The sequence below is a fragment of the Pseudomonas fluorescens genome, assembly GCF_002837185.1.
Taxonomy (GTDB): Bacteria; Pseudomonadota; Gammaproteobacteria; order Pseudomonadales; family Pseudomonadaceae; genus Aquipseudomonas; species Aquipseudomonas fluorescens_AM.
The window spans coordinates 1-56,839 of record NZ_KZ478014.1 but is presented as its reverse complement, the minus strand read 5'-3'; the positions used below and the strand labels follow the sequence as shown (position 1 = coordinate 56,839).

At 61.4% G+C, this 56,839-nt stretch carries 48 protein-coding genes and 3 pseudogenes (1 of these 51 cut by a window edge); 21 read left to right on the top strand and 30 right to left on the bottom strand.

Annotation, left to right across the window (positions count from 1 at the left end; translation table 11 throughout):
• Both CIB54_RS21895 and CIB54_RS21890 read left to right on the top strand, forming a co-directional pair.
• A protein-coding gene (locus tag CIB54_RS21895) for an MFS transporter (protein WP_101220938.1) crosses the window boundary here: on the top strand, nt 1-1,324 show its 3' portion. Its footprint begins 38 nt before the window's first position; 1,324 of the gene's 1,362 nt are visible here — the last part of the coding sequence; the start codon falls outside the window, past its left edge; its stop codon occupies nt 1,322-1,324.
• Complete coding sequence (locus CIB54_RS21890; RefSeq protein ID WP_101220937.1) at nt 1,321-2,595, top strand: glucarate dehydratase family protein; 1,275 nt, start codon at nt 1,321-1,323, stop codon at nt 2,593-2,595. Before CIB54_RS21895 ends, CIB54_RS21890 begins: the two co-directional genes overlap by 4 nt.
• 60 nt (nt 2,596-2,655) lie before the next feature.
• On the opposite strand, the gene CIB54_RS21885 is transcribed toward CIB54_RS21890, so the two are convergent.
• Nucleotides 2,656-3,594: a LysR family transcriptional regulator gene (locus tag CIB54_RS21885; RefSeq protein ID WP_101220936.1), complete on the bottom strand. Its 939-nt coding sequence runs from the start codon at nt 3,592-3,594 to the stop codon at nt 2,656-2,658.
• Between the two features lie 108 nt (nt 3,595-3,702).
• On the opposite strand from CIB54_RS21885, the gene CIB54_RS21880 reads away from it, so the two are divergent.
• The gene (locus tag CIB54_RS21880; protein WP_101220935.1) at nt 3,703-5,202 is read left to right on the top strand and encodes a CoA-acylating methylmalonate-semialdehyde dehydrogenase; all 1,500 of its coding nucleotides are present in this window, start codon (nt 3,703-3,705) and stop codon (nt 5,200-5,202) included.
• 241 nt (nt 5,203-5,443) lie between these two features.
• A complete protein-coding gene (locus tag CIB54_RS21875; RefSeq protein ID WP_101220934.1) occupies nt 5,444-6,220 on the top strand; it encodes an ABC transporter substrate-binding protein in 777 nt (258 codons plus the stop codon).
• A 123-nt stretch (nt 6,221-6,343) separates the two neighbouring features.
• Here CIB54_RS21875 and CIB54_RS21870 read toward each other — a convergent pair whose 3' ends face one another.
• From CIB54_RS21870 to xylA, 7 genes are all read right to left on the bottom strand, one after another.
• A complete protein-coding gene (locus CIB54_RS21870) occupies nt 6,344-6,970 on the bottom strand; it encodes a helix-turn-helix transcriptional regulator (RefSeq protein WP_065952776.1) in 627 nt (208 codons plus the stop codon).
• A complete protein-coding gene (locus CIB54_RS21865; RefSeq protein ID WP_232790591.1) occupies nt 6,970-8,136 on the bottom strand; it encodes an NAD(P)/FAD-dependent oxidoreductase in 1,167 nt (388 codons plus the stop codon). The genes CIB54_RS21870 and CIB54_RS21865 overlap by 1 nt, the downstream gene beginning before the upstream one ends.
• 181 nt (nt 8,137-8,317) lie before the next feature.
• A complete protein-coding gene (locus CIB54_RS21860; protein WP_101220933.1) occupies nt 8,318-8,626 on the bottom strand; it encodes a DUF6124 family protein in 309 nt (102 codons plus the stop codon).
• A gap of 406 nt (nt 8,627-9,032) precedes the next feature.
• Complete coding sequence (locus tag CIB54_RS21855) at nt 9,033-10,169, bottom strand: sugar ABC transporter permease (protein WP_065952774.1); 1,137 nt, start codon at nt 10,167-10,169, stop codon at nt 9,033-9,035.
• Nucleotides 10,170-11,714 (bottom strand): D-xylose ABC transporter ATP-binding protein, encoded by a 1,545-nt coding sequence (gene xylG / locus CIB54_RS21850; protein WP_101220932.1) that lies wholly within the window; start codon nt 11,712-11,714, stop codon nt 10,170-10,172.
• A 163-nt stretch (nt 11,715-11,877) separates the two neighbouring features.
• Nucleotides 11,878-12,879, bottom strand: coding sequence for a D-xylose ABC transporter substrate-binding protein (gene xylF, locus CIB54_RS21845; RefSeq protein ID WP_065952772.1), 1,002 nt, complete (start codon nt 12,877-12,879; stop codon nt 11,878-11,880).
• Nucleotides 12,880-13,001: 122 nt separating this feature from the next.
• Nucleotides 13,002-14,318 carry a xylose isomerase gene (gene xylA / locus CIB54_RS21840; RefSeq protein ID WP_101220931.1) on the bottom strand — a complete coding sequence of 439 codons (1,317 nt, stop codon included), beginning with the start codon at nt 14,316-14,318 and terminating at the stop codon, nt 13,002-13,004.
• A 526-nt stretch (nt 14,319-14,844) separates the two neighbouring features.
• Between xylA and CIB54_RS21835 the strand changes: the two genes are divergently transcribed.
• The 3 genes from CIB54_RS21835 to CIB54_RS21820 all read left to right on the top strand — a co-directional run bounded on the left by CIB54_RS21835 (nt 14,845) and on the right by CIB54_RS21820 (nt 18,418).
• Nucleotides 14,845-16,245 (top strand): PAAR domain-containing protein, encoded by a 1,401-nt coding sequence (locus CIB54_RS21835; RefSeq protein WP_101220930.1) that lies wholly within the window; start codon nt 14,845-14,847, stop codon nt 16,243-16,245.
• Nucleotides 16,242-16,634 (top strand): hypothetical protein, encoded by a 393-nt coding sequence (locus tag CIB54_RS21830; RefSeq protein WP_101220929.1) that lies wholly within the window; start codon nt 16,242-16,244, stop codon nt 16,632-16,634. Before CIB54_RS21835 ends, CIB54_RS21830 begins: the two co-directional genes overlap by 4 nt.
• A gap of 608 nt (nt 16,635-17,242) precedes the next feature.
• Nucleotides 17,243-18,418, top strand: coding sequence for a XylR family transcriptional regulator (locus CIB54_RS21820; protein ID WP_101220928.1), 1,176 nt, complete (start codon nt 17,243-17,245; stop codon nt 18,416-18,418).
• Here the strand turns inward: CIB54_RS21820 and CIB54_RS21815 are convergent.
• Together CIB54_RS21815 and CIB54_RS21810 are read right to left on the bottom strand one after the other, a co-directional pair.
• Nucleotides 18,415-19,680, bottom strand: a complete 1,266-nt coding sequence (locus tag CIB54_RS21815) for a carbohydrate porin (RefSeq protein WP_101220927.1) — start codon at nt 19,678-19,680, stop codon at nt 18,415-18,417. The genes CIB54_RS21820 and CIB54_RS21815 overlap by 4 nt on opposite strands.
• Before the next feature lie 56 nt (nt 19,681-19,736).
• Nucleotides 19,737-22,145, bottom strand: a complete 2,409-nt coding sequence (locus CIB54_RS21810) for a glucose/quinate/shikimate family membrane-bound PQQ-dependent dehydrogenase (protein WP_101220926.1) — start codon at nt 22,143-22,145, stop codon at nt 19,737-19,739.
• A gap of 318 nt (nt 22,146-22,463) precedes the next feature.
• On the opposite strand from CIB54_RS21810, the gene CIB54_RS21805 reads away from it, so the two are divergent.
• Nucleotides 22,464-23,765, top strand: a complete 1,302-nt coding sequence (locus CIB54_RS21805; RefSeq protein WP_101220925.1) for an Nramp family divalent metal transporter — start codon at nt 22,464-22,466, stop codon at nt 23,763-23,765.
• A 50-nt stretch (nt 23,766-23,815) separates the two neighbouring features.
• On the opposite strand, the gene CIB54_RS21800 is transcribed toward CIB54_RS21805, so the two are convergent.
• Both CIB54_RS21800 and CIB54_RS21795 read right to left on the bottom strand, forming a co-directional pair.
• On the bottom strand, nt 23,816-24,859 hold the full coding sequence (locus CIB54_RS21800) for an LLM class flavin-dependent oxidoreductase (RefSeq protein ID WP_065952764.1): 1,044 nt from the start codon (nt 24,857-24,859) through the stop codon (nt 23,816-23,818).
• A gap of 57 nt (nt 24,860-24,916) precedes the next feature.
• Nucleotides 24,917-25,402: a flavin reductase family protein gene (locus CIB54_RS21795; RefSeq protein ID WP_065952763.1), complete on the bottom strand. Its 486-nt coding sequence runs from the start codon at nt 25,400-25,402 to the stop codon at nt 24,917-24,919.
• Between the two features lie 319 nt (nt 25,403-25,721).
• Between CIB54_RS21795 and CIB54_RS21790 the strand changes: the two genes are divergently transcribed.
• The 3 genes from CIB54_RS21790 to CIB54_RS21780 all read left to right on the top strand — a co-directional run bounded on the left by CIB54_RS21790 (nt 25,722) and on the right by CIB54_RS21780 (nt 28,660).
• A complete protein-coding gene (locus CIB54_RS21790; protein ID WP_065952762.1) occupies nt 25,722-27,128 on the top strand; it encodes a purine-cytosine permease family protein in 1,407 nt (468 codons plus the stop codon).
• A gap of 171 nt (nt 27,129-27,299) precedes the next feature.
• The gene (locus tag CIB54_RS21785; protein WP_065952866.1) at nt 27,300-28,295 is read left to right on the top strand and encodes a hypothetical protein; all 996 of its coding nucleotides are present in this window, start codon (nt 27,300-27,302) and stop codon (nt 28,293-28,295) included.
• 2 nt (nt 28,296-28,297) lie between these two features.
• A complete protein-coding gene (locus tag CIB54_RS21780; RefSeq protein ID WP_101220924.1) occupies nt 28,298-28,660 on the top strand; it encodes a hypothetical protein in 363 nt (120 codons plus the stop codon).
• An 85-nt stretch (nt 28,661-28,745) separates the two neighbouring features.
• Here the strand turns inward: CIB54_RS21780 and CIB54_RS21775 are convergent, their stop codons facing one another.
• The 5 genes from CIB54_RS21775 to ribBA all read right to left on the bottom strand — a co-directional run bounded on the left by CIB54_RS21775 (nt 28,746) and on the right by ribBA (nt 33,952).
• Nucleotides 28,746-29,900, bottom strand: a complete 1,155-nt coding sequence (locus tag CIB54_RS21775; RefSeq protein WP_101220923.1) for an ABC transporter ATP-binding protein — start codon at nt 29,898-29,900, stop codon at nt 28,746-28,748.
• A gap of 17 nt (nt 29,901-29,917) precedes the next feature.
• Nucleotides 29,918-30,727 (bottom strand): ABC transporter permease, encoded by an 810-nt coding sequence (locus CIB54_RS21770; protein ID WP_065952759.1) that lies wholly within the window; start codon nt 30,725-30,727, stop codon nt 29,918-29,920.
• 6 nt (nt 30,728-30,733) lie between these two features.
• Complete coding sequence (locus CIB54_RS21765) at nt 30,734-31,645, bottom strand: ABC transporter permease (protein WP_065952758.1); 912 nt, start codon at nt 31,643-31,645, stop codon at nt 30,734-30,736.
• On the bottom strand, nt 31,642-32,667 hold the full coding sequence (locus CIB54_RS21760) for an ABC transporter substrate-binding protein (protein WP_065952757.1): 1,026 nt from the start codon (nt 32,665-32,667) through the stop codon (nt 31,642-31,644). Before CIB54_RS21760 ends, CIB54_RS21765 begins: the two co-directional genes overlap by 4 nt.
• Nucleotides 32,668-32,845: 178 nt before the next feature.
• The gene (ribBA, locus tag CIB54_RS21755) at nt 32,846-33,952 is read right to left on the bottom strand and encodes a bifunctional 3,4-dihydroxy-2-butanone-4-phosphate synthase/GTP cyclohydrolase II (protein WP_101220922.1); all 1,107 of its coding nucleotides are present in this window, start codon (nt 33,950-33,952) and stop codon (nt 32,846-32,848) included.
• Nucleotides 33,953-34,021: 69 nt separating this feature from the next.
• Between ribBA and CIB54_RS21750 the strand changes: the two genes are divergently transcribed.
• The gene (locus tag CIB54_RS21750; protein ID WP_101220921.1) at nt 34,022-34,315 is read left to right on the top strand and encodes a DUF1330 domain-containing protein; all 294 of its coding nucleotides are present in this window, start codon (nt 34,022-34,024) and stop codon (nt 34,313-34,315) included.
• A gap of 141 nt (nt 34,316-34,456) precedes the next feature.
• Here the strand turns inward: CIB54_RS21750 and CIB54_RS21745 are convergent, their stop codons facing one another.
• From CIB54_RS21745 to CIB54_RS21705, 10 genes and pseudogenes are all read right to left on the bottom strand, one after another.
• Nucleotides 34,457-35,020, bottom strand: a complete 564-nt coding sequence (locus CIB54_RS21745) for an NUDIX hydrolase (protein ID WP_065952754.1) — start codon at nt 35,018-35,020, stop codon at nt 34,457-34,459.
• Between the two features lie 2 nt (nt 35,021-35,022).
• Nucleotides 35,023-35,775 (bottom strand): GntR family transcriptional regulator, encoded by a 753-nt coding sequence (locus tag CIB54_RS21740; RefSeq protein WP_065952753.1) that lies wholly within the window; start codon nt 35,773-35,775, stop codon nt 35,023-35,025.
• 23 nt (nt 35,776-35,798) lie between these two features.
• Entirely contained in the window at nt 35,799-36,188 is a 390-nt protein-coding gene (locus CIB54_RS21735; RefSeq protein WP_065952752.1) for a carboxymuconolactone decarboxylase family protein, read from the bottom strand.
• A gap of 13 nt (nt 36,189-36,201) precedes the next feature.
• Nucleotides 36,202-36,687 (bottom strand): flavin reductase family protein, encoded by a 486-nt coding sequence (locus CIB54_RS21730; protein WP_065952751.1) that lies wholly within the window; start codon nt 36,685-36,687, stop codon nt 36,202-36,204.
• Between the two features lie 12 nt (nt 36,688-36,699).
• The gene (locus CIB54_RS21725; protein ID WP_065952750.1) at nt 36,700-38,181 is read right to left on the bottom strand and encodes an aldehyde dehydrogenase; all 1,482 of its coding nucleotides are present in this window, start codon (nt 38,179-38,181) and stop codon (nt 36,700-36,702) included.
• Complete coding sequence (locus CIB54_RS21720) at nt 38,178-39,011, bottom strand: alpha/beta fold hydrolase (RefSeq protein ID WP_101220920.1); 834 nt, start codon at nt 39,009-39,011, stop codon at nt 38,178-38,180. The genes CIB54_RS21725 and CIB54_RS21720 overlap by 4 nt, the downstream gene beginning before the upstream one ends.
• A gap of 39 nt (nt 39,012-39,050) precedes the next feature.
• On the bottom strand, nt 39,051-39,641 hold the full coding sequence (locus CIB54_RS21715; RefSeq protein ID WP_049708911.1) for an amino acid synthesis family protein: 591 nt from the start codon (nt 39,639-39,641) through the stop codon (nt 39,051-39,053).
• A 165-nt stretch (nt 39,642-39,806) separates the two neighbouring features.
• Nucleotides 39,807-40,322, bottom strand: a pseudogene (locus tag CIB54_RS28045) (methyl-accepting chemotaxis protein); the annotation flags it as partial.
• A gap of 348 nt (nt 40,323-40,670) precedes the next feature.
• Nucleotides 40,671-41,750: pseudogene (locus CIB54_RS28040) on the bottom strand (cache domain-containing protein); the annotation flags it as partial.
• A 143-nt stretch (nt 41,751-41,893) separates the two neighbouring features.
• The gene (locus CIB54_RS21705) at nt 41,894-42,784 is read right to left on the bottom strand and encodes a bestrophin family protein (protein ID WP_065952747.1); all 891 of its coding nucleotides are present in this window, start codon (nt 42,782-42,784) and stop codon (nt 41,894-41,896) included.
• 342 nt (nt 42,785-43,126) lie between these two features.
• On the opposite strand from CIB54_RS21705, the gene CIB54_RS21700 reads away from it, so the two are divergent.
• Both CIB54_RS21700 and CIB54_RS21695 read left to right on the top strand, forming a co-directional pair.
• On the top strand, nt 43,127-43,978 hold the full coding sequence (locus tag CIB54_RS21700; RefSeq protein ID WP_175413314.1) for a hypothetical protein: 852 nt from the start codon (nt 43,127-43,129) through the stop codon (nt 43,976-43,978).
• Between the two features lie 2 nt (nt 43,979-43,980).
• Nucleotides 43,981-45,006, top strand: a complete 1,026-nt coding sequence (locus tag CIB54_RS21695) for a GGDEF domain-containing protein (protein ID WP_101220918.1) — start codon at nt 43,981-43,983, stop codon at nt 45,004-45,006.
• Between the two features lie 17 nt (nt 45,007-45,023).
• Here CIB54_RS21695 and CIB54_RS21690 read toward each other — a convergent pair whose 3' ends face one another.
• A complete protein-coding gene (locus CIB54_RS21690; protein WP_065952744.1) occupies nt 45,024-45,323 on the bottom strand; it encodes an ArsR/SmtB family transcription factor in 300 nt (99 codons plus the stop codon).
• A 91-nt stretch (nt 45,324-45,414) separates the two neighbouring features.
• On the opposite strand from CIB54_RS21690, the gene CIB54_RS21685 reads away from it, so the two are divergent.
• Both CIB54_RS21685 and CIB54_RS21680 read left to right on the top strand, forming a co-directional pair.
• Nucleotides 45,415-46,506 (top strand): NADH:flavin oxidoreductase/NADH oxidase, encoded by a 1,092-nt coding sequence (locus CIB54_RS21685; protein WP_101220917.1) that lies wholly within the window; start codon nt 45,415-45,417, stop codon nt 46,504-46,506.
• A 286-nt stretch (nt 46,507-46,792) separates the two neighbouring features.
• Nucleotides 46,793-48,928, top strand: coding sequence for a TonB-dependent siderophore receptor (locus CIB54_RS21680; RefSeq protein ID WP_101220916.1), 2,136 nt, complete (start codon nt 46,793-46,795; stop codon nt 48,926-48,928).
• A gap of 134 nt (nt 48,929-49,062) precedes the next feature.
• Here the strand turns inward: CIB54_RS21680 and CIB54_RS21675 are convergent, their stop codons facing one another.
• Both CIB54_RS21675 and CIB54_RS21670 read right to left on the bottom strand, forming a co-directional pair.
• Nucleotides 49,063-49,785, bottom strand: coding sequence for a FadR/GntR family transcriptional regulator (locus tag CIB54_RS21675; RefSeq protein WP_065952741.1), 723 nt, complete (start codon nt 49,783-49,785; stop codon nt 49,063-49,065).
• Nucleotides 49,786-49,833: 48 nt separating this feature from the next.
• Nucleotides 49,834-51,570 (bottom strand): IlvD/Edd family dehydratase, encoded by a 1,737-nt coding sequence (locus CIB54_RS21670; protein WP_101220915.1) that lies wholly within the window; start codon nt 51,568-51,570, stop codon nt 49,834-49,836.
• 192 nt (nt 51,571-51,762) lie between these two features.
• Between CIB54_RS21670 and CIB54_RS21665 the strand changes: the two genes are divergently transcribed.
• The 5 genes and pseudogenes from CIB54_RS21665 to CIB54_RS21640 form a co-directional block, all read left to right on the top strand.
• A complete protein-coding gene (locus CIB54_RS21665) occupies nt 51,763-53,085 on the top strand; it encodes an MFS transporter (protein WP_101220914.1) in 1,323 nt (440 codons plus the stop codon).
• A gap of 15 nt (nt 53,086-53,100) precedes the next feature.
• A complete protein-coding gene (gene araD1 / locus CIB54_RS21660) occupies nt 53,101-54,090 on the top strand; it encodes an AraD1 family protein (protein ID WP_101220913.1) in 990 nt (329 codons plus the stop codon).
• An 11-nt stretch (nt 54,091-54,101) separates the two neighbouring features.
• Nucleotides 54,102-55,682 carry an aldehyde dehydrogenase (NADP(+)) gene (locus tag CIB54_RS21655; RefSeq protein ID WP_065952737.1) on the top strand — a complete coding sequence of 527 codons (1,581 nt, stop codon included), beginning with the start codon at nt 54,102-54,104 and terminating at the stop codon, nt 55,680-55,682.
• Nucleotides 55,683-55,698: 16 nt separating this feature from the next.
• On the top strand, nt 55,699-56,562 hold the full coding sequence (locus tag CIB54_RS21650; protein WP_065952736.1) for an SMP-30/gluconolactonase/LRE family protein: 864 nt from the start codon (nt 55,699-55,701) through the stop codon (nt 56,560-56,562).
• Nucleotides 56,563-56,702: 140 nt separating this feature from the next.
• Nucleotides 56,703-56,839, top strand: a pseudogene (locus CIB54_RS21640) (arabinose ABC transporter substrate-binding protein); the annotation flags it as partial.

The window sequence follows — 56,839 nt, the reverse complement described above, 5'->3', positions numbered from 1 at the left end:
TGCCAGCGCCGCCGCCAAGGTCAAGCGCCATGTACTGCCGTTGTTCGTGGTGATGTTCATCGTCAACTACATCGACCGGGTCAATATCGGCTTCGTGCGCAGCCATCTGGAAACCGACCTGGGCATTGGCGCGGCGGCCTATGGCCTGGGCGCCGGGCTGTTCTTCATCGGCTATGCGATCTTCGAAGTACCGTCCAACCTGCTGCTGCAACGCTACGGCGCGCGGGCCTGGTTGACGCGCATCATGTTCACCTGGGGCGCGGCCGCGATGGGCATGGCGTTCGTGCAGGGGGAAACCAGCTTCTACGTGTTGCGCTTTATTCTCGGCGCGGCCGAAGCCGGGTTCTTTCCCGGCATCATCTATTACTTCACCCAGTGGCTGCCGGCCAGCGAGCGCGGCAAGGCCATGGCGATTTTCCTCAGTGGGTCGGCGATTGCCTCGGTGATCTCCGGGCCGGTGTCGGGCGCGTTGCTCACTGTCAGCGGGTTGAGCCTGCATGGCTGGCAATGGATGTTTCTGATCGAAGGCTTCGCCTCTATCGTGCTGTGCGGCTTCGTGTGGTTCTGGTTGCAGTCCCATCCGCACCAGGCCACGTGGCTCAGCGCTGCGCAAAAACAGGCGCTGGTCAGTGCCATTGCGCTCGAGCAACAGGCGCGCGAGGCGGGCCGGGGCGTGCGGCCGTCGATGTTCAAACTGCTCGCCGATACGCAGATCGCACTGTTCTGCTTTATCTACTTTTCCATCGCCCTGACCATTTACGGCGCCACGTTCTGGCTGCCGAGCATGATCAAGAAAATGGGTGATCTGGGTGACTTCCAGGTGGGCTTGTTCAATTCCATTCCCTGGCTGATTTCCATCGTCGCCATGTACGGCTTCGCCGCGCTGGCCAGCAAGTGGAAGCACCAGCAGGCGTGGGTGTCACTGATGCTGGTGATCGCCGCGTTCGGCATGTTCATGTCCACCACCGGCGGGCCGGTGTTTGCGTTCGTCGCCATCTGTTTCGCCGCTATCGGCTTCAAGGCCGCTTCGGCGCTGTTCTGGCCGATTCCCCAGGAGTACCTGGATGCGCGGGTCGCGGCGGCGGTGATTGCCTTGATCAATTCGGTCGGCAACCTGGGCGGTTTCGTGGCGCCCACCACCTTCGGTTTGCTGGAGCAGACCACGGGGTCTATCGAAGGCGGGCTCTACGGGCTGGCGGCCACTTCACTGGTGGCGGCGGTGCTGGTGTTTTTTGCCCGCACCGCGCCGCGCAGCGGTACGCCGCCCACTTCATCCACGGCACATCACACAGTGCGTCCAGGTCCACAGGGAGCCGTCTCTTGAAAATTGTCCGCGTCACCGTCACCCCGATTGCCTTTCGCGACCCGCCGCTGCTTAACGCCAGTGGCATCCACGAACCTTTCGCACTGCGCTCGATCATCGAGATTGAAAGCGACACCGGTTACATCGGCCTCGGCGAAAGCTATGGCGATGCGCCGGCGCTGGCGATCCAGCAACAGGTCCAGCCACAGCTGATCGGGCTGGACCCGTTCAACCTCAACGGCCTGCGCGCTGTCGTCCAGGCCACAGTGGCGGCGTATAAACCGCAGAGCATTGCCGGTGCGGAGCTGGCGCCGGGCTCCCATGCCAGCAAAGCCGCCAGCAATGCCTATTCGGCGTTCGAAGTGGCGTTTCTCGACCTGCAGGCGCACGCGTTGAATGTGCCGCTGGTGGACCTGCTCGGCGGTGCGATTCGCGACCGGATCCCGTTCAGCGCCTACCTGTTTTTCAAATACGCCGAACATATCGATTCGCCCTACCAGCCCGACAGTTGGGGCGAGGCCCTGACTGAAGCGCAGATCGTCGCCCAGGCACGGCGCATGCTCGAGACCTATGGCTTCAAAAGCATCAAACTCAAGGCCGGTGCGCTGGCGCCGGAGCACGAGGTGCGCTGCATCAAGGCGCTGAAAAAGGCGTTTCCGGGTGTGCCGCTGCGCATCGACCCGAATGGCAACTGGTCGTTGCACACCTCGATTCGCATGGCCGAACTGCTGGGCGACGACCTGCAATATTACGAAGATCCGACGCCCGGCCTGGACGGCATGGCCGAGCTGCACGCACGCACCGGCTTGCCCCTGGCGACCAATATGGTGGTGACCGACTTTGACGAATTTCGCCGCAGTGTCGCGTTGAACAGCGTGCAGATCGTGCTCGCCGACCACCATTACTGGGGCGGCCTGCGTGACACCCAAGTGCTGGCGAAAATGTGCCACACCTTTGGCCTGGGCGTGTCGATGCACTCCAACTCACACCTGGGCATCAGCCTGATGGCCATGGCCCATGTAGCGGCCGCGGTGCCCAACCTCGACTATGCCTGCGACACGCACTACCCCTGGCAGGAGCCGGACGAGGAGGTGATCAAGGGCGGCAAGCTGCCCATCGTCGACGGCTGCGTGAGCATCACCCGTGCGCCGGGGCTGGGCCTGGAACTTGACCACGATCAGTTGGGCAAGCTGCATGACCAATACCTCAGTTGCGGTATCCGTCAGCGTGATGACGTGAAACAGATGCAGCGCTATCAACCGGACTGGAAAACGCTCAAGCCGCGTTTCTGAAGCAGGTCGCTTGCTTTGCCCGGTGACGCATCCGCGTGTGTCGCCGGGCTTTTTTTTGCCTCAGCCGACGAATCGAAACCCGCCGGCCAACTGCGCCTTTAAAAAGACCACCAGCGCACTCACCGACTTCGGCACATGGGGCGAGTACGGCCGGATCAGGTAGATTTCATCGGCAAACGCCCCCTTGAGTGTCCAACCCTTCAAGACCTGCACCAGCTTGCCCTCGGCCAGCGCCGCATGGGCACTGAAGTCCGGCAGCAGGGCGATGCCCAGGTGGTTGAGTGCTGCGTCTCTCAAGGCTTCGCTGTTGTTGGTGGCGAAGCTGCCGGCGATAGGGATGGTCAGGCGTTCGATGTGTTCGCTGCCGCGTTCGAAGGTCCAGGCCGGCTGGTCGGTGCCGCGCGGGTAGAACAGACAGTTGTGCGCCGACAGCTCGCTAGGCGCGCCGGGTTCGCCATGGCGCTGCAGATACTCGCGGGTGGCCACCAGCACCGAGGCGGTGTCGCAGAGCTTCCAGGCCACATGGGTCTCGGGTATCTGGAAGCCATGGCGCACGGCCAGGTCGTAGCCTTCGGCGGCCAGTGAACTCAAGGCGTCGGACACGTCCAGCTGAATGCGCACCTGCGGGTATTGCTGCAGGAATTGCGGCAGGTGCGGCACCAGCTGTTGGCGGGCGAACGCTACAGGGGCGGTGAGCCGAACCAGGCCGCGAACTTCCCCGGCCTGGTCGCGCACCGAAGAAAAGCTGCGGGCGATGTGTTCATAGGCGCTGCGCACCTCGCGGGTCAATGACAAGCCGGCGTCGGTCAGTCGAACGCTGCGCGTGGTGCGCGTGACCAGCCGGGTGCCGGTGGCCTTTTCCAGGTCGGAAATACGCTGGCTCACCGCCGACTTGCTCACGCCAAGGCGCGCTGCGGCGGCGGTGTAGGTGCCTTGTTCTTCCAGCACCGACAGCCAGTGGATATGGGTCCACAGCCCTTCGATCTCAGCTTTTTCCATGGGAGGATTGTTCGCAAGATTGCACAATAAGTTCTGGATTCTGCTCTGGTTAGGAACAAAGCGAAAGCCTAAGGTGGGTGCCAACGCCAACTACCTGGAGCGCCTGCCATGTCCACTACCATCGAGCACTACATCAACGACCAGCGCGTGAGCCGCGATGATCGCTATCAGGACGTCTACAACCCGGCCACCGGCGAAGTCACCGCGCGCGTGGCCCTGGCCAGCCGCCAGACCGTGGCCGAAGCCGTCGCCGCCGCCCAGGCTGCCTTCGCCGGCTGGGCCGACACCCCGCCGATCCGCCGTGCCCGTGTGCTGTTCCAATACCTGCACCTGCTGCGTGAACGCAAGGACGACCTGGCGCGCATCATCGTCGCCGAACACGGCAAGGTCTTTACCGATGCCCAGGGTGAAGTCGACCGTGGCATCGACATTCTCGAATTTGCCTGCGGCATTCCCAACCTGCTCAAGGGCGAACATTCCGACCAAGTCTCCCGTGGCATGGACAACTGGACGATGCGCCAGCCGCTGGGGGTGGTGGCCGGCGTGACCCCGTTCAACTTCCCGGTGATGGTACCGATGTGGATGTACCCGATTGCCATTGCGGCGGGCAATACCTTCATCCTCAAGCCCAGCCCCACCGACCCGAGCGCCTCGTTGTTCATGGCCGAACTGCTGCGTGAAGCGGGCTTGCCCAAAGGCGTGTTCAACGTGGTGCAGGGCGACAAGGAATCGGTGGACGCACTGATCGAACACCCGGACGTCAAGGCCGTGAGCTTCGTCGGGTCCACGCCGATTGCCCAGTACATCTACGAGAGCGGCGCGCGCAACGGCAAGCGCGTGCAAGGCCTGGGCGGCGCGAAAAACCATATGGTGGTGATGCCCGACGCGGATATCGAGCGCACCGTCGATGCCCTCATGGGCGCCGCCTACGGCAGTGCCGGCGAGCGCTGCATGGCGATCTCGGTGGCAGTGCTGGTGGGGGATGTGGGCGACAAAGTCATTGCGGCCTTGACCGAACGCGCCAAAACACTGCGCATCACCGATGGCCGCGATTTGAAAGCCGAGATGGGGCCGATTGTGTCGAAGGTGGCGCTGGAACGTATCAGTGGCTATATCGAACAGGGCGTACAAGCCGGCGCGCAATTGCTGCTCGATGGCCGTGACTACGTGCCCACCGAGCCCGGCCTGGAAAATGGCTTCTGGCTCGGTGCCACGCTGTTCGACCACGTGACCCGGGACATGAGCATCTACCGCGAAGAGATCTTCGGCCCGGTACTGGCCTGTGTGCGCGTCAACGATTTCGCCGAAGCCGTGAAGCTGGTCAACGACCACGAGTTCGGCAACGGCGTCAGCTGCTTCACCCGTGACGGCCACATCGCCCGCGAATTTGCGCGGCGCATCGAAGTGGGCATGGTCGGCATCAACGTGCCGATCCCGGTGCCGATGGCCTGGCATGGTTTTGGTGGCTGGAAGAAGAGCCTGTTCGGCGACATGCATGCGTATGGCACTGAGGGTGTGCGCTTTTACACCAAACAGAAGTCGATCATGCAGCGCTGGTCGGAGAGCATTGAGCAGGGCGCGGAGTTTGCGATGCCGGTGTCCAGGTAAAGTCTTACAGACCCCGCAAGTCCAAGTGTGGGAGGGGGCTTGCCCCCGATAGCAGAGTGTCAGGCACTGTATACGTGGCTGATACAACGCAATCGGGGGCAAGCCCCCTCCCACTTTTTTTGCGTGTTGGCGCTGAATTGACGTGCGAAACATAAAAGTCCAGTATGGAATTATAAGTACAAAATCGTCACGCTCCGTTTTTCTTCACTCTTGCAAACCAACAACCCGCGAGAACCCGATCATGAAGAAACGCCACCTCATCCCCGCCCTGGCCCTGAGCCTGCTTGCCTCCAGCCACCTGCTGGCCGCCGAGAGAACCCTGCGTATCGGCATCGACGCCGCTTACCCGCCGTTCGCGTCCAAGACTCAGGACGGCAAGATCGTCGGTTTCGACTACGACATCGGCAACGCCCTCTGTGCGCAAATGAAGGTCAAGTGCGTGTGGGTTGAAGGTGAATTCGACGGTCTGATTCCGTCCCTCAAGGTCAAGAAAATCGACATGGCCCTGTCGTCCATGACCATCACCGAAGACCGCAAGAAGTCGGTGGATTTCACCCACAAGTATTACTTCACCTCCTCACGGCTGGTCATGAAGGACGGCGCGGTGGTGGATGACCAATACGCCAGCCTCAAGGGCAAGAACGTCGGCGTACAGCGCGCCACCACCACCGACCGGTATGCCTCCGAGGTGTTCGAGCGTAGGGGCATCAACGTCAAGCGCTACAGCAATAACGAAGAAATCTACATGGACCTGGCAGCGGGGCGCCTGGATGCGATCTTTGCCGATACCCTTCCCCTGAGCGACTTCCTGTCGATGCCACGCGGCCAGGGCTACGCCTTTGTCGGCCCGGAACTCCAGGATCCGAAATACGTGGGCGAGGGCTCGGGGATTGCCGTGCGCAAGGGCAATACGGCGTTGGTCAGCGCGTTGAATGCTGCCATCGACGGCATACGCGCCAGTGGTGAGTACCAGAAGATTTCCCAGCAGTACTTCAAGGCCGATATCTACGGCGACTGATCCCAACTGTTCGAACCCTTGTAGGCGCGAGCGTGCTCGCGAAGGACTCACAGGCGCCGCGTTAACCAGAACCCATGCGTTATCGGCGAGGTTCTTCGCAAGCACCCTCGCGCCTACAGGTGGTCAAGCCTTTAACTCTTTCAAATGCTTGTAGACCGTGGCCCGCCCCATGCCCAGCACATTGGCCACGTAGTTGGAGGCGCTCTTGCCCTTGAACGCACCTTCGGCATGCAGCGCGAGCACCAGTTCGCGCTTGTGGTCGCGGGTCAGCAGGTTGAGGCTCAACTGGCGTTCGCGCAGCCAGGCGTGAAGGAACGTGTTGATGCGTTCCTGCCAATCATCGCGAAACAGCGCGTCCGGCTGGGCGATCAGCTTGCTCGGTGACAGGAACATATCGAGCGCCGCCTTGGCGGTCTCAAACATTGAGATATTCAGGTTGATACACAGCATGGCCAGCCGACGACCTTTATGATCGTGCAGCACTGTGCTCAGGCTACGAATTTTCTGACCGTCCCAGTTGAGCTTTTCGTAAGGGCCGATATTCACTTCGCTGACGTCACCGGCCAGCATGTCATCCAGCGACGAGTCATCCCCCAAGCTGCGTTTAGACAGATTGTTGGCGATATAGTCGACGGTTTGCGTACGCAAATCATGCAGCACCACTTCCGCATGCGGGAAGAACAGGGTGGCGATCGCATCGGCGATCCCACGAAAGTTCTGCATGACAGTGTCTTGTTCGGCGATGGTCATCAATGGGGCTCCAGGCGGACGGGGGAGAGCATACCAGCGTCCAGCCCGAACCGCGTGAGTGCCTCGGGCAGTGTCGCGCCTCGCACCAGTGCGGCGCTCGCCTGGCCCATGGCTGGTGACGTCTGGATACCATAACCACCCTGTGCCGCCACCCAGAACAACCCCGGCACCCGCAGATCAAAACCGGACAGCAAATCACCGTCGTGCACAAAACTGCGCAGCCCGGCCCAGGTGCGTATCGGGCGGCGGATGGTCAGGGTGGTCGCCTCTTCAATCTGGTAGATGCCCATGGCGATATCCAGCTCTTCGGGCTGTACGTCCTGGGGCTCCACCGGGTCGGCGTTGGCTGGCGAGCCGAGGAACACGCCGGCATCCGGCTTCATGTAGAAGGCTTCGTCGAGAGCTACCAGCATTGGCCAGTCATGGCTGTTCACACCGTCGGGACCTGCGAAGATAAATGCCGATCGGCGCTTGGGCTGCAGGCCGATGGACGCCGCACCCGCCAGGCCGCCGATATGGTCGGCCCAGGCGCCAGCGGCGTTGATGATGATCGGGGCGGTGAAGTTCGCATCCTGGGTATGCACATGCCAGAGGCCGTCGGACTCGCGGCTCAAGCTCAGCACATGGCTGTCGGTGCGCACTTCGCCATTGTTGCGGCGTATGCCGCGCAGGTAGCCCTGGTGCAGGGCATCGGTGTCGATGTCGCACGCCGTGGGGTCATAGATGGCACCGTGGACCTTTTCCCGGCGCAGGATCGGCAAGCGTTTGCAGGCCTCGTCGGCGCTCAAGCGCTCCACCTCTGCCACGGTGGCTTTGGCGCTCCGGTATTGGCTATCGAGCTCGGCCGGATCGCCGGTGAAATCGACGGTCATTTCGCCCCGGGGTGTGAGCAGTGGGTGTTCGCAGAAACCTGCTGGCGGCTGGTCGAAAAACGCCCGGCTGGCCAGGGTCAGCGCGCGTACTTGAGCAGTGCCATACGCCGCGCTGTAGAGCGCCGCCGAGCGCCCGGTGGAGTGATAGGCCGGATGGTTTTCGCGCTCCAGCACCAGCACTTTGCCGTGCTGCGACAACCAGAACCCGGTGGACGCCCCCGCGATGCCACCGCCGATGATGATGAAGTCTGCGGTGCGGGCCGGGGTCTGGTCGATCATGACGGTATTGGACATGGAAACCTCGAACTGAACGTGTTTGTCTATTATGGACATTTAATTCCGGTTCGCAATAATCCAAGAGAAAATGCGGCCAATGTGGGAGGGGGCTTGCCCCCGATAGCGGTGGGTCAGCTATACCTCTGTGACTGATCCGCCGCCATCGGGAGCAAGCCCCCTCCCACAGTGTTGACCGCGTTCAGGCAGGGGCTTTGGTGTCGGTCAGGCACTCGATGGACCGATCAACCGTGGTCTTGGCAATTTCCAGCAAGTGCCACACCGCCAGGATTTTCGCCCGTGCGGGGCTTTGCAGCAGCTCGCCGCAATCGAGTGCGGTGGCGGAGGCGCTGTCGAGCAAGCTGGCGGTGTAGAGCAGGGCGTCTTCGAAGCTCAGGTCTTCGTTGACCGAGTGGAAGCCTTGGGCGGGCAGGTAGTGGTCGATGGCGCGGTTGAAGGCGGCGCGGTCTTTTGCGGGGTCAAACGGGAGATCTGGCTGGAGTTTATTCATGGTGCAGTTCCTTGTGTGATTTGGTACCGACCCCCGTCGCGACTAAACGATGGGTGGCGGCTGTACGCAGGTTAGTCGACCGGCCACAAGGAAAATCCGGCGCACCCGAAGGTGCCCTGCGCACAGCCACCATAAAGCTTGATGGACCATGCGCCTTGTGACATTCCGGGCGACTAAACCCGATCACTGATTTGGCAGTGACGGAGCGCAGACTAGCCACCGATTCCAGCAGGCACAAGGCGGCAGGGATTGTCTAGGAAACGTCCTGCAATTTAAAGGGACATGCCTTGCTGGCCCTTTAAAAACCATGACCAAATGCCACCAATCCCAATGTTGAAAGGCAGACAAATGTGGTAGGGGGCAAGCCCCCTCCCACAGGGTTATTCAGTGTTGGTAGGCGTTGGGTTTACCGCCGTCCCGCCCGCGTGCTCACGTCCACCCACACCGCCAGCACCAGGATGCTGCCCTTGACGATCATCTGCCAGTAACTGTCCACGTCCAGCATCGACATGCCGTTATCCAGGCTGGTAATCACCAGTGCCCCGAGCAACGCGCCATACACCGTGCCCGAGCCGCCGCGCATCGAGGTGCCGCCGATAAAGCACGCGGCAATCGCGTCCAGTTCGCCCATGTTCCCCGCTGACGGTGAACCGGCGGCCAGGCGTGCGGTGTTGACCAGGCCGGCCAGCGCACACATCACGCCCATGATGCCGAAGATCCACAGTTTCACCGCCTGCACGTTGATACCGGATAGCCGCGTGGCCTCCATGTTACTGCCCACCGCATACACGCGGCGGCCGAACACGGTCTGGCTGGTGACGTAGCTGAACACGCCGAGCAGCACCAGCAGCAGCAACACCGGCACCGGGATGCCGTCGTAGCTGTTGAGGGTGGTCACAAACCCGGCCAGCACTGCGCCGATCAGCACCACGCGCAGTGCGTCGCGCATCAGGGCATGCGCGGTCAAACCATGCAGTGCGCGGTTGCGCCGCTGCTTCCAGGTGAGGAACAAGGTCAACGCAAACAGCAGGACACCCAGGCCAATGCCCACCGAATGCGGCAAATAGCCCTGGCCCACGTACACCAGCGACGGCGACACCGGCGCGATGGTGGTGCCGCCGGTAATGCCCAGCAGGATCCCGCGAAACGCCAGCATCCCGCCCAGGCCGACAATGAACGAAGGGATGCGCAGGTACGCCGTCATATAGCCGTTGGCCAGGCCGATCATCAGGCCGCACAACGCGACCAGGCTCAGGTTGGCCAGCAGCGGGATGTGATAAACCACATCCAGGATCGCCGCCAGCCCGCCCAGCAAGCCCAGCAATGAGCCGACCGACAAATCGATTTCGCCGCTGATGATCACCAGAACCATGCCGCACGCCAGTATCCCGGTGATGGACATCTGCCGCAGCAGGTTGGACAGGTTGCGCGGCGTGAGGAAACCGCCGTCGGTCTGCCAGCTGAAAAACAGCCAGATGAACGCGACGGCGATCACCAGCGCGAGCATTTTGTAGCGGGTGAAAAGCTGTTTGACCTGATTCATCTACGCGGTCTTCCGATCGTTATTATTTTGGCTGAGCGCAGCGGCGAGTACCTGTTCCTGGGTGAGCCCCTGGTTGATGAAGTCGCCCCGCAACTGGCCGTCGCCGATCACCAGTACGCGGTTGGACACGCCGAGCACTTCGGCGAGTTCCGACGACACCATGATGATCGACACCCCCTCGGCTGCCAGCGCGCCCATCAGTTTGTAGATCTCGTACTTGGCGCCCACATCCACCCCGCGCGTGGGCTCATCCAGGATCAGCACCTTGGGCTTGGCCATCAGCATTTTCGCCAGCACGGCTTTTTGCTGGTTGCCACCGGACAGGGTGGTAATCGGCAGGAACGGGCTGGCGGTTTTCAGGCGCATGCGGGCGATCTGCTGGTCGATGCTGCCCAGTTCGGCCTCGGCGTCGATGCGGGTCAGGTGGGCATAGCTGTCGAGCACCGCGAGGGTGATGTTCTGGCCCACGCCCAGGTCGGGGATGATGCCCTGGCGCTTGCGGTCCTCGGGCACCATGCACAGCCCGGCGCGGATCGACTTGAGCGGCGTACGCGTGTCGATCACCTGGCCTTCCAGCCACACCTCACCGCTGTAGCGGCCGGGGTAGGCGCCGAACAGTGCCGACACCAGCTCCGTGCGCCCGGCGCCCACCAGCCCGGCAATACCGAGGATTTCGCCACGCCTGAGCACGAAGGAAACATCGTCGACGCGTTTGCGCCTGGGGTTGTCGACGTCGTAGCAGGTGACGTTGCGCGCTTCGAATATCACCTCACCCACCTCATGGGGTTCGGTGGGGTAGAGGTTACTCATCTCGCGGCCGACCATTTGCGTGATGATCTGCGCGATGTCCATGTCGGCCATGGCGGTGGTTGCGATGTGCTTGCCGTCACGAATCACGGCGATGGTGTCGCACACGGCCGCCACTTCATCAAGCTTGTGCGAGATGTACACGCAGGCCACGCCCTTGGCCTTGAGGTCACGGATAATGTCCAGCAGCACTTCGATTTCCGAACGGGTCAGGGCCGAGGAGGGCTCGTCCAGGATCAGCAGGCGTGCCTGTTTGTTGAGAGCCTTGGCGATCTCCACCAGTTGCTGGTAGCCGCCGCCATACTGCGACACCGGCAGCGCCACATTCATGTCCGGCACCTTGAGTTCACGCATCAACGCCTCGGCGCGGCGCAGCATCGCCGGGTAATTCATGCGCCCGCCGGGCAGGGTCAACTCGTGACCCATGAAGATGTTCTCGGCCACCGACAGGTCGGGCACCAGGGTCAGTTCCTGGTGGATGATGACGATGCCGGCGGCTTCGGTTTCGCTGATGGACTGGGCTTTGAGCGGCTGTCCGTCCCAGAGGATTTCTCCCTCCCAGGTGCCATACGGATAGACCGCCGACAGCACCTTCATCAAGGTGGATTTGCCGGCACCGTTTTCGCCGCACAACCCGACGCACTCGCCGGGCCGTACGTTGATGTCGATGCCGTTGAGGGCGTTGACACCGCCGAAGCGTTTGACGATGCCGTTCATTTGCAGCAGGTAGTCGGACATGGGAAAGGCTCACACAAATAGGCTGGCCCCCACCCCTGTAGGAGCGAGCTTGCTCGCGAAAAACCCGAGAGCGCCGCGTTTATCCAGGAAGCGCGCATTATCGTTGACGTTTTTCGCGAGCAAGCTCGCTCCTACAGGGGGCGAGGTTTTATCGAGGCAGTCATCATTGCCCGCCGATCTGCTCTTTGGTGTAGAACCCGTCCTTCTCCAGTACGTCGATATTGGCCTTGGTCAGCGGTGTCGGGGTGAGCAGGATGGTGTCGACCTGCTTGCTGCCGTTGTCGTATTGCGAGCTGTAGGTGGGCTTTTCATTGCGCGCCAACTGCACCGAGAGGTTGGCCGCCTCGGTGGCGATCAACTTGAGCGGTTTGTAGACGGTCATGGTCTGGGTGCCGTCGATCACGCGCTTGATCGCCGCCAGGTCGGCGTCCTGGCCGGAAATCGGCACTTTGCCCGCCAGCTTCTGCGCGGCCAGGGCCTGGATCGCACCGCCGGCGGTGGCATCGTTGGAGGCGACGATGGCGTCGATCTTGTTGTTGTTACGGGTCAGGGCGTTCTCGACGATGCTCAGGGCTTCGGTGGGGTTCCACTCTTTCACCCATTGTTGGCCGACAATCTTGATATCGCCCTTGTCGATGGCCGGTTGCAGCACCTTCATCTGGCCTTCGCGCAGCACCTTGGCGTTGTTGTCGGTCGGCGCGCCACCGAGCAGGAAGTAATTGCCCTTGGGCGCCGCTTGCAGCACGCCGCTGGCCTGCATTTCGCCGACTTTTTCGTTATCGAAGGAGATGTAGGCGTCGATGTCCGCATTGAGGATCAGGCGGTCATAGGACACCACCTTGATCCCGGCCTTCTTGGCTTCGGCCACCGCGTTGGTGAGCACCGTGGCATTGAACGGCACGATCACGATCACATCGACGCCACGGGAGATCAGGTTTTCGATCTGCGAGATTTGCTTCTGCTCGTTGGCATCGGCGGACTGCACGAACACCTTGGCATCGAGTTTCTCCGCCGCGGCGACGAAGTAGTCACGGTCGCGGGACCAGCGCTCCAGGCGCAGGTCGTCGATGGAAAAACCGATTTTCGGGTGAGCCGAATCGGCCATCACCGGCAGGGCGAGCAGGGCCAGGGCAGTGGCGAGCAGCGTACGTTTGAATGACTTCATGGTGGTGCGTCCTTTTATTGTTGTTGGAAAAGACACAGCGTGGTGCGCCTGAAACTGTAGAGCGTCCTTGGGCGCTCTGTGCATAGATTTGTCGCGCAAATGTCACCGCCCCTGTAGGAGCGTCAGGTGTAGATGAACCGGTTCACGATTCCTTCCAGCATCTCCTGCCGCCCACTCACGGCCTGCGGGTCCAGTTCGTTGGCAAACGCATGTTCGGCCAGGGATTGCAGGCTGAACTCGCCCGCCAGTACGGCTTTGCCCAGCGGCTGCTGCCAGCCGGCATAGCGCTGGTCCTTGAACTGTTGCAGGCGGTCGTTCTGCACCATGGCGGCCGCGCGTTCCAGGGCCAGGGCCAATACATCCATCGCTGCGACATGCCCGTGGAACAGGTCGATATCGTCCAGGCTCTGGCGGCGCACCTTGGAATCGAAATTGTAGCCGCCGTTCCTGAAGCCGCCGGCCTTGAGGATTTCATAGGTGGCCAGGGTCATTTCCTCGACGCTGTTGGGGAACTGGTCGGTATCCCAGCCGTTCTGCGGGTCGCCACGGTTGGCGTCGATACTGCCGAAAATCCCCAGGGACACGGCGGTGGCAATCTCATGGTGAAAGCTGTGCCCGGCCAACGTCGCATGGTTGGCCTCGATGTTCACTTTGATCTCGTGCTCCAGGCCGTACTCGTGCAGGAAGCCGAACACCGTGGCGCTGTCGTAATCGTACTGATGCTTGGTTGGCTCCTGGGGCTTGGGCTCGATCAGCAGGTCGCCGGTAAAGCCGATCTTGTGCTTGTGTTCCACCACCATGCGCATGAACCGGCCGAGCTGTTCACGCTCGCGCTTGAGGTCGGTGTTGAGCAGGGTTTCATAGCCTTCACGACCGCCCCACAGCACGTAGTTGGAACCCTTGAGCCGCAGCGTGGCGTTCATCGCGCTGAACACCTGGGCGGCGGCGTAGGCGAACACCTCCGGGTCGGGGTTGCTCGCGGCACCGGCGGCAAAGCGCGGGTTGCTGAAGCAATTGGCGGTGCCCCACAGCAGCTTGATGCCGGTCTGTTCCTGATGACGCTCCAGGTGGTCGACCATCTGCGCAAAGTGGTTGCGGTACTCCTTGAGCGAACTGCCTTCGGGCGCCACATCGGTGTCGTGAAAACTGTAGTAGTCGATGCCCAGCTTGGAGAAAAACTCAAAGGCCGCCTCCGCCTTGCCGATGGCCAGCTCCATGGGGTCACCGCTGCGCTGCCACGGCCGCTTGAAGGTGCCCACCCCAAACATGTCCGCCCCCGGCCACACAAAGGTGTGCCAGTAGCAGGCCGCCATGCGCAGGTGCTCCCGCATGGGCTTGCCGAGGATCAGCTTGTTGGCGTCGTAGTGACGAAAGGCGAGGGGAGCGTCGCTGGCAGGGCCTTCGAAGCGGACCTGCTCGACACCGGGGAAGTACGGCATGGCGTTTTCCTTATTGTTCTTGGCGGTGTCTGGATACTAGCAACGGCACTGGGGCTGCTGATTATGAAAATCACCAAGGGGTGGTGCGATTTTGAGTGAGGGACTCGGGACGGCTCAGGGAGTACAGGATTTAGGGAAACGTCTGACTTTACGGCCGGTAAATGCCTCTTCAAAGTTCGGAGCGCCAGTCACTGCCTTGATGTGATCAAGTGAGGGCGGCGAACTAAACTGAGATAAGGAACATAGAGATGAATACATCACAAGCCTTGTTGTATACCAACGACGTATCGCCTGAGTTTTTGAGTGGGTTGGATAAGTCTTCGCTCACTGAGCAAAAAAATCGGGGCTCAGTAAGCAAGTGTTGGACGTGATTGATAAAAAAATGCCTACCGCAAGGCTCATCCACCTATTGCAATTTATCGAGTGGCGGCCGAAGGCAGTCACCCAGTAAGGGTTGAGCGGGACAGGGCTTGATTGCTTTGCCGTTTCGCACATTGGCAGTGGACTAATTTAAAGGGCGCAGTGCATGAGTGAAGGATATTTTGTTGGCCTGGGTGATAGAACGACGTGCGGCGGTAGAATTATCGAAGGTGATCCAAGAGTTAATATCTACGGGATTCTACATGCTCGCGAAGGTGACCTGGTTACGTGCGGAAAACATAAAGGGACATACCAGATTCTAGGCGGCATTTCCCATATTGAGAGTCACGGTAAACGTGTGGCAGGCACACTGGATAGTTTCAGCAGTTGCCCATGTCAAGCTCGGTTGATTCCTTCGGTGTACTCAGCCACCTACGAAAACGAAAACTCAGCATCGCCTATTAATCAGCGAATTGCTCAACCCAACACATCAACGGTAAGCGCCAGCCCTGTAGCGCCGCGTCAATCTGGTTTCGTGCCCTCCCGCCGAGCATCCAACGCAGAGAGCGACCAGGAGCCTGGCTTCTATATCGTGCCTAAGAGCATGACCCGCGAGGCGCTGGAGGCTACGCTTTTTCCGACGCTCGACCCAGCTGTGATGCGCAAGTTCCAGGCACTAAATCCCAATACGGGTAATGTCAAAGCCGGCTCAATGATTGTGCTCAGTGATCCGAGCAATACCTCCTGCACCTATCAAGAAGCGCAACTGATGCAGGCCGCCATACAGGTCGACGCCTCCCTGGATACCTTGACGCCGGACGAGGCTGACTTCCTGTTTCGCCACGGTGCCGAAATTGCCGGGTTTATCGGCCATACCTCAACCTGGCTCGGCGTCAGTGCAGTGGTGATGGAGAAGCACCTGAGCAATCTGCGCGACACACTCCAGGCGATGGAGCGCCTGCATCAGCAAAGCTATCGGCGGCACGGCCACCTTAGATCGCCGCAGTTCTTTGCAGATCGCCAGCGGTTGATGCACCAGCTGGATGCCCATTTGCTCAACTCCACGCGCTTACGAGGACAAACGACGCTGGGCGATCACCCCAAGTTGAAAACGGCGCTTGGAATTTCCAGTCGAAGTTTGGTGCATCACTGGGACAAGGCAGGTGGGCCGGGGCAGATTCCGGGGTATGCGTCTCATGTGGAGGCGGTTAGTCGTGCCACGAAGTATATGAAGGCAGGTGGTTACATCGGCATTGGTCTTGGCGGGGTGTCTTCATTGTTGGCGGTTCAGCAGGTATGTAATGGGGATTCTGGGGCGGCGTGTGAGAAGGTTAAATTTACTGAAGGGGGGAAATTTGGCCTTTCTACCGTCGGTGGTGCTTGGGGTGGCAGGATAGGTTTACAGGCCAGTGGTCCTGTCTGTCTGGGGCTAGGTATCTCTACAGGTATAGGAGGTGTTATTTGTGCTGCGGCACTGGTAGCAACTGGTGCATGGGTGGGCACGAGTGCAGGTGGGATGGGAGGGGAACTAGGTGGAGAAATTCTGTACGAGAAAACTGCGCCATGACTGAGGAGGAATTCTGGAAGTCTTGGTTCGCTTTTTGGATTGTTGGCGGTGGTCCTTTTTTGCTTGGAATTATAAGCATTGGATACACGTTGTATCTGAGCCGCTGTCACTTGGACGCCATTAAGGACGCACTGAAGAATAGCCGTTATATTTACTTATGGGGACCGAGTTTGGGGCGCAGGGGTGTGATTTGGTCCCTGTTGGAGATAGCGAAAATCGCAGGAATGGTAACGTGGTCGAAGGCGTATATCCGAATTGGGGATGTAAACGCTGCTGATCTCGAAAGTTTTCCACCTTACCTAAAGCGTCTGCTGGTTATCGATACGGCTATGAAAGTCATTGGTTTTACTTGGCTTGTCACCGTAGCTGTACTACTGAAGTTTAAGTAGTTTGAGGGGGCGACATCCCTTACTCGAAAAGCCCTCGGCGTTTCCAATTCGTAGCCTGACGCATCACTAGGTTCTGTTGGGTACGCCGAGGCAAACCTCAGGAGTGAAAAAATTTACGAGGCCGGACAACCATGACCAGTATCGATACTTGGCCTCCTTGGATTTCAATCATTGTTACAGGTGGGCCAATTTTGCTCGCAGTTGCTGGCGTTATCTTTAGTCTTTACCTAAGTCGTCGGCACCTGGACGCTATGAAAGAGGCACTGAGGAACAGTCGCTTTATTTATAGCTGGGGGACAAGCCTGGAAAAGGGGGGGTAATCTGGTCGCTTTGGGAAATATCAAAAATTGCCGGAAGGGTGACGTTGCCAAAGGCGTCTCTTCGCATCGGAGAACTGGACCCTGTCGATCTTAAAAACTTTCCTCCTCACCTAAGGCGCCTGTTGGCCATCAATAGGGTGATGTTGATCGGTTCCGTCGCTTGGTCGGTAGTTGCAGCCATGCTGGTGGAATTTAGGTAAGTTAAGCGGACCTCATCCAAGGCCCGCTATCCTGAGCAATCAGACCTCTGAGTACTCATCTGCACCCACCGGCCCCAGGACAAAACCAATGAAAACCCTACCGCCCGTGCACCGCATCGCCTTGCTCTTCAACGGCAGCAAAATCTACGACCGTGGCATCATCGCCGGTATCGGCAATTACCTGAGCAGCACGCGTGCGTCCTGGGATTTGTTCCTGGAGGAGGATTTTCTCTGTCGCCTGCGCGGTATCGAACGTTGGCAGGGCGATGGGATCATTGCCGATTTCGATGACCCGCTGATTGGCGAGGCGTTGGTCGGGAGTCGGATACCGGTGGTGGCGGTGGGCGGGTCGTATGAGGACGTCAGCCTGTACCCCAAGGGGATTCCCTATGTGGCGACCGATAACCATGCGCTCATGAAACTGGCCTACGAGCACCTGATCGAGGCCGGGTTGACGCGGTTTGCCTGTTTCAGCCTGCCTGAAGCCCAGGCCAACCGCTGGGCCCAGGAGCGTGAGAAGGCTTTTCGCGGGTTGATGCAGCGCGACGGTTTGCAGGTAGAGATCTATCGCGGCCTGGGGACCAGCGCGCCGTTGTGGGACAGCGCGGTGGAGCAGCAGATTGCCTGGCTGCACAGCCTGCCCAAGCCTATCGGCATTATTGCGGTGACCGACGCCCGTGCCCGGCAGCTGTTGCAGGCCTGCCTGACAGCAGGCATTGCGGTGCCGGAGGAAGTGGCGCTGATCGGCATCGACAACGACCCGCTGACCCGCACGCTGACGCGGGTGCCGCTCAGTTCGGTGATCCAGGGCACCGAAACCATGGGCCGCACTGCCGCCGCGCTGCTGCACCAGATGCTGCATGGCAAACCCTGCGCGGGTACGCAGGTGCTGGTGCCGCCGGACGCAATCAACGTGCAGGCCTCCAGCCTGCACCAGCCTTTGGGCAATCCCTATGTGATGCAGGCCCTGCTGTTTATCCGCCAGTACGCGTGCCAGGGCATCAAGACCGCGCAGGTGGCGGCGTATGTCGGGGTGTCGCGCTCATCGTTGGAGTCGCACTTTCGCAAGGTGCGCGGGTGCAGCGTGCACGACGAGATCTTGCGCTTCAAACTCGCCGCCGCCGCCAAGGGCCTGGAAAACCAGGCGCTGGCGATTGCCGATATTGCGCAGACCTGCGGGTTCACCTCGGCGCAATACCTGCACACGGTGTTTCGCCGCGAGTTCGGGTGTACGCCCAGGCAGTACCAGCAGGGCGCGGCTTAGAACACCGCCTTGACCTGCAAACCCAGTATCAGCGCATTGTCGATATTTTCCCCGGAAAACGCCCCCGGTTCGATGATGTATTGCACATCCGGACGCAAGGTCAGCCACGGCGTGGCCTGGTAGCCGTAGCTGAGTTCGATCAACTGCTCGGCGCTGTCCAGGGCAGGGTAGGGGTTGCCTGCATTGACGGCCGCCAGTTCCTGTACATCGCGACTGCGCGGGTTCGGCACGGCGCGTCCATAGCCCAGGGCGACGGTGTCCCGTGGGCGGCCTTCGAACGGTTTGTACAACACCACCCCCGCGCCATACCACTTGCTGAACGGCGACGCCGCCTCGCTGGCCGCCGAGTATTGAGCAAAGGCATGCAGGCTGCGGCCCTGGGACGTCGGAGAGGCCCACACCGCCTGGTCGATCAACAGGTAGTGGCCGCCGCGACCGCTGACCGCTTTGTCGCTGCCGATGCGTTTTACATCGGAGCTGTCGTAGTAGTAACCGAGCTTGTACTCACCCGGCAGGCGGCCGGCGTGTTTGTAGATCAGCTCAATGGGCACCACGGTACCGGTGGTGTGTTTGGGCCCCAGGTGCCAGGCGCGGCTGGAATTGCCGTTGCTGGACGGGTCGACATTGAACGCGGCCACGCGCAGTTGCCAGTTGGGCGAAAAGTCGTAGTTAACCCGTGCACCCAGGTGCGCATTCGGGTAGTTGGCCCAGCCGCTGCCGCCCGACATGTTCAGCGGGTGCCCGCAGAACCCGGCGTTCATGAAGTTGCACAGGATGCCGCTGTCCAGGCCGCCGAGGTCATTGCCCATGGCCATGTAGCCGAGCTTGACGTTAAGTGCCGGGGTGAACAGCGTGCGTTCGTAGCTCAACTCGGTGAGGCGGGTATAAAGGCCGCCGTAGTTTTCCTGGATCGGCAGGCGGTTGCCCACCAGGTCTTCGGAGGCGCTGTTGCCGCGTCGGTCGTTGATGGTCAGCTGGATGCGGTCGCCGTTGTTGAAACCGTAGAGTTTGCCCAGGTCGAACTGCACGCCGAGCTTGAGGTTTTGTGAGTAGCGCGCCGAGCGATGCTGGCCGCCATGGGCGTTGTAGGCGGTCTCGCCACTGTAGTCGCCGCTGAAGCGCACGCCCTGGTCGTCGAGTTCACGGCGCAGGCCGCCCCAGTCGCCGGTCAGGGTGGTGTCGTCGGCTTGAGCGGGCAGGGCGGCGGCAAAGGCCAGGCCCAGCACCAGGCGCCCAATGCAGGTTTGAGAAGTAGGGTTCATGCAGGATTTTCCAGACACAAAAGCGCGGTGCGGGCGCACCGCGCGAACAGGGATTGTTACGGCAGGGAGTAGGCGATCACATAGTCGCCACGGTCGGTGGACTGGCGCGCACCGCCGGCGGTGACGACGATGTACTGCTTGCCGGTCTTGGGTGACACGTAGGTCATCGGGCCGCCCTGGCTGCCCACCGGCAGGCGGGCTTTCCAGATTTCATCGCCGTTGCCGCTGTTGAAGGCGCGCAGGTAGAAGTCCTGGGTGCCGGCGATAAAGATCAGGCCACCCTGGGTCGACAGCGTACCGCCGAGGGTCGGCAGGCCGACTTTGATCGGCAGGTGCATGCGGATGCCCAGGGGGCCGGTGTCTTCAACAGTGCCCACCGGTACTTGCCAGGCGATTTTCTGGGTTTTCATGTCGATGGCGGTCAAGGTGCCGAACGGCGGCGCCTGGCACGGAATGCCGGCTACCGACAGGAAGCGGTTCTTGTTCACCGCATAGGGCGTGCCCTTGAGCGGCACAGCGCCCATGCCGGTGTTCAGCGCTTCACCGCCGGAGGCCGCCAGGGCCTTGTTCTGCGACGGCACCATCTGGATCCACAGGCCCAGGCGCATGTCGTTGACGAAGATAAAACCGTGCACCGGGTCGGTGGAAATACTGCCCCAGTTCATGCCGCCCAGGGAACCCGGGAAACTCAGGGATTTATCGGTACCCGGCGCAGTGTACAGGCCGTCGTAGCGCATGCCCTTGAAGTCGATGCGGCACAGCAACTGGTCAAACGGCGTGGCGCCCCACATGTCCGATTCGGTCAGGGTCTGTGCGCCGATCTGCGGCATGCCCAGGGATTTGGGCTGGGTGGGGGAGTACGGCTCGTTGGGAATGTTCGCGGCTTTGACCGGCACTTCCTGCACGTCGGTCAACGGCTTGCCGGTGGCGCGGTCGAGTACATAGATTTGCCCGGCCTTGGTGCCGATCACCACGGCGGGCACCGCCTTGTCGCTGCCCGGCGGGGTGAAATCGATCAAGCTGGGTTGCATCGGCAGGTCGAAGTCCCACAGGTCATTGTGGACCGTCTGGTACACCCATTTCTCGGCGCCGGTGGAGGCGTCCAGCGCCAGTACCGAAGCACCGTATTTATGATTGAGCTGGGTGCGCTCCACACCGTAGATGTCGGTGGACGAGCTGCCCATCGGCAGGAATACCGTGTTCATCAGCGGGTCGTAGGACATCGGCGCCCAGCTGTTCGGGGTGCTGCGCACGTAGGTGCTGCCCTCGGCCGGCGCGTGTTTGTCTTCAGGGTTGCCGGGGTCGAACGCCCAGCGCATCTGGCCGCTGATGATATCGAAACCACGGATCACGCCGCCGGGCATATCGGTCTGTACGTTATCCGCGACGCGACCGCCCACCACTACGGTGGTACCGGCAATCAGCGGCGCCGACGACAATTGGTAGTAGCTGTCCGGCACATTACCCAGGCCGGCCTTCAAATCCACTTGGCCGTGGGTGCCGAAGTCTTCGCAGAATTTGCCGGTGTCGGCATCCACGGCGATCAGGCGTGCATCGATGGTGTTGGTCAGCAGGCGACGCTGGCATTGCGCACCGGCGGCCACGCTGGCGGCAATGATCGGCGAGCTGTTGGGTTGGGTCGGCTGGGCAATCGGCGCAGTGGCGTCGAAGTAGGCCATCCCACGGCACCGCTGCCAGACCGCCGATTGGGCGTTGACCTCGTTCTTCCACAGTTCCTTGCCGGTGTCGGCGTCGAGCGCGATGAGGTTGTTGTGTGGGGTGCAGATGAAGACCTTGTTGCCGATCTGCAGGGGCGTCAGCTGGTCCTCGGCACCGTTGCCGTCGCTGATCGCCACGTCACCGGTGTGGTAGGTCCAGGCGACTTTGAGCTTGTCGATGTTGTCGCGATTGATCTGGTCCAGCGCGGCGAAGCGGCTGCCGCCTTCGGTGTTGCCGTAGTGGGCCCAGTCTTTCTGGGCATCGGCCGCGGCCACCGGGGTGATGCCGGGGCCGGCGCCGGTCGGCGCGACGCTTGGGTGAGCGACGAACATATTGCCCGCCGCCACCGCCACGCCCAGCGCCAGTACAGCGGCGACGCCGTACGCAGCACGCGCCGGTTTACCGACCAGCAGCGGATACACCAGCGCGACCACGATACCGATCACCGCGAACATGAACAGGCGCGAAAACAGCGGCCAGTACACCAGGCCCACATCCGCGACGGCCCATACGGCCGTGGCGACCAGGAACGCGGCGAACAGCCAGGCACCCGCCGGGTTGCGCCGGGCAATCAGCAGTCCGGCAAGGGCCATGGCCACGCCACCGACCAGGAAGTACCAGGAACCTCCCAGGCTGACCAGTTTGGCGCCGCCAACGGCGAGGGCAAGGCCGAGCAGGGCGATGATCACGCCCAGGCCAAGGAGTAAGAATCTAGAGGCGCCAGCGGCGCGCGATGCTCGTTTCATGTCGAAAGGGCTCGAGTGAGAGAGGGCAAAGCCTAATGCCGATCAGTTAGCGCAGATCCCCTCCCACATTTGATCTTCGCTGCGTTGAACATTTCGTTCGCTTAATTGACAGGCAATAGGGCAGGACCGCGATTTTAGCAAGATAAGTAACTGGTTAGTACATTTTGTCGCAGGGCGATGATTCCAGCGCATCGCGGGCACTCGTGGCGGCGCGAAACATTTATTAATACTTAACCGGCTATTGGAGTTGTACGACGTCGTATCAACTGTGTTCGACTATCACCGCTCTCACAAAAAAAATAACGGAGACTCCCCCCTATGACCGGTTTTCCTTCCGTCGAAGGCAAGGCTGCGGCGCCTGCGCCCGGCCATGTTGTACGACTTCTAAAGCTGCTCGGCCCCGGCGTTATCGCGGTACTGTCCTGGCTGGGCGCAGGCGATCTGATTACCTCCTCCGTTGCCGGCGCCAACTACGGCTACGCCATGATGTGGGTGCTCGCGGTGTCGCTGCTGCTCAGGTACCTGATCGTCAACATCATTGCGCGCTTCCAGCTGTGCAATAACCAAGGCATGACGATCCTTCAGGGCTATGCCCAGTTGAACCCGTTTTTCGCCTGGTTCCTGCTGGTGTATGCGCTGCTGATGGGGCATTTGATGAATGCCTACATGATCAAGGGCGCGGGTGAAGCCCTGGCCATGCTGTTCAAGACCGACTACGCGCTGCTGTGTTCGGTGGCCGTGGTGTTGGCAGTGTGGCTGCTGGTGGGGCGCAATATCTATTCGATGATCGAAGGCGTGATGAAGAGCCTGCTGGCGATCATGACCCTGGCGTTCATTGCCTTGGCAGTGATGTCCGGGCCGGACATGGCGAGTATTGTCAGAGGCACGATCGGTTTCAGCATTCCGCCGGATGAGGGCGTGCATGGCGCGTTGCTGGTGGCGGTCTCGGTGATCGGCGCGGTGGCGGGCTCGATCGCCAACTTTGTGCACCCCTATGTGATGCGCCAGAAGGGCTGGATTGGCCCGCAGCACAAGCGCATCCAGCGTAACGACCTGCTGTTCGCCGTGTTCGTCGGCATTGTGATCAACCTGGCGATCTGGATTGTCGGCGCCGAGATCCTGCGGCCCAACGGCATTGAAGTGAATACCCTGGGCGACCTGGGCAAGGCGCTGGAGATCTTCTTCGGCCCGATCGGCTGGTACATCTTCTTTATCGGCGTGTTCGCGACGCTGTTCGCCAGCATCTCGGGCAAGACCACGGCCTTTCCGATGCTGATCACCGATGCCTTCCAGCACGTGCGCCCCGGACGCCGGGAACGCTATGGCAGAGAGTTCCACCATGACCCGATGCACAAGTGGTTCATGCTGTTCATCCTGGTGACCCCGCTGGTCTGGTCGCTGCCGGGCATGCCGGACTTTGTCACGCTGACCATTGGTGTCAGCGCGTTGAACATCATCGGTCTGCCGGTGATTTCCCTCGGCCTGCTGATCATGTCCAACCAGAAGTCGCTGCTCGGCAAGGAGTACCGCAATAACCTGTTCGAGAACATTGCGTTGCTCTTCGCCACGGGTCTGGCGCTGTGGGTCGCGTTTCAGCTGGGTGTCGAGCTGTTCAGCTGATCACCGGGTGTGCAGGCGTCGCATCTGCTTGAAGCGACGCCTGCGGACGGTCAACGAAACGCTGGCATCACCTGCTCGATAAACAGGGCCAGGGACTTCTTCTTCTCGGCATGGGGCAGGCTGTTGTCGCACCAGAAGCTGAACTCATCCACGCCCAGTTCCTGGTAATACCGAATACGCGGGATGATCTCTTCTGCAGTGCCGATCATCGCGGTTTTGTGCAGGCTCTCCAGTTCGAACTCGGGGCGTGCGGCGAACTTCTCTTCCGGACTTGGCTCCAGGAAACCGTTGACCGGCACGCTCTTGTTACCGAACCAGGCATCGAAGGTGCGATAGAACTTCGAGATCGCCTTGGCCCCGACTTTCCAGCCCTGCGGATCATCAGCGGCGTGCACGTGGGTGTGACGCAGCACCATCAACTGCGGGCGCGGCACGCCAGGGTTGTTGTCCAGGGCAGCCTGGAATTTGTTTTTCAGGTCCAGGACTTCTTCATCGCCCTTCATCAGCGGCGTGACCATCACGTTGCAGCCGTTGGCCACGGCGAAATGATGGGAGTCGGGGTCGCGGGCGGCGATCCACATCGGTGGGCTGGGCTGCTGGATCGGCTTGGGTACGCTGGTGGAGGTGGGGAACTTCCAGATGTCGCCGTCATGGGCGTAGTCGCCTTTCCACAGGGCGCGCACTACCGGCACCATTTCGCGCAGGGCCTGGCCACCGCTCGAGGCAGGCATGCCGCCGGCCATGCGGTCGAACTCGACCTGATAAGCGCCACGGGCCAGGCCTACTTCCATGCGCCCGTTGCTGATCACGTCGAGCAACGCGCATTCGCCCGCCACCCGCAGCGGGTGCCAGAACGGCGCGATGATGGTGCCGGCGCCCAGATGGATAGTGGTGGTCCTGGCCGCGAGGTAAGCCAGCAGCGGCATGGGACTTGGCGATATGGTGTATTCCATCGCGTGGTGTTCGCCAATCCACACGGTGCTGAAACCACCGGCTTCGGCCATCAGGGTCAGTTCGGTCAAGTCTTCGAACAACTGACGGTGGCTGACGCTTTCATCCCAGCGTTCCATGTGTACGAACAGCGAAAATTTCATGACGCGTACCTCGGATCTATTGTTGTTTTCCGCAAAAAAAATGGGTTCAGCGGGGTATCAGGCAGGCACCGGCAGGGTACCCATCTTGCCGTGGCAATACACCAGGGGTCCATTCGGCTGTGTCGGCACGATCAAGTTCTTGACCGAGCCAACCATGATTGCGTGGTCGCCGCCTTCGTATTCGCGCCACAACTGGCATTCAATGACCGCTGTGGCATTGGCCAGGATCGGATTGCCCAATGCACTCAGGGTCCACTCTATGCCCTGGGCCTTGTCCTTGCCTTTGCGCGCAAAGGCATAGGCTTCGCTTTGCTGTCCGCCGGACAACACATGGATGGCGAAGCGCTTGTTCTTGATCAGTACGGGGTAGGAGTCAGAGCTGTAGTTGGGGCAGAAGAGCACCAGGGCCGGGTCCATGGACAGCGAGCTGAACGCGCTGGCGGTGAGGCCGACGATTTGCCCGTCGTCGTCCAGCGTAGTAATTACGGTGACCCCGGACGGAAACGAACCCATCACTTGTTTGTAGACGGCGGCATCGATCATGGGATTGTCCTCTGCTATGAAGCGGTTTTTTAAATTTATAGGTCTGATGGTATACCGTAATACATGAGTTGCAAGGGCTTTTTTAAACGGGCGATAAACGTGTCAAGAACCGCAAAAAACCCTCTATTACGGGGATTTATGCCTTGATAATGGGTTTTCTCGGGGCGGGATTGCCGGATCGGAGGCGGGCTAAAACAACGGATCAGTCTTGTTAAAAGCTTGGAATACCATAATATGGTGTTCATGCTGAGGGCGGCCCTAGAGTTCCCCTCGGTTGGCGTCAAACAACTATAAGATCAGACAAACGCGAGTTATTCCTATGCCTCAGATGTCCCGGCAAGACCCCCTGATCGAGCATCACACGGTCGATTACGTCCCCCTCTCAGAGCGCCACGGGAAAGCCCGCGACCTGTTCACGTTGTGGTTCAGCACCAATATCGCGCCGCTGCCCATCGTCACCGGTGCAATGGTGGCCCAGGTGTTTCATCTCAATCTGATGTGGGGGCTGCTGGCGATTGCCCTTGGGCATCTGCTTGGCGGCATCGTGATTGCCCTCGCATCCGCCCAGGGCCCGCGCATGGGCATCCCGCAGATGGTGCAGAGCCGTGGCCAGTTCGGGCGCTACGGCGCGCTGCTGATCGTATTTTTCGCGGCGCTGATCTACATCGGCTTTTTCATTTCCAACATCGTGCTGGCCGGCAAATCCATCGTCGGCATCGTGCCGTCGGTCCCGGTGCCGGCGAGCATCCTGATCGGCGCCCTCAGCGCCACGGCCATCGGCGTGATCGGCTACCGCTTTATCCATACCTTGAATCGCATCGGCACCTGGGTGATGGGCAGCGCGTTGCTCGCCGGGTTTGTCTACATCTTTGCCCATGACCTGCCGGCCGACTTCCTCACCCGCGGCGGTTTCAACGCCGCCGGCTGGCTGGCCACGGTGTCGCTCGGGGTGATCTGGCAGATCAGCTTCTCGCCCTACACCAGTGACTATTCGCGCTACCTGCCGGCGGACATCGGCATCACCCGGCCATTTATCGCCACCTACCTGGGCGCAACACTGGGCACCATCCTGTCGTTCGCCTTCGGCCTGGTGGCGGCACTGGCGACACCGGAAGGCACCGAAGCGATGGTCGCGGTCAAGCAAGCCACGGGCGCGCTGGGGCCGATCCTGATGGTGCTGTTCCTGCTCAATATCATCAGCCACAACGCACTGAACCTGTACGGCGCGGTGCTCTCGATTATCACCTCGATCCAGACCTTCGCCAGCCGCTGGACGCCCAGCATCAAGGTGCGCGTAGTGCTGTCGGGCGTGATCCTCGCCGGTTGCTGTGTAGTGGCGCTGGGCGCGTCGGCGGACTTCATCGCGCAATTTATCGGATTGATCCTCGCGCTGTTGCTGGTGCTGGTGCCGTGGGCCTCGATCAACCTGATCGACTTCTACATCATCAAGCGCGGGGTGTACGACATCGCCTCGATCTTCCAGGCCGACGGCGGGGTGTATGGCCGGTTCAACCTGCATGCGATCGTGGCATATTTCATCGGCATCATCGTGCAATTGCCGTTTGCCAATACGTCGTTGTATGTGGGGCCCTGGGCCAACCTGGTGGAAGGCGCGGACTTGTCGTGGCTGGTGGGGTTGGTGGTGACGTGTCCTTTGTATTACTGCCTGGCGACGCGCAAGCAGACGCAGAAGGTTCGTGCGGTAAGGCTGGGTTATTCGGACTGATCATCACGTCAAATCAAATACCCGGCGCTTGCCGGGTATTTTTCTGTAGTCGGTTTTTCCTGGCGGCGTAGGCAACTTCTCTATTTATCTTCACTCCTTGCTGCTTGTTTCCGGGCCGTATTCGCTTGCCTATATTCCGACGCCATCTCTATTGGACGCGGGATGCAGGGCATGGCGCAGAGTTATATCAACGACCATACAACCGACTACAGCAGCTTGAAGTCCCGCTTGATGGGGGGAGGCTTGAGCCGCCAGCGCTCCGACCATTTTGATGTGCTCAACCGGCACCTGCGCCATGGGCTGGTCACGCCGGGGCAATTAGTGATTATTCCCGATGCACACAGCGTGGAATGCTCCAGGGACGAAGCCTGGTTGATGCGCCACGCCGAGCAGGTGCGGCGCGACCTGGAACAGCATTCATCGACCGGCGCGGCGGTGGTCAATGACTATGACTTGCTGCAGAGCTTGCTGACCTATGGCTCGATTGGCGTCGGCAGCGCGACATCGGCCTGGGCGCGGCATTTGGATGAAACAGTGCATACGTTGGAGGAAATAGAGCGTTTGCATCAACGATTGAAAACGGGCGGGTTGGATCGCGAGACTTTCATTCGCCAGCGGCAGATGCTGTTTGCATTGCTGGATACTCAACTGCGTGGCGCGGGCAGATTGGGCACGGGCTTGCGCAGTAACCAGTCGTTGAAGGAGGTCCTCGGGGTCTCCACCAACAGCTATTTGCACAAGGGCGAGATTGCCGGCTATGCCCAGCGGATGGGGGCGATTGCGCAAGTGTCGAAGTGGTTGGGCAAGGGTATGTATGTGGGAATGGCGATGGACGTTGGCGCGGCGGGATTGGAGATCAAGGAGGCCTGTATGACCGGGAGGGAGGCGCAGTGTCGGCGAGCCAAATACGTGGAGACGGGGCGGTTGGCGGGTAGCGTGACGGGGGCCTCGATCGGGGGAGTCTATGGTGCAAGGGTTGGGCGGAGTGTTTGTAAGATAGCTTTCGCTATTTCGACCAAGGGACGCGCTGAGTTGGCCTGTGGAATTATCGGTGGCGCTGCGGGAGGGTACGCAGGAGGTTCTTTTTTGGGAGATGTCGGTGCTTTCCTGGGTGGAGAGATCCTAGAGGTCGATGGTGTTTTTTTATTTCAATCAGAGGGGGCTTAATAATGTCGCTCTTTCTTGTCTATAGCATCGTGCTGATGGCTGGGACGCACGTCCTTTTGGGGCTGATTCTATACGCCGAATATAGAAAACTCGACGAGCTGGAAAGTTACTTCAGTGACAACGAAAGAGTTCGTAGGCATAAACGTTTTTGGAAAAGAAACCAACGGATCGATAGGTTTCACCGCATGGGGCTTATGGTTGATTTCCTGTCCGATTCAAAGCGCTTCGTGAAAGCTGGCCTCGTCACCGAGGAAGAGTTGGCGTCAGTTCCTTTAGCGCTCAGAAGATGGGCATTGTGGCCCTATCGCAGCTGTCATATCTGGGCGATTGCAATCGTCATCTGGACCATTTGGTACAGAGGTTGATACGAAGCTCCGATGGCGGAACGGCCAGCTACAAACGAGCTGACACTCTCCCAGCCGCTGCCACATGAAGCCTTCCAAGGCAGGCTCAATGCGCCCCGGCCGCCTTGTTCAAATCACTCTCGGCCCACTGCGTATACACACACGCATCCGCCGTGGCCCAGCGCACGCGCACCGGGTCACCGGTCTTGAGCGGCATGCCCGCAGCAGACAGCGCCTTGACCGTCATCGAAGTCCCACCCAGGGTTTTCACCGCGCACGTCTGGCTCTCGCCCAGAAACAGCACCTCCCCGACAATCGCCGAAACCTCATTCCAGCCCGCCGCCAGCGGTTGCTCGGTGGCCTGTTCGACACTCAGCGCCAGGGCCTTTTCCGGGCGCACCATCAGCAATAGGTCCTGCTCGGTGCGCAGCCCGGTGGTCAGGCGGATCGACAGCGACTGGCCTTCGAACGACGCTGCCGCATTGCCCTGGGCCTTGAGCTTGAGGAAGTTGGAATTGCCCAGGAACGAGGCGACAAACGCGTTCGGCGGGTTCTGGTACAGGTCGAAACCGCTGCCCAGGCCGACGATTTTGCCGTGGCTGAAAATCGCGATGCGCTGGGACAGGCGCATGGCTTCTTCCTGGTCATGGGTCACGTAGACGATGGTGATGCCCAGGCGCCGGTGCAGCTGGCGCAGCTCGTCCTGCAGGTCTTCACGCAGCTTCTTGTCGAGGGCGCCGAGGGGTTCGTCCATCAGCAGGATACGCGGCTCGTACACCAGCGCGCGGGCGATGGCGACGCGTTGTTGCTGGCCGCCGGAGAGTTGCGAAGGGCGGCGATGGGCGAACGGTTCCAGCTGCACCAGCTTGAGCATGGCGTCAACGCGTTTCTCACGTTCGGCGCTGGCCAGTTTGCGGATGGCCAGGGGGAAGGCGATGTTGTCGCGCACCGACAAGTGCGGAAACAGCGAGTAGCGTTGAAACACCATGCCGATGTCGCGCTTGTGCGGCGGCACGTTGACCAGGGATTGCCCACTCACCAGGATCTCGCCGCTGCTCGGCGTTTCAAAGCCGGCGAGCATCGACAGGGTGGTGCTCTTGCCCGAGCCGCTGGAACCAAGGAAGGTGAGGAACTCGCCGTCCTGGATGTCCAGGGAGATGTTGTCCACGGCGGCAAAGTCGCCGTAGTACTTGTTCAGGTTGCGCAGGCTCACCAGGGGTCGGCCGGGGTTCTGCGTGGCATCTTGGATCACTGCACTCATGTTCTGCTCCTGGGCGCCTAGGCGCGGGTTTCGGTGCGCCGACGAAGGGCGGCGGCAATCACCATGACCAGTACCGACAGGCCGATCAGCAACGTCGAGGCGACGGCGATCACAGGCGTCAGGTCCTGGCGCAGGGTGGTCCACATTTTGACGGGAAGGGTTTGCAGGGTCGGGCTGGCCATCATCACGCTGAGCACCACTTCGTCCCACGAGACGAGAAAGGCGAACAGCGCACCGGCCACCATCCCTGGGCGAATCGCCGGGAAGGTCACCTTGAACACCGCCTGCACGCGCGAGGCGCCGCAGATCACCGCCGCGTCTTCAATCGACTGGTCGAACAGCTTCAGCGAGTTGATGATCGAGATGATGGTGAACGGCAGCGCGACAATCACATGGCTGACCACGAAGGCGAACATCGTGCCGGTGTAGCCGAGCTTGAGGAACAGCGCGTACACCGCCACGGCGATGATCACCAGCGGCACGATCATCGGCAGGGTGAACAGACCGTAGAGCAGCTCGCGACCGGGGAAGCGTCCGCGCACCAGGGCAAAGGCGGTCGGCAGCCCCAGCGCGACGGCGAAGAACGTGGTCAGCACCGCCACCTTGAGACTGGCCATCGCCGCGTTCATCCAGTCGGGGTTGGAGAAGAACTGGCCGTACCATTTCAGCGTCCAGCCCGGTGGCGGGAACACCAGCCATTGCGACGAACCGAACGACAGCAACACGATGAATACGATCGGCAGCAGCAGGAACAGGCCAATCAAACCGGTGGTGGTGTAGAGGCCCAGGCGCATCCTGCGGCTCATGGCGTTGGGGGTCAGGAGCATGACGGCTTACCTCGCGTTGCTGGCGCCAACCGGGGATTCCGGCTGGAGCTTCAGGTAGAAGTAGAACAGCACCAGCGTGATGAAGATCAGCAACGCGGCGCCGGCACTGGCCAGGCCCCAATTAAGGAACGATTGCACCTGCTGGATGATGAACTCCGGCAGCATCATGTTCTGCGCACCGCCGAGCAGCGCCGGGGTGACGTAGTAACCGAGGGACATCACGAACACCATCAGGCCGCCGGAAAACAAGCCCGGCCGGCACAGCGGCAGGAACACCCTGAAGAAGTTGGTCCATGGGCTGGCGCCACAGATGGAGCCGGCCTGCAGGATCATCGGGTCGATGGCCTGCATGGTCGCCTGCAGCGGCAACACGATGAACGGAATCATGATGTAGCTCATGCCGATCACTACGCCGGTGAGGTTATGCACCATCTCCAGCGGTTGATCGATGATGCCCATGGCCATCAACGCCTTGTTGATCACCCCCGAGGCCTGCAGCAATACCAGCCAGGAATAGGTGCGGGCGAGCAGGCTGGTCCACATCGACAGCAGCACGATACTCAAGATCCAGCGGCCCCAGCCGCGCGGCACCAGGGTAATCGCCCAGGCCAGCGGAAAGCCCAGCAGCAGGCTGAACAGCGTCACCAGGCCGGCCACCGAAAAGGTATTGAGCAACACCCGCGCATACGCGGAATTGGCAAACAGCTGTTCGTAATTGCCCAGGCCCGGCACCGGCTCCAGCACGCCACGCAGCAGCAGGCCGATCAGCGGCGCCAGGAAGAACAGGCCAAGGAACAGCAGTGCCGGGATCAGGTTGCTCGATCCGCGCCAACGCTGCGCCAGGGACGGCGCCCCGGCCCTGGCGCCAACGGCACCGCCGATGGCGCCTTCGGCCCGCGTGGTTGCCGTCATTTTCATTTGACTAGCCATTCATTCCACCGTGTCGCAATGGCTTGGCCGTTCTTGGCCCAGTAGGCGAAATCGAGGGTGATCTGGTCCTTGGCGTAGGCCGTCGGCAGGTTGGGCGCCAGGACTGAATCCAGGCGCTGCACGCTGTCGATATTCACCGGAGCGTAGGCGGTCAGGTTGGAGAAATCCGCCTGGCCCTTGGCGCTGCTGGCATTGGCCAGGAATTTCATCGCGGCCGCTTTGTTTTTCGAGCCTTTAGGCACCACGAGAATGTCGGCCATCACCAGGTTCTGCTTCCAGCTCACGCCCACCGGTGCGCCATCTTCCTGCAAGGCGTGAATGCGACCGTTCCAGAACTGGCCCATGCTGACTTCGCCGGAGGCCAGCAACTGTTGCGACTGCGCGCCGCCGCCCCACCAGACGATGTCTTTCTTGATCGTGTCGAGTTTGTTGAAGGCGCGGTCCAGGTCCAGGGGGTAGAGCTTGTCGGCTGCAACACCGTCGGCCAGCAGCGCCAGTTCGAGCACGCCTGGGCTTGGCCATTTGTAGAGGGCGCGTTTGCCGGGGTAGGTCTTGGTGTCGAACAAGGCGCTCCAGTCCTGCGGTTTGCCGGCGCCGAGCTTGCCTTCGTTATAGCCGAGCACGAAGGAGAAGAAGAATGAGCCGACGCCATGGTCGGAGACGAAGCGCGGGTCGATCTTGTCGCGCTGGATCACCGAGAAGTCGAGGGGCTCGAGCAGGCCTTCGGCGGCGGCGCGCAGTGCGAAGTCGGCTTCGACATCCACCACGTCCCACTGTACGTTGCCGCTTTCAACCATGGCCTTGAGTTTGCCGTAGTCGGTGGGGCCATCCTGGACCACGGTGATGCCGCTGGCCTTGCTGAAAGGATCGGCCCACGCCTGCTTCTGCGCATCCTGGGTGCTGCCGCCCCAGCTGACGAAATTGACGCTTTCGGCTGCCATGGCCGCGTGGGAGGCCACGCTCAACAATCCCGCGAACAGCAGCGCGGTTGTACCTTTGTTCAACACCATGTTTACGCCCTCATTGTTGTGTTTATGAGCGGGGCTTTGGAGTGCCCGCCTATCGGGAGCAGTCGGTCCGGACCACTTATTGGGGGTGTCCGGACCATGGAATATCATATTATGGTATTCCAAACTTTGCGCAAGCACTTTGCCATACCGGCTATCCGCCGGCGCTGGGTTTCTCACCTCAGATGAAGGGGATGCTTTCCACGACTTCCAGGTCGTAACCGGTCAAGCCTGCGTATTTCAGCGGTGGTCCGAGGTGGCGCAGTTTGCCCACGCCCAGATCCTGCAATATCTGCGCGCCGGTACCCACTTCCGAGTAAATCCGTGATTGGGAGCGGCTGAACTGACGTGGCGCCTGGGTCAACTGCGGTACGCGTTCGAGCAGTGCCTGGGACGATTCATGGTTGGCCAGCACCACCACCACGCCGCAGCCCTCTGCCGCCACGCGTTGCAGGGCGGCCCACAAGGTCCAGTTGGACGGCCCGCTGTAGTCGGCGCCGACCAGGTCGCGCAGCGGGTCGATTACATGCACACGCACCAGCGCCGGTTCATCGCGGCGCAGTTGGCCCATGACCATGGCCATGTGCACGCCGCCGTCGATGCGGTCTTCAAAGGTGATCAGGCGGAAGATGCCGTGCACCGTGGGCAGGTCGCGTTCGCCGATGCGTACCACGGTGCGTTCGGTGCTGAGGCGGTAGTGGATCAGGTCGGCGATGGTGCCGATCTTGATCCCGTGCTTGCGGGCAAAGGCTTCCAGCTCGGGACGGCGGGCCATGGTGCCGTCGTCGTTCATCACTTCGACAATCACCGAGGCCGGTGTGTGCCCGGCCAGGCGCGCCAGGTCGCAACCGGCTTCGGTGTGGCCGGCGCGGGTCAGCACACCACCATCCCGGGCGCGCAACGGGAAGATATGCCCTGGCTGCACAATATCGGCGGGCCCCGCGTTGATGTCCACAGCCGCCGCAACGGTGCGTGCGCGATCGGCGGCGGAGATGCCGGTGGTCACGCCGGTGGCGGCTTCGATGGACACGGTAAACGCAGTGCTGAACACGCTGCCATTGCTGGGCACCATCTGCTCCAGGCCCAGGCGTTGGCAATGTTCATCGGTGAGGGTCAGGCAGATCAGGCCACGGGCCTCGCGGGCCATGAAGCTGATAGTCTCGGCGGTGCAACACGCCGCAGGCAGCAGCAGGTCGCCTTCGTTTTCCCGGTCTTCGTCGTCCACCAGAAGCACCATCTTGCCCTGGCGGTAGTCTTCGATGATGTCTGCGATGTTGTTGAAGGGCATGGGGAGTGCTCTGCTTGTTGGTTGTATGTATTATGGTATACCACAAATTCCAAACAAGAGGATGTCTCGATGAAGGCCTATTGGATTGCCCATGTGGACGTGTCCGATGCAGAGCAATACACCCAGTACACCCAGCGCGCCCCGGCGGCGTTTGCGAAGTTCGGCGGACGATTTCTGGCCAGGGGCGGGCGCAGTGAGGCGCTGGAAGGCGGGCCGGCACGGCAGCGCAATGTGGTGATTGAGTTTGATAGCTACGAGCAGGCGGTGGCGTGCTATGAGTCTGCTGAATATCAGGAGGCGAAGGGGCACAGAGCGGGGGTGGGGGAGGCGCAGATCATAATCGTGGAAGGGCTGGCATCCTAGGCCACACGAGACCGAGTGTGGTCCAAATGTGGGAGGGGGCTTGCCCCCGATGGCGGTGGGTCAGTTATAAACAAGCTGACTGACAGGCCGCTATCGGGGGCAAGCCCCCTCCCACATTTTGAACTGATTCTGGGCTGAAGATCAGCGCATGAAGTGAATCTTGCCGCTGTCATCATTCCCCATATAGATGCCGTACACCCCCGCCTGGCGCTCTTCGATATAGCGCTCCAGGATCTGCCGGATCGCCGGGTAGTAGATGCTGTCCCAGGGGATGTTTTCGGGGGCGAAGAATGTGTAGGCCAGGGTTTCCGGGCCGAACTGGCCGGTGGTCTCCAGCGCGATGGCACGGAAGATGATGTACACCTCGCTGATCTTCGGCACGCTGAAGATCGAGTAGGGCGACACGATCTCGGCGCGCACACCGGTTTCTTCCCAGACTTCGCGCAACGCCGCTTCTTCGGTGGTTTCGCCACCTTCCATGAAGCCCGCCGGCAGCGTCCAGGTGCCGGGGCGCGGAGGGATTGCGCGCTGGCACAGCAGGTATTTGCCGTCCTGCTCGATGATGCATCCGGCGATGATCTTGGGGTTGATATAGTGGATGTAGCCGCAGCCCCGGCACATCAGGCGCTCGTGGGTGTCGCCCGGTGGCAGCTGATGACTAAGGTCACGGCCGCCGCAGGTCGGGCAGAAGCTGGGGCTGGGCACGGTCAGTGACCTATGCGCGGTTCTTTGAGCGCGATGGGCAGGGTTATCTCGGGGAGCTTGCCGGTTTCTTCCTGTTTGCGCTTGAGGTAATCCAGGGCCACGGCTGCCGCCGCACGCACGTGATCGACGCAGGCCTGGTGGGCGGCAAGGGGGTCGCCGCTCTTGATCGCCTGGACCATGCGTTCCATTTCCTGGTTGCTGGCGCCACGCCGGTTCTGCTGGGACACCGAGGTTGCGCGCAGGTAGCTGATGCGCGCCTGCAACTGGCGCAATTGCGTGGCGGCCACGTGGTTGCCGGAGCCTTCGAGCAACACATCGTAGAAGCCCTGCACGGAGTCGATCACTTGCTGCAGTTCGCCTTCCTTGAGGGCCTTGCGGTTTTCCTCGAGGGCTTTTTCCAGGGCCTTGATGTCCTTGGCCTTGGCGCGCAGGGTGAACAGCTGCACGATCAAGCCTTCGAGCACGCAGCGCAGTTCATAGATATCGACGGCATCGGCCAGGGTGATGATCGCCACCTGCGGGCCCTTTGCATCGGCGAATTCCACCAGGCCTTCGGACTCCAGGTGGCGCAACGCTTCGCGCACCGACGTGCGGCTGACGCCAAGGCGGTCGCACAGGTCGCGCTCCACCAGGCGGTCACCGGGCAGCAGCTGGAAATTCATGATGGCGCTGCGCAGTTTCTCCAGCACGATTTCGCGCAGGGTGACCGGGTTGTGATTGACCTTGAAGCTGTCGTCGAGGGGCGCGCGTTTCATGGGGTTTGCTCTGAATGTAGCGGTTAACTGGAGGCCTCGGCATCGGCTTGCGCGAAGGCTTCACGGGCCAGCCGGAAGCTGTCCACGGCGGCGGGAACCCCGCAATAAATGCCGACCTGAAGCAGAATTTCGCGTATTTGTTCACGACTCAGCCCGTTGCGCAAGGCGCCGCGCACGTGCAGCTTGAGTTCGTGAGGCCGATTGAGGGCCGAAATCATTGCCAAGTTTATCATGCTGCGTTCCTTAAGCGACAAACCCTCCCGGCCCCACACATGGCCCCAGCAGTACTCGGTGACCATCTCCTGCAGTGGTCGGGTGAAGTCATCGGCATTGTCGATTGAACGCTGTACGTAGGCTTCACCCAAGACCTGCGTACGGATTTTCAGGCCTTGTGCATATTTGTCGTTGCTCATGGTTCAGCGCTCCTCAGGCCAGGGTCGGCAGCGGGCCCAGCTTGCCTTTGTGATAGATCATCGGCGTGACCGGCTGTGTGGGCAGGATCAGGTTCTTCACCGCGCCGACAATGATCGCGTGGTCGCCGCCGTCGTATTCGCGCCACAACTCGCACTCGATGATGGCCGTGGCGTTGGCCAGCAGCGGGTTGCCCAAGTCGCTCAGGTGCCACTCGATGCCCTTGGCCTTTTCCTTGCCTTTGCTGGCGAAGGCATAGGCTTCGGCGGTCTGGCCGGCGGACAGCAGGTGGATCGCGAAGCGCTTGCTGTCGCGCAGGATCGGGTAGGTGTCCGATGCGTAGTTGGGGCAGAACAGCACCAGGGCCGGGTCGATCGACAGCGCACTGAATGCGCTGGCGGTAATGCCGACGATGCCGCCGTCCGGGTCGAGGGTGGTGACCACCGTGACGCCCGAAGGAAACGAGCTCATGACGTCTTTGTAAATGCCGGGTTCGATCATGGGTGTGGCCTCTTAACGCATCACAAAGGGATCAGGCATGGGCGCCTGGGATAGGTTGATCCACACCGTCTTCAGCTCGGTGTAGGCCAGCACCGAATCGATGCCGCTTTCGCGTCCGTAGCCACTGTTCTTGAAGCCGCCGATGGGCGCCATGGCCGAGACGGCGCGGTAGGTGTTGACCCAGATGATCCCCGAGCGCACGTCCCGGGCCAGTCGATGGGCACGGCCCAGGTCGCGGGTCCAGATGCCGGCGGCAAGGCCGAACTGCGAGTCGTTGGCAATCGCCAGCGCTTGGGCTTCGTCCTTGAAACGGATCACCGAAGCCACCGGGCCGAACACTTCTTCCTGCATGATTTTCATTGAGTTGGCGTCGCACTCAAACAATGTCGGCTCATAGAACCAGCCCTCACCGAGGTTCTGCGGGCGCTTGCCACCAGTGCGCAGGCGTGCGCCTTCGGCGATGGCGTCCGCCACCAGCCCTTCGACCACGGCCAACTGCTGGGCGGTGGCCATGGGGCCCATTTCGCTGGCATCGTCCAGAGGGTTGCCGATGCGGATGCGCTCGGCACGTGCCACCAGGCGCTCGACGAATTCGTCGTAGATTTCATCCTGCACCAGCAGGCGCGAACCGGACACGCAACTCTGCCCGGACGCCGCATAGATCCCGGCAATCGCACCGTTGATGGCGCTGTCGAGGTCGGCGTCGGCAAAAATGATATTCGGTGACTTGCCACCCAGTTCCAGCGACAGCTTGGCGAAGTTCTCCGCACTGCTGCGCACCACATGCCGTGCGGTGGCCGCACCGCCGGTGAAAGCGATCTTGCGCACCTGCGGATGGCGGGTGAGGGCGGCGCCGGTACTCGGGCCGTAGCCGGTCACCACGTTGACCACGCCCGGCGGGATCCCGGCTTCGAGGGCCAGGCGCGCCAATTCCAGGATGGTTGCCGAGGCGTGCTCCGAGGGTTTGATCACGATGGTATTGCCCGCCGCGAGGGCCGGCGCGAGCTTGATTGCGGTCAGGTACAACGGGCTGTTCCACGGAATGATCGCGGCGACCACGCCCATGGCTTCGTGCACTGTGTAGGCGAACAGGTCCGGTTTGTCCAGCGGCAAGGTGCCGCCTTCGAGCTTGTCGGCCAGGCCTGCGGTGTAGTGGAAGAATTCCGGCAGGTAGCTGACCTGGCCACGGGTCTCGCGGATCAGCTTACCGTTGTCGCGGCTTTCCAATTGCGCCAGTTGTTCGATGTTCTGGGCGATCAAGTCACCCAGGCGGCGCAGCAATTTGCCCCGTGCCGTGGCGCTGAGGCCGCGCCAGACCGGACTCTCGAAAGCCGTTTGCGCGGCCTGTACGGCGCGGTCCACGTCGGCTTCATCGGCATCGGGCAATTGCGCCCAGGGTTCGGCCAGGGCCGGGTTGAGGCTGTCGAAAGTCTTGCCGGACAGGGCATCGACCCATTCACCGCCGATGCACATCTGGAAGCGTGCGAGTGTCATGCAACGATCCCCTTTATTGGAGTGTTTTGGGCGTACACGGTGTCCAGGAACCCCAGCAACAGGCTATTGACCAGGCGCGGTGATTCCACCGGCATCATATGCCGTTGCTCGGCCAGCACCGCAACCGTGGCGCCGGGAATACGGTCGGCCAGTTGTCGGGCCATTTCCGGCGTCGAGCCGGGGTCCAGTTCGCCGGTGGCGACCAGGGTGGGCACGCGCAAGCCTTTGAGGTCGTCGGCTCGGTACATGTCCTGGGTCGCAAACAGCTCATAGGTGGTGAGGTAGCCCTGGGGGTCGTTGCCCGCCAGGGTCTGGCGCAACGCGGCGATCTGCGCCGGGTTGGCCGCCTGGTATTCAGGGCTGAACCAGCGCGACAGCGCCGCTTGCGCATTCGCATCCGGACCGTGCTCGGCGGCCTGGGCCGTGCGCGCTATGACGCCGGCACGCTGCTCGGGGCTGCGGTTGAACACACTATTAAGTACCACCAGGCTTTTGAGACGGTCGGGGTAATGCAGGGCAAACGCCCGTGCAACCAAACCGCCCATGGAAAATCCGATCACCGTGGCCTGGGGCAGTTGCAGGTGGTCAAGCAGTTCCAGCAACTGGTCCGCATAGCCGAGCAACGGCGTGTCGGCGGCTGGGCGCGGGCTGGCGCCATGGCCGAGCATGTCATAGCTGATTACATGGTATTTCGTGGCCAGGCCAACGATTTGCCCGCCCCACATTTCTTTGTTCAGGCCCACGCCGTGGATCAAAACCACAGGCTGGCCTTGGCCGGTCGCCAGGTAACTGGTACCCGCCGGGGTGCGTTCAGCGGTGAGCCGAATCATGGAGCGCTCCTGCATGCTTTTTCTTATGGCCGGTGTCGCTTACTGGGCTTTTTCAGCCGCCAGCTCTTCCAGGTCGATGTAACGGTTGCCGATCCGTGGGTGCAGGCGACCGCCATCGGCGCAGCCCAGCACGACGACGATTTCGTCAGCGCGCGGCGCGTCTTCGATCTGCATTTCCAGGGTGATGTAGTGCGAGCGCAGGCCTTCGTCGTCCTTGTGCATCATCGGAATCTGGATCGAGGTACCCGGGCCGCCGCGCTTGTTGGTGAAGCTCAGGTAGCTCTTGGCCTTGACCGCTTCACGGTAGTGGTTGCCGAAGCGCAGGGTATGGATGATCGCGCTCGCATGCTCGATCTCGCCATCGGCGCCCACCACGGCCGCTTTGCCGTAGGCCTCGATGTTCTCGGCGCCACCGATGATGCCCACCAGGCGCTCGACCATCAGCGCGCCGAGGTCGGAGCAGTTGGCGCGGATCTCCGGCTTCAGGTCTTCGACAAAACCACGACCCAGCCAGGGGTTTTTCAGCACCACGGCCAGACCGACCATTTTCACAGGCGTGTCGGAGGCTTTGCCGCCCTCGATAAAGGTCTCTTCTACATAACTGACGATCTTGCGGATTTCGAAACTCATGGGCTGCTCCGTTTAAGTGAGGGTCTGCGTATGATGGTATACCATAATACGAGAAGCGCAATAGGCGAGCGGCAAGATCCCGGGCAAGCGTGCGGGGTTGTTGAGGAGGTGAGGTGTGCAGCGATCAGGCGGTGAAGGGTTCACCGCCTGCTTTGGGAGGGGAGGTCAGAACTTGAAGCGACCCACCAAGCCTTTGAGCTGGCCGGAAATATCGGTCAACCGACCCGACCCGGTCTGCGCTGTATGCGCAAATCCTTCCACCAGCTGTGCATCGGCATGAATCTGCGCGATGTGCCGGTTGATCTCCTCGGCCACTTGGTGCTGTTCTTCGGCGGCGGTGGCGATCTGGGTGTTCTGGTCGCGGATCGAGTCCACCGAGCCACGGATCTTGTCGAAGCTGTCGCGGGCCTGCTGGATGCGCTCCACGCTGGTGTGCGACACCAGCAAACTGCCTTGCATCTGTTGGGTGACTTCCTGGGTGCGACGGGCAAGATTACCCAGCAGGCTGTCGATCTCGCCGGTGGAGTCGGCAGTGCGTCGGGCCAGGGCGCGGACCTCGTCGGCCACCACCGCGAAACCGCGGCCCTGGTCGCCGGCGCGGGCCGCTTCGATCGCGGCGTTGAGCGCCAGCAGGTTGGTCTGTTCGGCAATCGAACGGATGGTGTCGAGAATGGTGTTGATGTTCTGGCTGTCCTGCTCCAGCAACTGCATGGTCTGGGTCGACTTCTGCAGATCTTCGCTGAGCTTGAGCACGCTGCCGGTGGCTTCGCCGATGTGCTGCTGGCCGTTGTGCACGTCGCGATAGCCTTCGTCGGCGCTCACCGCCGCGGCGCTGCATGAGCGGGCCACTTCATTGGCGGTAGCCACCATTTCGTTGAAGGCGGTGCTCACCAGTTCCACGGCTTCGCGCTGGCGACCGGCGGCCTGGTTCATGTTATTGGCCACTTCGCTGGTGTCGGCGGCGGCGGTCTGCAAGTCGGAGGATGCGTTGCCGATACGCTGCACCAGTTGGGCGATCATGCTCAGGAACTGGTTGAACCAGCCGGCCAGGCTGGCGGTTTCGTCCTTGCCTTGCACCTTGAGCTGGCGCGTGAGGTCGCCTTCACCTTCGGCGATTTCTTGCAGGCCATCGGCCACGCCGCGAATCGGGCGCACGATCATGCTGGCGAAACTCGCGCCGACGATGGCGAACACCACCGCCAATACGGCGGCGATGGCCGCGATCAACCAGGTCAGGCGGGTGGCGCCGGCCATCACTTCATCGCGCTTGATCAGCCCGATAAAGCGCCAGCCCAGGTCTTTGGAGCTGACCACGTTGGCCATGTAGGCCACGCCGTCGATGTCGAGCTGGGTCACACCGTCGCCGCCCTTGGCCAGTTCGGCGTAGTTGGGGCCCAGGTCGGCCAGGGGCTTGAAGTTGTGCTTGGCATCGCTGGGGTCCACCAGCACGTTGCCGTTGCCTTCCACCAGCATCAGGTAGCCGCTGTCGCCAAGCTTGATGGTGCGCACCAGTTCAGTGAGTTGCTTGAGCGATACGTCCAGACCGACCACGCCGAGAATGTCGCCGGCGGCATCGGCGACGGTACGCACGGTACCGATCAGCACCACGTCGTCCGGGGCCCAGTAGTAGGCACCGGTGCGCACGGTCTTGCCCGGCGCAGCGACGGCGGCCTGGTACCAGGGGCGCACGCGTGGGTCGTAGTTGTTCAGCTTGGTGTCGTCCGGCCAACTGGCGTAGCCACCGTCGCGCAGGCCCAGGGACAGGTAGGCGGTGCTGGGGTGGCTTTTGGCGAACTGGTCGAATATCGCCAGCAGTTCGGTATTGGTCGGTGTGAGGGGGATTTGCGCGGCGTCCGCGCCGGCGTAGCTTTTCAGGTCCTTGGCCGCGACAACGCGCGGGTCCTTGGCCACGTACTCCACGTTCTGGCTGATGCCGTCGAAAAACTGCTTCATGCCATTGTCGATCTGGCGGATCTCGCGACCGCTGCTGTCGAGAAAGTTGGCGAGGGCGCCTTCGCGCACGTTCAGCACCACAATAACGGCGACCAGGATGACCGGCACGCACGCGATGGCCGCAAACGCCCATGTCAGCTTCTGCTTGATATTCATGACTTCACCCGCGGGTATTTATAGTTTTGGCAAGGGGGAAACGGTCGTGCTAAGCGTCGCATGCGTTGTTATGGGGGCGAGGCCATGCGTACCCTCGGTTTATCGACCGAGGGCGCCGGCACTTGAGGGGGAAGGGCGGGGACTCAGCCGATCTGATCGCCGGCCAGGGCGTCGCGGCGCATGGACTGCAGGTTCTTCTCGATGGTTTCGCAGATCGCTTCCATTTGGATCTGATGTTCGCTGGAGCGAAACGGGCTTTGCAGGTCGGTGCCGATACGTTCGATCGCCAGCAGCATGAAGCCCACCACCGTAGAGGCCAGCGGGGTGAACCAGCCGAGGGATTCCACCAGGCCCACGGGGACGATCAGGCAAAACAGCGAGATGAACAGCCGTGGGAAATACACGTAAGGGTAGGGCAGCGGCGTGTTGGCGATGCGCTCCATGCCGCCCTGGGCATTGGACAGGTCCACCAGGGTCGACTCCAGTCGCGCAAGGCGGATGCTGTCCAGGTGACCGGCCTTGTATTCGCGCGCCAGCAAGGCGGCCGAGCCGGTGAGAATATCGTTGGCAAAGTTGTTGGTGGCGCCATTGCGCGCGAATTCCTCGTCAGGGATGAACGCGCGCACTTCCTCCGGGCAGGGCTCGCCCTTGAGGTGCGCGGCCAGGCAATTCACATAGGCCACATGACGGCGCAGCAGGGTGGATTTGATCGGGTTCACTTCGCTGTCGGGGTCGTCCAGCAGGGTCAGCACCTGGCGCGCGAAGCTGCGCGAGTTGTTGACCATCGCGCCCCATAAGGTGCGCGCTTCCCACCAGCGGTTGTAGGCACTGCTGTTACGAAAGCTGATCAGCACCACCAGCGCCGAACCCAGCAAGGTCAGGGGCATCAGCGGCAGGTTGATCTTGGTGTTGAGGAATAGCATGAAATCCACCGTGACGGCGATATCCCACAACAACAGCCAGAACAGGGCCCAGCCCACATAGCCCATGGTCTTGATGATCAGGCGGTATTTCTTGAGAAGGGCAGCTTTCAAACGAGAACCTCGCGGCGTGCAGTTGGCGACAGTGCCAGGTTACGACGCCGATGGCGGATGAAGGTTCGCCCGGCGAGACCCGGTTGGATGTTTTAGTCACGGCAAGGCCCTGTGTCGGCAGGAATGTAACAGGAAGCATCTTCGAACTGCCGAGGCCTGAGGCCACCCGGGAAACTGGAACAACTTTGGTATTGATGACGTCTTGCGCAGCAATCGCTGTACATTGCGTTCGAGGCAAAAAGCCATTAACCGCAGGGTTTACCACGTGATTTGTTTTGGGGCCGGGCTGCAGGGATTTCGTAGCTGAGATCAGGAATCAAGTTGGATGATCAGGGCTCTTTCATGCATGTCAGTTCGTTGAAGTCGGCTATGTGTAATACCGCGCAAGCGCTCGAACGTCATAAGGATTTTGAATCGTGCTTGAGAGCGCATTACCACGTGCTGCTCGTGCCCTATTCCAGACGACCGTTTTTCTACAAGAGTGCACTTAAATACAGTCGTTTGATGGTGTCGTTTGCGTTATTGAGTGAGTACTTCGCCACACCGTTACCGTTGTTGTCCGAAGTTAAAACCCTGTGCGTAACGCGCAGGTATTGTTCGAAAAACAGCCTGGAGTCAATGTTTCTGTTACTACGCGCGCTGGGCTTCATGGAGGTGGCGCCGCACCCGGAAGACAGTCGTTTTCGGGTGTATGCGCCCTCGGACGAGGCCTGCCGCGAAGCACGCTTGATGTTGACCTCGCTCACTGAGTCGTTGGCGCGGCTGTACCCTGACCGGGCGATCTTCCGGCAAATGCGCGAGTTGGATGATCGCGGCTTCCTGGCCCTCTACTTCAGGGGCTTTGCCATTATTCTCGACGCCGACCTTACGGTCGATGTATTGCTGCCCGAGTGTTACTGGCTGGTGAAAAGAGACGCCGGACACCTGTTGATGCTGGCCATTTATAACGATGCCTTTGCGCCGGAAAATGATCGGGCAACGTTCAGGTCATCGTCCTATCTGGCATTGGCCAAGCAACTTTCGGTGTCCAAGACCCACATTATCCGAATGGTTCAAGAAGGCGTGGAAAAGGGCTATTTCAAAGCGCACTCCAAGACCCGCCTGGAAGTGCTGCCACCCTTCGTCAGCCTGGTAAAGCGGTTCATGGCCTTTTCATTTGCGGTAGGCCTGCATGCTATTGAAATGGGAGCGTAAGGATGCCGGCTCACTTGAAGTTAAGACCCAGGATGCGCAGGTTGCTGTCGCCTGCGGTCACGCAAGCCGAATGGATAGGCATCATTGCCTGGACCGGTATCGGTTGGATCCAGGCCACGCTGTTCGATCTCTGTATGTTGAGTGTCACCCTTGGCCTGTTGCTTGTCTGCCGTGTTCATTCGCTGACCACGAACTTTCTGCTGTGGCGATTGCTGGGGGTGATCTATATCGTGCTGTTGTCCGTGGGGTTTGCCTATGTGATTCACTTGAATCCGCAACTGCGTATCTATGGCTTGCCCTTGGCGGTCACCCTGGTGGTCGGCAGTGCCATCCTGTTTATCAGCGTTCAGGACTATCTGGTCGGCGCGCTGTCGGTGTGGCTCATCCTGTGGTCGCCCATGCAGGCCGAGCTGTATGCCGCAACCCAGGGTTATCTGTTGATATTTTGCGCCTCGTCGGTGTCGATCGGTTTTATCCTCAGTTACTCGTACTTGAAGAACCTGCGTTCGGTGTTGCTGGTGGAAAGTGAGTTTCGCGCCTTGGCCGAGACCGATTACCTGACGTCTATCCTCAACCGGCGAGCGTTCATGCAGAGCTTCGAAAAGTTGCTCGACAGTGGCCACGGTGGCTACTTCATCATGCTCGACATCGACAGTTTCAAGGCCATGAACGACCTGTATGGCCACGACGTCGGGGACAAGATTCTGCGCGCCATGGCGCTCTGCCTGAAAAACGCCAAAGGCAGCTACAGCTTTGGCAGGATCGGCGGGGAAGAGTTCGGGGTGCTGTTGCAAGGCGATGACCCGGCGTTTGCCTGCGAGTTTGTGCTGGATTTGCTGCAGGCGATCCGTTGCAGCGTCGCGGCCCCGCACAACTATACGTGCAGTGCCGGCATGGCGCGCTTTGCGTCAGGTGACGAACTGTCGATGGTACTCAAGATCGCCGACAAGAACCTGTATGGCGCCAAGCGCAATGGCAAGGACTGTGTGCATCTGGATGGCGCACCGCTGCGCCCCGTCGCGGCCTGAAGCGCGGGTCGAGTCGGTCAGCGCTGGGCCAGCACACTGGCCAGCAACCCGGGGAAGCGCTCCTCGAGCTCTTCACGCCGCAATGAGTTCATGTGGGTGGTGCCCACATTGCGCGTGTTCACCAGGCCGGCGTCGCGCAATACCCTGAAGTGATGGGACATGCTGGATTTGGGTCGCCCACCGTCCAGTTCGCCACAGGTGGCTTCGGGCACGCCGGCCAGGCAGCGCACGATGTCCAGGCGCACGGGGTCGCTGAGAGCGTAGAGCAGACGCTCCAGCGTGAGTTCTTGCGGGGTAGGGTGTTTGAAGGCGCGCATGGGGCGAATCATAACAGGGGGGTAGCACTGAATACCATAGTTCGATTACCATCGAACTATCGAATCACTCACCTTTCCCTCGGAGTATCTGATGTCTGCTTTATTCGAACCGTTCAAACTCAAAGACGTTACCCTGCGCAATCGCATTGCCATTCCACCGATGTGCCAATACATGGCCGACGACGGCATGGTCAATGATTGGCACCACGTGCACCTGGCCGGCATGGCCCGCGGCGGTGCCGGCCTGCTGGTGGTCGAGGCCACTGCCGTCGCGCCCGAGGGGCGTATCACCCCAGGCTGCGCCGGTATCTGGAGCGATGCTCATGCCGAGGCCTTCGTGCCGATGGTCAAGGCCATCAAGGCCGCAGGTTCCGTACCGGGCATCCAGATTGCCCACGCCGGTCGCAAAGCCAGCGCCAATCGTCCATGGGAAGGTGACGACCACATCCCTGCCTCGGATGCCCGTAGCTGGGAAACCATCGCCCCGTCGGCGATCGCGTTCGGCGCGAACCTGCCCAACGTGCCGCGTGCCATGACCCTGGACGATATCGCCCGCGTCCAGCAGGATTTCGTCGACGCCGCCCGTCGCGCCCGTGATGCCGGTTTTGAGTGGATCGAACTGCACTTCGCTCATGGTTACCTGGGCCAGAGCTTTTTCTCCGAACACTCCAACCAGCGTACCGACGCCTACGGTGGCAGCTTCGACAACCGCAGCCGCTTCCTTCTGGAAACCCTGGCCGCCGTGCGTGAAGTCTGGCCAGAAAACCTGCCGCTTACCGCACGCTTCGGTGTGATCGAATACGACGGTCGCGACGAGCAGACCCTGACCGAGTCCATCGAACTGGCTCGCCGCTTCAAGGCCGGTGGTCTGGACCTGCTGAGCGTCAGCGTCGGGTTCACCATTCCCGACACCAACATCCCGTGGGGGCCGGCCTTCATGGGCCCGATCGCCGAGCGTGTGCGCCGCGAAGCGGGCATTCCGGTGACGTCGGCATGGGGCTTTGGTACGCCGCAACTGGCCGAAGGCGCGCTGCAGGCCGGGCATCTTGACCTGGTGTCGGTGGGCCGTGCGCACCTGGCGGATCCGCATTGGGCCTACTTTGCGGCCAAGGAGCTGGGCGTGGACAAATCGTCCTGGACCCTGCCGGCGCCTTACGCGCATTGGTTGGAACGCTATCGCTGAGCTAGCGGGTTGTAGGGTAGCCGCTTTCCTGTGGGAGGGGGCTTGCGCCCGATAGCAGTGGGTCAGTCTCGATAGTTTCGACTGATACACCGCTATCGGGGGCAAGCCCCCTCCCACATTTTGTTTTTCATGCCTCAGATAATTCCGAGTCACTCCATACAAAGTTGATACACGAAAAACAACAAATGAGAACCGATATCAAACGAGAATTGTTTGATATATGATGCGCGGCGAATTCTTGGCAGGTTTGCCGCCCCATCTGGCTCATTCACTAGGTTCAACATCCATGCGTCGTACCCTGATTTCCATCTGTGTGCTTCAGGCGTTTTCGCCCTTTACCTGGGCAGAGGACGCCCCTGCTGACAAAGCCGGCATTGAGCTGCAAGCGACCAATGTGACCGCCACGGCGGATTTCGAGTCGGCCCAGGGACCGGTGCAGGGCTACCACGCCACACGATCAGCCAGTGCGACGCGCACCGACACTTCGATTCATGAAACCCCGCAGTCCATCAGCGTGGTGTCCAAGGATGTGGTTGAAGACATCGGCGCAACGCGCCTGCAGGATGCCCTCGACTATGCCGGCGGCGTGGGCCGCGCCAACAATTTCGGTGGCCAGGGCCTGACCACCTTCACCGTGCGTGGCTTCACCACCGGTGAGTTTTACCGCAACGGCTTCCCGATCAATCGGGGTTACCCGAACATGCCGGATGCCAATACCATCGAGCGCCTGGAGGTATTGCGCGGCCCCGCGACCATGCTCTACGGCCGTGGCGACCCGGGTGGCACGTTCAACGTGGTGTCCAAGCAGCCGCTGGCCGAACGCAGCGTCACCCTGGGCAGCCAAGTCAATGACCAGGGCTTGCAGCGCGGCACCCTGGACGCCTCCGGCCCGCTGGACGAAGAAGGCCGCCTGGCCTATCGCCTGAACGTGGTGGGCGAGGGCGGCGACACCTTTCGCGATCACGTCGAGACCGAGCGTTACGGCGTGGCGCCGGTTATCACCTGGCAGGCCAGCGATGACACCAAGGTGATCTTCGAAGGCGACTTCATGCGCAACAATCATCCGCTGGACCGTGGCCTGACGCGCTTGCCCAACCAGCGCGGCACGCCCTCGCGCGATACGTTCTGGGGCGACAAGGACGCCGGCAAGCTGCACAACGACAACAACATGGCGCAATTGCGTTTCGAACATGCGCTCAACGACAACTGGACCCTCGGCGGCGGCTTCCAGTGGCTGGACGGCAGTTTGAAAGGCAACGCCATCGAGGCCAACGGGCCGGGCAGCCTGGGCGCCGATGGCCGCACCCTGCAGCGCAACTTCAACTACCGCAAGCTGGAGTGGACCGACAAGGACTACCAGCTCAACCTGACCGGGCATTTTTCCACTGGCGGGTTCGACCACACCCTGCTCACAGGCGTGGAGTACGAGGACTACGATTACAAGTCGATCATCCAGCGTTCCAGCGCCGCTGCGGGGACTTACCCAATCGACATCTTCAACCCGGTGTACGGCCAGCCTCGTCCGGCGCTGACCCGCACGCCCACCCACGACAAAGAAAACCTCAAGACCTACGCCGCGTTTGTGCAGGATCAGGTCGCCTTGACCGAACGCTTGAAAGTGCTCGCGGGTGCGCGCTTCGAACGTTTTGAACACGCTTACGACACCTTCGTGCCGGGCAGTAAAAACTGGCAGGCCGCCGACAATGCCGTCACCCCGCGAGTGGGGGTGATCTACGATCTTACCGACACCGTCGCGGTGTATGCCGACGCCGCACGTTCGTTCAAGCCCAACACCGGCGCCAGCCGTGAGGGCGGTGGTTTCGCACCGGAGAAGGGCAAGTCCTACGAGATGGGCATCAAGTGGGAAGCGCTTGACCGCCAACTGAGCGTCGACGCGGCGATCTACCAGATCGACAAGAAAAACGTGCTGACCACCGACCCGGTGGACAACACCTTCAGCGTCGCTGCCGGCCAGGTGCGCAGCCGCGGGTTCGACTTGAACGTGGCGGGCAACCTCACACCCGAGTGGCGCATGATCGGCGGTTACGCCTACGTGGATGCCGAAGTCACCCGCGACAACACATTGCGCTCCGGCACGCGCTTGATGAACATCCCGCGCAACAGCTTCAGCCTGCTCAACGTCTACGAGTTCCAGGACGGCGCTCTGAAAGGGCTGGGCCTTGGCGCCGGCGGCAAATACGTCGACCAGCGCGCCGGCCAGACCGCCAACACGGCCTTCTCGATGGACGCGTACACCGTGGTCGATCTGCTTGGTTACTACAAAATCAACGAACAGGTACGCGTCAATCTGGACGTGAAAAACCTGTTTAACCGTGAGTATGAAGAGGGCGCCTTCGGCAATATCTACGCCTACCCAGGCGCACCGCGCACGGTGCAGGTCGGAATCGCCTACACCCTCTGAGGTTGTACACAGTTCCAGATGTGGGAGGGGGCTTGCCCCCGATGGCGGTGTATCAGTCAAAAATATTGAGACTGATCCACTGCCATCGGGGGTAAGCCCCTCCCACATTTGATCCCATTTATACCCTGGGCGCGCTACAACGGCGTCAACACATTCATCACCGTATCCAGCGCCACCCGCGTGTCATCCAGCTGCACCAGCGAGGCATGCCGCGCGCCCAGTGCATCGCGGTTCTGGATCGCGGTCAGAATCGCCTTGTGCCGGGGCAGGCTCAGGCCCTGGATGTCCGGGCGGCGGTTGGTGATGTTGATCGATTCGCGCAAGGGCAGCGAGAGCATGTTGCACATGTAGGCGAGCAGGTCGTTGCGCGTGGCGTCGGCGATCGCGCGGTGAAAATCCAGGTCGGCCTGCAACAGCTCGTCGTGGGTCTTGGCGGTTTCCATGCCCTGGTAGGCGTGTTCGATGGTGGCGATGTCTTCGTCGGTGGCGGTGGTCGCGGCCATGGCGGCGATTTCCGGTTCGAGAATGCGCCGCACCCCGGCCAGGGTGTTGAAGAATTCACTGTGGGGCGTGGACTGCATCAACCAGGACAGCACGTCCGGGTCGAGCAGGTGCCATTTCAAGCGCGGCCGCACCACGGCGCCCACCCGGGGCTTGGAATACACCAGGCCCTTGGCGCTGAGCACCCGGGTCGCTTCGCGGAGCACCGAACGGCTGACCTTGTATTCCTCGCACAGCGTGGCTTCCATGGGCAGTCTTTCTTCGGGCTTGAAGCGACCGGAAACGATGTGCATGCCCAAGTCCTGAACGATCTGGGCATGCATGCTCTTGCGCGGCTTGGGCGGCTGGTGATCCATAACGACGGGCAGGCTCTGGCTTAGATTCGCCGCATCATAGCATCCCAATTAGTGGGAATGCCGTGGGACTTCGGCGCCACGGCAGCCCACCAGGAAGTCAAAGTCGCAGCCCTGGTCGGCCTGCAGCACATGGTCGATGTACAGCTGGCGATAGCCGCCGACGATGAGTTTTTCGGTGGGCGCCAGGTCGGCCATGCGCGCCGCCAGCTCTGCGTCGGGGATGTCCAGGTGCAAGCGGCCATTGGCGCAGTCCAGTTCGATCCAGTCGCCTTCCTTCACCGCGGCCAAGGGCCCGCCGGCCGCGGCTTCCGGCGCCACGTGCAGCACCACCGTGCCGTAAGCGGTGCCACTCATGCGCGCATCGGAAATGCGCACCATATCCGTCACGCCCTGGGCCAGCAGCTTGGCCGGCAGGCCCATATTGCCGACCTCGGCCATGCCTGGGTAACCCTTGGGCCCGCAGTTTTTCATGACCAGGATCGAGTTGGCGTCCACGTCCAGCTCGGGGTCGTTGATGCGGGCCTTGTACATGTCGAAGTTTTCGAACACCACCGCGCGGCCCCGGTGCTGCATCAGCTCGGCGCTGGCGGCAGACGGCTTGAGCACCGCACCCAGTGGCGCCAGGTTGCCGCGCAGCACGCAGATGCCGCCGTCGGCGCGGATCGGGTTGTCGAGGGTGCGGATCACCTGGTCCTGGCCGTAGATCGGTGAGTCCTTGGTATTCTCGCCCAGCGACTTGCCGTTCACGGTCAGGGCGTTCGGGTGCGGGATCAGGTCGGCTTCGCCCAGGCGTCGCAACACGGCGGGCAGGCCACCGGCGTAGTAGAACTCCTCCATCAAAAAGCGCCCCGACGGCTGCAAATCGACGATGGTCGGCATGCCACGTCCGATGCGGGTCCAGTCATCCAGGTCGAGCTCGACGCCGATGCGCCCGGCGATGGCTTTCAGGTGAATCACCGCGTTGGTCGAACCGCCGATGGCCGCGTTCACGCGGATCGCGTTTTCGAAGGCTTCCTTGGTGAGGATTTTCGACAGCTTCAAGTCTTCACGCACCATCTCCACCGCGCGCATGCCCGACATGTGCGCCAGTACGTAACGCCGCGCATCCACCGCCGGGATCGCTGCGTTGTGCGGCAGGGAAGTGCCCAGCGCCTCGGCCATGCAGGCCATGGTCGACGCGGTGCCCATGGTGTTGCAGGTACCCGCCGAGCGCGACATGCCGCCTTCGGCCGCAAGGAAATCATCCAGGGTGATGGTGCCGGCCTTGACCTGTTCGCTGAGCTGCCACACCACCGTGCCCGAGCCGATGTCCTGGCCCTTGTGCTTGCCGTTGAGCATCGGCCCGCCGGTGACAACGATGGCCGGCACATCGCAACTGGCGGCGCCCATCAGCAGCGCCGGGGTGGTTTTGTCGCAGCCGGTCAGCAACACCACGCCATCGATCGGGTTGCCGCGAATCGCCTCTTCCACATCCATGCTCGCCAGGTTGCGCGTGAGCATGGCGGTAGGGCGCAGGTTGGATTCGCCGTTGGAGAACACCGGAAATTCCACCGGGAAGCCACCGGCTTCGATCACGCCGCGTTTGACGTGCTCGGCGATCTGGCGGAAATGCGCGTTGCACGGGGTCAGCTCCGACCAGGTGTTGCAGATGCCGATGATCGGCTTGCCATGGAACTGATGGTCGGCAATGCCCTGGTTCTTCATCCAGCTGCGGTACATGAAGCCGTTCTTGTCGGCAGTACCGAACCACTGGGCGGAGCGTAGGCCGGGCTTTTTATCAGACATGATCGATTCTCTTATTGTATGACTATATGTTCTAACCGTAGCTAAACATAAGCGCAAAAACCAAGCTTTGGAAGAGTTGTTTTGTAAATAGTCCTACTATATAGTCTTTCTCAACTGAGGTATGACCCTGGCGGATTTTCGCGAGAGGCGTCCCCCGAGCTTCTATAAAAACAACAATCGGAGATCGACCCCATGAGCCAGGAACTGCGGCTTATTCGGCGCATCACGCTGAAACTGATTCCCTTCCTGATCCTGCTGTACCTGATTGCCTACGTGGACCGCTCCGCCGTGGGCTTCGCCAAGCTGCACATGGGCGCCGACGTCGGCATCGGCGATGCGGCCTATGGCCTGGGCGCGGGGTTGTTCTTCATTGGCTACTTCCTGTTCGAGATTCCCAGCAACCTGATGCTCGACCGCTTCGGCGCGCGGCGCTGGTTTGCGCGCATCATGATCACCTGGGGCACCATCACCATCGGCATGGCCTTTGTGCAGGGGCCGCACAGCTTCTATGTGATGCGCTTTCTGCTTGGCGCGGCCGAGGCGGGGTTCTTTCCCGGCGTTTTGTACTACATCACCCAATGGTTCCCGGTGCGCCATCGCGGCAAGATCCTCGGGCTGTTCATTCTCTCCCAACCCATCGCGATGATGATCACCGGCCCGGTGTCGGGCGGCCTGCTGGGCATGGATGGGATTCTCGGCCTGCACGGCTGGCAGTGGCTGTTTATCGTGATCGGCACCCCGGCGATCCTGCTGACCTGGCCGGTGCTGCGTTACCTGCCGGACGGTCCCAAACAGGTCAAGTGGATGAGCGAGCAAGAAAAGGCCTGGCTCACGGGTGAGTTGAACAAAGACCTGCAAGCCTACGGCCAGACCCGCCACGGCAACCCGCTGCATGCGTTGAAAGACAAACGCGTGTTGCTGCTGGCGCTGTTCTACCTGCCGGTGACCCTGAGCATCTACGGCCTGGGCCTGTGGCTGCCGACCTTGATCAAGCAGTTTGGCGGCAGTGACCTCACTACCGGCTTCATCTCGGCCGTGCCCTACCTGTTCGGCATCATCGGTTTGCTGATCATTCCGCGCAGTTCCGACCGCCTGAACGACCGTTATGGCCATCTCGCCGTGCTCTATGTGCTGGGCGCCATCGGCCTGTTCTCAAGCGCCTGGCTGAGCGCGCCAGTGCTGCAAATGGCCGCGCTGTGCCTGGCCGCATTCGCCATGTTTTCCTGCACGGCGGTGTTCTGGACCTTGCCGGGGCGGTTCTTTGCCGGCGCCAGTGCGGCGGCGGGTATTGCGTTGATCAACTCGGTGGGCAACCTCGGCGGCTATATCGGCCCGTTCGTGATCGGTGCGCTCAAGGAATACACCGGCAACCTGGCCTCGGGCCTGTATTTCCTGTCTGCGGTGATGGTGTTCGGGCTGGTCTTGACCGGCGTGGTCTACCGCGTGCTGGAGCGCAAGCATGTGCTGCCCGTCGACCAATTCGCCGCCAGCGCCCGTGGCGCCACACGACCTTAATCTGGGAGAAAATTCATGCGTTTAGTTCAGTTCGAGTCAAGCAACGGCGAACGCCGCGTCGGCGTCGTCGCGGGCAGTCAACTGCGTGAGGTGCGCACGGCGCGCAGCGTGCGCGAACTGGCCCTGGCCGCCATCGAAGCGGGCGTGAGCCTGGAACAACAGGTGAACGGCCTCGGTCTGGGCGACAGCCACGACTATGCGAGCCTGCTGGCCGACCTGAAGGTCCTGCCGCCGCTGGATCATCCGGACCCCGCGCACATGCTGATCAGCGGCACCGGCCTGACCCACCTGGGCAGCGCCTCGGCACGCGACAAGATGCACCAGGCCGGCGACGAGACCGCCTTGACCGACACCATGCGCATCTTCAAATGGGGCGTGGAGGGCGGCAAGCCGGCGGCCGGCCAGGCGGGCGTACAACCGGAGTGGTTCTACAAGGGCGACGGCAGCACCGTCGTGCGCCCGGGCGCTGCCTTCCCGGTGCCGCCGTTTGCCGAAGATGCCGGTGAAGAGCCGGAAATCGGTGGCCTCTACGTGATCGGCCCGGACAGCAAGCCCTATCGTGTGGGCTTTGCGGTGGGTAACGAGTTCTCCGACCACATCATGGAGCGCAAGAACTACCTGTACCTGGCCCATTCCAAACTGCGCAGTTGCAGCTATGGCCCGGAAGTGCGCGTGGGCGAGTTGCCCCAGCACCTGGCGGGCACCAGCCGTATCCTGCGCAACGGCGAGGAAATCTGGCGGAACGAATTCCTCAGCGGCGAGGCCAATATGTGCCACAGCCTGGAAAACCTCGAGTACCACCACTTCAAATACCGTCAGTTCCTCAAGCCCGGCGATGTGCATATTCACTTCTTCGGCACCGCCACGCTGTCATTTGCCGACGGTATACGTACCCAGGCCGGCGATGTGTTCGAGATCAGCCAGGCCGAGTTCGGCGCGCCGCTGGTCAACCGTGTCGGCAGCAGCGATGCGGCATTCGAACCCGGCAACGTCATCACCCTTTAAAGGAGAGCCCCATGACCCAGTTCCTCGGCCACAACTATATCGGCGGCCAGCGCAGCGCCAACGGCAGCGTCAAGCTGCAAAGCGTCGACGCGACCACCGGCCAGGCCTTGCCTCAGGATTTCTATCAGGCCACCCCGGAAGAAGTCGACGCCGCCGCCAAGGCGGCCGCGCAGGCATATCCCGCCTACCGCGCATTGAGTGCGGCACGGCGCGCGCAGTTTCTGGATGCGATCGCCGACGAACTGGATGCCCTGAGCGATAACTTCGTCGAGTTGGTGTGCCGCGAAACCGCCTTGCCGGCTGCGCGTATCAAGGGCGAGCGTGGGCGTACCAGCGGCCAGATGCGCCTGTTCGCAAGCGTGCTGCGACGCGGTGATTTCTACGGTGCACGCATCGACAAGGCACTGCCGGATCGCCAGCCGCTGCCACGCCCGGACCTGCGTCAATACCGCATCGGCCTCGGCCCGGTGGCCGTGTTTGGCGCAAGCAACTTCCCGCTGGCTTTTTCCACGGCGGGTGGCGATACCGCGGCGGCGTTGGCGGCAGGCTGCCCGGTGGTCTTCAAGGCGCACAGCGGTCACATGGCCACGGCCGAACAGGTCGCCAACGCGATCATCCGCGCAGCAGAAGCCACCGAGATGCCAGCCGGTGTATTCAACATGATCTTTGGCGGCGGCGTCGGCGAAGCGCTGGTCAAGCATCCGGCGATCCAGGCAGTGGGCTTTACCGGTTCGCTCAAGGGCGGCCGTGCCCTGTGCGACATGGCGGCAGCACGCCCGCAACCGATCCCGGTGTTTGCCGAGATGTCGAGCATCAACCCGGTGATCGTATTGCCCCAGGCCCTCAAGGCACGGGCTGAAAGCGTGGCCCGCGACCTGACCGCTTCGGTGGTGCAAGGCTGCGGCCAGTTCTGCACCAACCCAGGCCTGGTGATCGGCATCGCGTCGCCCGAATTCACGGCATTTACTCAACAAGTGGCGCAACTGATCGCCGATCAACCGGCGCAGACCATGCTCAACGCCGGTACCCTGGGCAGCTACGGCAAGGGCCTGGAAAAACTCCGGTCCCACGCCGGGATCGAGCACCTGGCAGGCAACGCGCAATCGGGCAACCAGGCGCAGCCGCAACTGTTCAAAGCCGATGCACGCCTGTTGATCGACGGCGACGAAGTGCTGCAGGAAGAAGTCTTCGGCCCCACCACGGTGTTTGTCGAAGTCGCCGACCAGGCCCAGCTCAGCGCCGCCTTGCACGGCCTGCACGGGCAGTTGACGGCTACGATCATTGGCGAGCCGGCCGATCTGCAACAGTTCGCCGAGCTGACGCCGCTGCTGGAGCAGAAAGTCGGGCGCATCCTGCTCAACGGTTACCCCACCGGCGTGGAAGTCTGCGATTCGATGGTGCACGGCGGGCCATACCCGGCCACCTCCGATGCCCGTGGCACCTCGGTCGGCACCTTGGCCATCGATCGTTTCCTGCGCCCGGTGTGCTTCCAGAACTACCCTGACAGCCTGCTGCCCGACGCGCTGAAGAACGCCAACCCGCTGCGTATCCAGCGGCTGGTGGATGGCGCGCCGTCTCGCGAATCGCTGTAAGTCACCCGGAGGCTTCATGACGTTGAGCGCAGTCACCTCACACCGTGCCCGGTTGGGCGAAGGGCCGTTCTGGGATGGGCGGTCCCAGGCCCTTTATTGGGTGGATATCGCCGCCCGGCAGGCGCTGCGCCTGATGGGCGGGCAGTTGCGGGTCTGGCAATTGCCCGAGCACGTCTCGGCGTTCATTCCCTGTGAAAGCGGCGATGCACTGGTGACCCTGAGCAGCGGTGTGTACCGGCTGGACTTGAGCACCGAAGCCTTGACCCTGCTGTGCGTCGCCGACCCGCAAGCGGGCAACCGTGGCAATGAAGCGCGCTGTGATGCCCAGGGCCGACTGTGGCTGGGCACCATGCAAAACAATATCGGCGAGCAGGGTGAAGACCTGCCCGTCACGCGACGCTCCGGCGGCCTGTTTCGCATCGATGCCGATGCGCAGGTCACGCCGTTGCTCAGCGGGCTGGGCATTCCCAATACCTTGCTGTGGAACGAGGAGGGTAGCCAGGTGCACTTTGGCGACAGCCTGGATGGCACGCTCTATCAGCATTCGATCCACGCCGATGGCCAGCTTGCACCGGCACAGGTGTGGTTCGGTCCGCACGAGCGCGGCGGGCCGGACGGCTCGGCCATGGACGCGCAAGGCTATATCTGGAATGCGCGCTGGGACGGCAGTTGCCTGCTGCGCCTTGCGCCTGACGGTCAGGTGGACCGCATCATCGAACTGCCGGTCAGCCGTCCGACCAGTTGTGTGTTCGGTGGCCCCAACCTCACCACCCTGTATATCACCAGCGCCGCCAGCCCCCTGGCTCACCCCCTGGACGGTGCGGTGCTGGCCATAGAAGTTGATGTCCCTGGCAAACCTTGCCATCGCTTTGCCGGATAAACCCTGTAGGAGCGGGCTTGCCCGCGAAAAAACGTCAACGACAACGCGTTCATCCTGGATGAACGCGGGGCTCTCAGGTTTTTCGCGAGCAAGCTCGCTCCTACAAAAAAAACACAAAACAACAACAAGGAGTCACCCGTATGAATCGTCGTCCTGGTTTGCGTTCCCTGTGCTGCGCCGCTGTGGCGGTCTCGGCCATGAGCTTGAGCGGGCTGTTGCTGGCCGCTGAAGAAGTGAAGATCGGCTTCCTGGTCAAACAGGCCGAAGAACCCTGGTT

What these genes read in the sequence shown, in the direction of transcription:
- CIB54_RS21785 (WP_065952866.1), top strand. Translation starts at nt 27,300, where the DNA reads ATGGCGCAGAGTTATATCAACGACCATACAACCGACTACAGCAGCTTG.
- CIB54_RS21885 (WP_101220936.1), bottom strand. Translation starts at nt 3,594, where the DNA reads ATGGAAAAAGCTGAGATCGAAGGGCTGTGGACCCATATCCACTGGCTG.
- ribBA (WP_101220922.1), bottom strand. Translation starts at nt 33,952, where the DNA reads ATGCCCTTCAACAACATCGCAGACATCATCGAAGACTACCGCCAGGGC.
- CIB54_RS21880 (WP_101220935.1), top strand. Translation starts at nt 3,703, where the DNA reads ATGTCCACTACCATCGAGCACTACATCAACGACCAGCGCGTGAGCCGC.
- CIB54_RS21695 (WP_101220918.1), top strand. Translation starts at nt 43,981, where the DNA reads ATGCCGGCTCACTTGAAGTTAAGACCCAGGATGCGCAGGTTGCTGTCG.
- CIB54_RS21835 (WP_101220930.1), top strand. Translation starts at nt 14,845, where the DNA reads ATGAGTGAAGGATATTTTGTTGGCCTGGGTGATAGAACGACGTGCGGC.
- CIB54_RS21875 (WP_101220934.1), top strand. Translation starts at nt 5,444, where the DNA reads ATGAAGAAACGCCACCTCATCCCCGCCCTGGCCCTGAGCCTGCTTGCC.
- CIB54_RS21830 (WP_101220929.1), top strand. Translation starts at nt 16,242, where the DNA reads ATGACTGAGGAGGAATTCTGGAAGTCTTGGTTCGCTTTTTGGATTGTT.
- CIB54_RS21735 (WP_065952752.1), bottom strand. Translation starts at nt 36,188, where the DNA reads ATGAGCAACGACAAATATGCACAAGGCCTGAAAATCCGTACGCAGGTC.
- CIB54_RS21715 (WP_049708911.1), bottom strand. Translation starts at nt 39,641, where the DNA reads ATGAGTTTCGAAATCCGCAAGATCGTCAGTTATGTAGAAGAGACCTTT.
- CIB54_RS21770 (WP_065952759.1), bottom strand. Translation starts at nt 30,727, where the DNA reads ATGCTCCTGACCCCCAACGCCATGAGCCGCAGGATGCGCCTGGGCCTC.
- CIB54_RS21680 (WP_101220916.1), top strand. Translation starts at nt 46,793, where the DNA reads ATGCGTCGTACCCTGATTTCCATCTGTGTGCTTCAGGCGTTTTCGCCC.
- CIB54_RS21775 (WP_101220923.1), bottom strand. Translation starts at nt 29,900, where the DNA reads ATGAGTGCAGTGATCCAAGATGCCACGCAGAACCCCGGCCGACCCCTG.
- CIB54_RS21750 (WP_101220921.1), top strand. Translation starts at nt 34,022, where the DNA reads ATGAAGGCCTATTGGATTGCCCATGTGGACGTGTCCGATGCAGAGCAA.
- xylA (WP_101220931.1), bottom strand. Translation starts at nt 14,318, where the DNA reads ATGCCGTACTTCCCCGGTGTCGAGCAGGTCCGCTTCGAAGGCCCTGCC.
- CIB54_RS21720 (WP_101220920.1), bottom strand. Translation starts at nt 39,011, where the DNA reads ATGATTCGGCTCACCGCTGAACGCACCCCGGCGGGTACCAGTTACCTG.
- CIB54_RS21805 (WP_101220925.1), top strand. Translation starts at nt 22,464, where the DNA reads ATGACCGGTTTTCCTTCCGTCGAAGGCAAGGCTGCGGCGCCTGCGCCC.
- CIB54_RS21860 (WP_101220933.1), bottom strand. Translation starts at nt 8,626, where the DNA reads ATGAATAAACTCCAGCCAGATCTCCCGTTTGACCCCGCAAAAGACCGC.
- CIB54_RS21760 (WP_065952757.1), bottom strand. Translation starts at nt 32,667, where the DNA reads ATGGTGTTGAACAAAGGTACAACCGCGCTGCTGTTCGCGGGATTGTTG.
- CIB54_RS21700 (WP_175413314.1), top strand. Translation starts at nt 43,127, where the DNA reads ATGCATGTCAGTTCGTTGAAGTCGGCTATGTGTAATACCGCGCAAGCG.
- CIB54_RS21865 (WP_232790591.1), bottom strand. Translation starts at nt 8,136, where the DNA reads ATGTCCAATACCGTCATGATCGACCAGACCCCGGCCCGCACCGCAGAC.
- CIB54_RS21650 (WP_065952736.1), top strand. Translation starts at nt 55,699, where the DNA reads ATGACGTTGAGCGCAGTCACCTCACACCGTGCCCGGTTGGGCGAAGGG.
- CIB54_RS21740 (WP_065952753.1), bottom strand. Translation starts at nt 35,775, where the DNA reads ATGAAACGCGCGCCCCTCGACGACAGCTTCAAGGTCAATCACAACCCG.
- CIB54_RS21815 (WP_101220927.1), bottom strand. Translation starts at nt 19,680, where the DNA reads ATGAACCCTACTTCTCAAACCTGCATTGGGCGCCTGGTGCTGGGCCTG.
- CIB54_RS21730 (WP_065952751.1), bottom strand. Translation starts at nt 36,687, where the DNA reads ATGATCGAACCCGGCATTTACAAAGACGTCATGAGCTCGTTTCCTTCG.
- CIB54_RS21725 (WP_065952750.1), bottom strand. Translation starts at nt 38,181, where the DNA reads ATGACACTCGCACGCTTCCAGATGTGCATCGGCGGTGAATGGGTCGAT.
- CIB54_RS21765 (WP_065952758.1), bottom strand. Translation starts at nt 31,645, where the DNA reads ATGAAAATGACGGCAACCACGCGGGCCGAAGGCGCCATCGGCGGTGCC.
- CIB54_RS21870 (WP_065952776.1), bottom strand. Translation starts at nt 6,970, where the DNA reads ATGACCATCGCCGAACAAGACACTGTCATGCAGAACTTTCGTGGGATC.
- CIB54_RS21780 (WP_101220924.1), top strand. Translation starts at nt 28,298, where the DNA reads ATGTCGCTCTTTCTTGTCTATAGCATCGTGCTGATGGCTGGGACGCAC.
- araD1 (WP_101220913.1), top strand. Translation starts at nt 53,101, where the DNA reads ATGCGTTTAGTTCAGTTCGAGTCAAGCAACGGCGAACGCCGCGTCGGC.
- CIB54_RS21655 (WP_065952737.1), top strand. Translation starts at nt 54,102, where the DNA reads ATGACCCAGTTCCTCGGCCACAACTATATCGGCGGCCAGCGCAGCGCC.
- CIB54_RS21685 (WP_101220917.1), top strand. Translation starts at nt 45,415, where the DNA reads ATGTCTGCTTTATTCGAACCGTTCAAACTCAAAGACGTTACCCTGCGC.
- CIB54_RS21675 (WP_065952741.1), bottom strand. Translation starts at nt 49,785, where the DNA reads ATGGATCACCAGCCGCCCAAGCCGCGCAAGAGCATGCATGCCCAGATC.
- CIB54_RS21665 (WP_101220914.1), top strand. Translation starts at nt 51,763, where the DNA reads ATGAGCCAGGAACTGCGGCTTATTCGGCGCATCACGCTGAAACTGATT.
- CIB54_RS21790 (WP_065952762.1), top strand. Translation starts at nt 25,722, where the DNA reads ATGCCTCAGATGTCCCGGCAAGACCCCCTGATCGAGCATCACACGGTC.
- CIB54_RS21690 (WP_065952744.1), bottom strand. Translation starts at nt 45,323, where the DNA reads ATGCGCGCCTTCAAACACCCTACCCCGCAAGAACTCACGCTGGAGCGT.
- CIB54_RS21855 (WP_065952774.1), bottom strand. Translation starts at nt 10,169, where the DNA reads ATGAATCAGGTCAAACAGCTTTTCACCCGCTACAAAATGCTCGCGCTG.
- CIB54_RS21800 (WP_065952764.1), bottom strand. Translation starts at nt 24,859, where the DNA reads ATGAAATTTTCGCTGTTCGTACACATGGAACGCTGGGATGAAAGCGTC.
- CIB54_RS21795 (WP_065952763.1), bottom strand. Translation starts at nt 25,402, where the DNA reads ATGATCGATGCCGCCGTCTACAAACAAGTGATGGGTTCGTTTCCGTCC.
- xylG (WP_101220932.1), bottom strand. Translation starts at nt 11,714, where the DNA reads ATGTCCGACTACCTGCTGCAAATGAACGGCATCGTCAAACGCTTCGGC.
- CIB54_RS21820 (WP_101220928.1), top strand. Translation starts at nt 17,243, where the DNA reads ATGAAAACCCTACCGCCCGTGCACCGCATCGCCTTGCTCTTCAACGGC.
- xylF (WP_065952772.1), bottom strand. Translation starts at nt 12,879, where the DNA reads ATGAAGTCATTCAAACGTACGCTGCTCGCCACTGCCCTGGCCCTGCTC.
- CIB54_RS21810 (WP_101220926.1), bottom strand. Translation starts at nt 22,145, where the DNA reads ATGAAACGAGCATCGCGCGCCGCTGGCGCCTCTAGATTCTTACTCCTT.
- CIB54_RS21670 (WP_101220915.1), bottom strand. Translation starts at nt 51,570, where the DNA reads ATGTCTGATAAAAAGCCCGGCCTACGCTCCGCCCAGTGGTTCGGTACT.